Source organism: Psychrobacter immobilis, from assembly GCF_904846175.1.
Lineage (GTDB): Bacteria > Pseudomonadota > Gammaproteobacteria > Pseudomonadales > Moraxellaceae > Psychrobacter > Psychrobacter immobilis_E.
Genome location: NZ_CAJGZM010000007.1, coordinates 57,672 through 114,229, shown reverse-complemented (window position 1 = coordinate 114,229; position 56,558 = coordinate 57,672). Strand labels below are relative to the sequence as shown.

Annotated in this window: 67 protein-coding genes, 1 tRNA gene and 1 pseudogene (2 of these 69 cut by a window edge); 13 read left to right on the top strand and 56 right to left on the bottom strand. The window is 43.0% G+C overall.

Translation table 11 applies throughout. From position 1 onward, the window contains the following. The 3 genes from ilvC to JMW39_RS10265 form a co-directional block, all read right to left on the bottom strand. Positions 1-2 carry a 2-nt sliver of a ketol-acid reductoisomerase gene (gene ilvC / locus JMW39_RS10275; RefSeq protein WP_201546376.1) on the bottom strand. It extends 1,015 nt beyond the left edge of the window, so a 2-nt sliver of its 1,017-nt coding sequence is all that appears in the window; the start codon is cut by the window's left edge — 2 of its three bases fall inside, at positions 1-2; the stop codon falls past the left edge of the window. A gap of 163 nt (positions 3-165) precedes the next feature. Continuing rightward, positions 166-663 (bottom strand): acetolactate synthase small subunit, encoded by a 498-nt coding sequence (gene ilvN, locus JMW39_RS10270; protein ID WP_201546375.1) that lies wholly within the window; start codon positions 661-663, stop codon positions 166-168. Continuing rightward, positions 663-2,495: an acetolactate synthase 3 large subunit gene (locus tag JMW39_RS10265; RefSeq protein WP_201546397.1), complete on the bottom strand. Its 1,833-nt coding sequence runs from the start codon at positions 2,493-2,495 to the stop codon at positions 663-665. Before JMW39_RS10265 ends, ilvN begins: the two co-directional genes overlap by 1 nt. Before the next feature lie 845 nt (positions 2,496-3,340). On the opposite strand from JMW39_RS10265, the gene JMW39_RS10260 reads away from it, so the two are divergent. Beyond that, positions 3,341-3,835 (top strand): DUF4124 domain-containing protein, encoded by a 495-nt coding sequence (locus JMW39_RS10260; protein WP_201546374.1) that lies wholly within the window; start codon positions 3,341-3,343, stop codon positions 3,833-3,835. 67 nt (positions 3,836-3,902) lie between these two features. Here JMW39_RS10260 and JMW39_RS10255 read toward each other — a convergent pair whose 3' ends face one another. Next, positions 3,903-5,678, bottom strand: coding sequence for an NAD(P)H-hydrate dehydratase (locus JMW39_RS10255; protein ID WP_201546373.1), 1,776 nt, complete (start codon positions 5,676-5,678; stop codon positions 3,903-3,905). 194 nt (positions 5,679-5,872) lie between these two features. Here JMW39_RS10255 and queG point away from each other — a divergent pair, with 194 nt between their 5' ends. Next, on the top strand, positions 5,873-7,114 hold the full coding sequence (gene queG, locus JMW39_RS10250) for a tRNA epoxyqueuosine(34) reductase QueG (RefSeq protein ID WP_201546372.1): 1,242 nt from the start codon (positions 5,873-5,875) through the stop codon (positions 7,112-7,114). Positions 7,115-7,234: 120 nt separating this feature from the next. Here the strand turns inward: queG and lysM are convergent, their stop codons facing one another. The 6 genes from lysM to JMW39_RS10220 form a co-directional block, all read right to left on the bottom strand. Next, a complete protein-coding gene (gene lysM / locus JMW39_RS10245; protein WP_183621148.1) occupies positions 7,235-7,744 on the bottom strand; it encodes a peptidoglycan-binding protein LysM in 510 nt (169 codons plus the stop codon). A gap of 314 nt (positions 7,745-8,058) precedes the next feature. Then, positions 8,059-8,295, bottom strand: a complete 237-nt coding sequence (acpP, locus tag JMW39_RS10240) for an acyl carrier protein (protein WP_201546371.1) — start codon at positions 8,293-8,295, stop codon at positions 8,059-8,061. 285 nt (positions 8,296-8,580) lie between these two features. Further along, on the bottom strand, positions 8,581-9,315 hold the full coding sequence (gene fabG / locus JMW39_RS10235; RefSeq protein ID WP_265088454.1) for a 3-oxoacyl-ACP reductase FabG: 735 nt from the start codon (positions 9,313-9,315) through the stop codon (positions 8,581-8,583). Then, on the bottom strand, positions 9,306-10,274 hold the full coding sequence (gene fabD / locus JMW39_RS10230) for an ACP S-malonyltransferase (RefSeq protein ID WP_201546369.1): 969 nt from the start codon (positions 10,272-10,274) through the stop codon (positions 9,306-9,308). Before fabD ends, fabG begins: the two co-directional genes overlap by 10 nt. A 374-nt stretch (positions 10,275-10,648) precedes the next feature. Then, positions 10,649-10,831 carry a 50S ribosomal protein L32 gene (gene rpmF / locus JMW39_RS10225; RefSeq protein ID WP_011279813.1) on the bottom strand — a complete coding sequence of 61 codons (183 nt, stop codon included), beginning with the start codon at positions 10,829-10,831 and terminating at the stop codon, positions 10,649-10,651. 363 nt (positions 10,832-11,194) lie between these two features. Continuing rightward, positions 11,195-11,788, bottom strand: a complete 594-nt coding sequence (locus tag JMW39_RS10220; RefSeq protein ID WP_201546368.1) for a YceD family protein — start codon at positions 11,786-11,788, stop codon at positions 11,195-11,197. 215 nt (positions 11,789-12,003) lie between these two features. Between JMW39_RS10220 and JMW39_RS10215 the strand changes: the two genes are divergently transcribed. Together JMW39_RS10215 and JMW39_RS10210 are read left to right on the top strand one after the other, a co-directional pair. Next, positions 12,004-12,708 (top strand): elongation factor P hydroxylase, encoded by a 705-nt coding sequence (locus tag JMW39_RS10215; RefSeq protein ID WP_201546367.1) that lies wholly within the window; start codon positions 12,004-12,006, stop codon positions 12,706-12,708. Between the two features lie 286 nt (positions 12,709-12,994). Beyond that, positions 12,995-13,612: an L-threonylcarbamoyladenylate synthase gene (locus JMW39_RS10210; RefSeq protein ID WP_201546366.1), complete on the top strand. Its 618-nt coding sequence runs from the start codon at positions 12,995-12,997 to the stop codon at positions 13,610-13,612. An 82-nt stretch (positions 13,613-13,694) separates the two neighbouring features. Here JMW39_RS10210 and rplQ read toward each other — a convergent pair whose 3' ends face one another. The 33 genes and pseudogenes from rplQ to JMW39_RS10045 all read right to left on the bottom strand — a co-directional run bounded on the left by rplQ (position 13,695) and on the right by JMW39_RS10045 (position 33,667). After that, positions 13,695-14,054, bottom strand: a complete 360-nt coding sequence (rplQ, locus tag JMW39_RS10205; RefSeq protein WP_025652195.1) for a 50S ribosomal protein L17 — start codon at positions 14,052-14,054, stop codon at positions 13,695-13,697. 19 nt (positions 14,055-14,073) lie between these two features. Next, positions 14,074-15,081, bottom strand: coding sequence for a DNA-directed RNA polymerase subunit alpha (locus JMW39_RS10200; protein WP_068408445.1), 1,008 nt, complete (start codon positions 15,079-15,081; stop codon positions 14,074-14,076). Between the two features lie 81 nt (positions 15,082-15,162). Beyond that, on the bottom strand, positions 15,163-15,804 hold the full coding sequence (gene rpsD / locus JMW39_RS10195; RefSeq protein ID WP_011279807.1) for a 30S ribosomal protein S4: 642 nt from the start codon (positions 15,802-15,804) through the stop codon (positions 15,163-15,165). Between the two features lie 48 nt (positions 15,805-15,852). Beyond that, a complete protein-coding gene (gene rpsK, locus JMW39_RS10190; protein WP_010196728.1) occupies positions 15,853-16,242 on the bottom strand; it encodes a 30S ribosomal protein S11 in 390 nt (129 codons plus the stop codon). A gap of 20 nt (positions 16,243-16,262) precedes the next feature. Then, complete coding sequence (rpsM, locus tag JMW39_RS10185) at positions 16,263-16,619, bottom strand: 30S ribosomal protein S13 (RefSeq protein WP_149490921.1); 357 nt, start codon at positions 16,617-16,619, stop codon at positions 16,263-16,265. Between the two features lie 256 nt (positions 16,620-16,875). Then, complete coding sequence (rpmJ, locus tag JMW39_RS10180; protein WP_010196721.1) at positions 16,876-16,992, bottom strand: 50S ribosomal protein L36; 117 nt, start codon at positions 16,990-16,992, stop codon at positions 16,876-16,878. A gap of 32 nt (positions 16,993-17,024) precedes the next feature. Then, positions 17,025-18,356, bottom strand: coding sequence for a preprotein translocase subunit SecY (secY, locus tag JMW39_RS10175; protein WP_201546396.1), 1,332 nt, complete (start codon positions 18,354-18,356; stop codon positions 17,025-17,027). Between the two features lie 19 nt (positions 18,357-18,375). After that, on the bottom strand, positions 18,376-18,816 hold the full coding sequence (gene rplO / locus JMW39_RS10170; protein WP_201546365.1) for a 50S ribosomal protein L15: 441 nt from the start codon (positions 18,814-18,816) through the stop codon (positions 18,376-18,378). Beyond that, positions 18,816-18,995, bottom strand: a complete 180-nt coding sequence (rpmD, locus tag JMW39_RS10165; RefSeq protein ID WP_201540379.1) for a 50S ribosomal protein L30 — start codon at positions 18,993-18,995, stop codon at positions 18,816-18,818. The genes rplO and rpmD overlap by 1 nt, the downstream gene beginning before the upstream one ends. Positions 18,996-19,015: 20 nt before the next feature. Further along, a complete protein-coding gene (rpsE, locus tag JMW39_RS10160; protein ID WP_201546364.1) occupies positions 19,016-19,531 on the bottom strand; it encodes a 30S ribosomal protein S5 in 516 nt (171 codons plus the stop codon). A gap of 2 nt (positions 19,532-19,533) precedes the next feature. Beyond that, positions 19,534-19,884: a 50S ribosomal protein L18 gene (gene rplR, locus JMW39_RS10155; protein ID WP_201546363.1), complete on the bottom strand. Its 351-nt coding sequence runs from the start codon at positions 19,882-19,884 to the stop codon at positions 19,534-19,536. Positions 19,885-19,895: 11 nt separating this feature from the next. Continuing rightward, positions 19,896-20,429 (bottom strand): 50S ribosomal protein L6, encoded by a 534-nt coding sequence (gene rplF, locus JMW39_RS10150; protein WP_201546362.1) that lies wholly within the window; start codon positions 20,427-20,429, stop codon positions 19,896-19,898. 175 nt (positions 20,430-20,604) lie between these two features. After that, positions 20,605-21,003: a 30S ribosomal protein S8 gene (rpsH, locus tag JMW39_RS10145; RefSeq protein WP_201546361.1), complete on the bottom strand. Its 399-nt coding sequence runs from the start codon at positions 21,001-21,003 to the stop codon at positions 20,605-20,607. 11 nt (positions 21,004-21,014) lie between these two features. Beyond that, positions 21,015-21,320 carry a 30S ribosomal protein S14 gene (gene rpsN / locus JMW39_RS10140; RefSeq protein ID WP_011279798.1) on the bottom strand — a complete coding sequence of 102 codons (306 nt, stop codon included), beginning with the start codon at positions 21,318-21,320 and terminating at the stop codon, positions 21,015-21,017. 12 nt (positions 21,321-21,332) lie between these two features. Continuing rightward, complete coding sequence (gene rplE / locus JMW39_RS10135) at positions 21,333-21,869, bottom strand: 50S ribosomal protein L5 (protein WP_201546360.1); 537 nt, start codon at positions 21,867-21,869, stop codon at positions 21,333-21,335. Positions 21,870-21,890: 21 nt separating this feature from the next. Then, positions 21,891-22,208 (bottom strand): 50S ribosomal protein L24, encoded by a 318-nt coding sequence (gene rplX, locus JMW39_RS10130; RefSeq protein WP_010196703.1) that lies wholly within the window; start codon positions 22,206-22,208, stop codon positions 21,891-21,893. An 8-nt stretch (positions 22,209-22,216) separates the two neighbouring features. Next, positions 22,217-22,585, bottom strand: a complete 369-nt coding sequence (gene rplN / locus JMW39_RS10125; RefSeq protein WP_010196702.1) for a 50S ribosomal protein L14 — start codon at positions 22,583-22,585, stop codon at positions 22,217-22,219. A 182-nt stretch (positions 22,586-22,767) separates the two neighbouring features. Beyond that, a complete protein-coding gene (gene rpsQ, locus JMW39_RS10120; protein WP_201546359.1) occupies positions 22,768-23,043 on the bottom strand; it encodes a 30S ribosomal protein S17 in 276 nt (91 codons plus the stop codon). Next, positions 23,040-23,237 carry a 50S ribosomal protein L29 gene (gene rpmC / locus JMW39_RS10115; RefSeq protein WP_011279794.1) on the bottom strand — a complete coding sequence of 66 codons (198 nt, stop codon included), beginning with the start codon at positions 23,235-23,237 and terminating at the stop codon, positions 23,040-23,042. The genes rpsQ and rpmC overlap by 4 nt, the downstream gene beginning before the upstream one ends. Then, a complete protein-coding gene (gene rplP, locus JMW39_RS10110) occupies positions 23,237-23,650 on the bottom strand; it encodes a 50S ribosomal protein L16 (protein ID WP_201546358.1) in 414 nt (137 codons plus the stop codon). Before rplP ends, rpmC begins: the two co-directional genes overlap by 1 nt. After that, positions 23,590-24,382, bottom strand: a pseudogene (rpsC, locus tag JMW39_RS10105) (30S ribosomal protein S3). Before rpsC ends, rplP begins: the two are co-directional and overlap by 61 nt. A gap of 3 nt (positions 24,383-24,385) precedes the next feature. Continuing rightward, positions 24,386-24,715, bottom strand: coding sequence for a 50S ribosomal protein L22 (gene rplV, locus JMW39_RS10100; RefSeq protein WP_068408473.1), 330 nt, complete (start codon positions 24,713-24,715; stop codon positions 24,386-24,388). A gap of 10 nt (positions 24,716-24,725) precedes the next feature. Further along, positions 24,726-25,001, bottom strand: a complete 276-nt coding sequence (gene rpsS, locus JMW39_RS10095; RefSeq protein WP_021813372.1) for a 30S ribosomal protein S19 — start codon at positions 24,999-25,001, stop codon at positions 24,726-24,728. Positions 25,002-25,013: 12 nt separating this feature from the next. Beyond that, complete coding sequence (gene rplB / locus JMW39_RS10090) at positions 25,014-25,841, bottom strand: 50S ribosomal protein L2 (protein WP_201546356.1); 828 nt, start codon at positions 25,839-25,841, stop codon at positions 25,014-25,016. An 11-nt stretch (positions 25,842-25,852) separates the two neighbouring features. Continuing rightward, positions 25,853-26,203 carry a 50S ribosomal protein L23 gene (rplW, locus tag JMW39_RS10085; RefSeq protein WP_183621135.1) on the bottom strand — a complete coding sequence of 117 codons (351 nt, stop codon included), beginning with the start codon at positions 26,201-26,203 and terminating at the stop codon, positions 25,853-25,855. Beyond that, positions 26,200-26,802: a 50S ribosomal protein L4 gene (rplD, locus tag JMW39_RS10080; protein WP_201546355.1), complete on the bottom strand. Its 603-nt coding sequence runs from the start codon at positions 26,800-26,802 to the stop codon at positions 26,200-26,202. Before rplD ends, rplW begins: the two co-directional genes overlap by 4 nt. A 14-nt stretch (positions 26,803-26,816) precedes the next feature. Further along, positions 26,817-27,455, bottom strand: coding sequence for a 50S ribosomal protein L3 (gene rplC / locus JMW39_RS10075; protein ID WP_201546354.1), 639 nt, complete (start codon positions 27,453-27,455; stop codon positions 26,817-26,819). Between the two features lie 48 nt (positions 27,456-27,503). Continuing rightward, entirely contained in the window at positions 27,504-27,815 is a 312-nt protein-coding gene (gene rpsJ / locus JMW39_RS10070) for a 30S ribosomal protein S10 (protein ID WP_010196670.1), read from the bottom strand. A gap of 465 nt (positions 27,816-28,280) precedes the next feature. Next, positions 28,281-29,870 carry an Rne/Rng family ribonuclease gene (locus JMW39_RS10065; RefSeq protein WP_201546353.1) on the bottom strand — a complete coding sequence of 530 codons (1,590 nt, stop codon included), beginning with the start codon at positions 29,868-29,870 and terminating at the stop codon, positions 28,281-28,283. A gap of 119 nt (positions 29,871-29,989) precedes the next feature. Then, a complete protein-coding gene (locus JMW39_RS10060) occupies positions 29,990-30,694 on the bottom strand; it encodes a Maf family protein (protein WP_201546352.1) in 705 nt (234 codons plus the stop codon). A 69-nt stretch (positions 30,695-30,763) separates the two neighbouring features. Then, positions 30,764-31,249 carry a rod shape-determining protein MreD gene (gene mreD / locus JMW39_RS10055; protein WP_201546351.1) on the bottom strand — a complete coding sequence of 162 codons (486 nt, stop codon included), beginning with the start codon at positions 31,247-31,249 and terminating at the stop codon, positions 30,764-30,766. Between the two features lie 133 nt (positions 31,250-31,382). Then, positions 31,383-32,243: a rod shape-determining protein MreC gene (gene mreC, locus JMW39_RS10050; RefSeq protein ID WP_201546350.1), complete on the bottom strand. Its 861-nt coding sequence runs from the start codon at positions 32,241-32,243 to the stop codon at positions 31,383-31,385. A gap of 395 nt (positions 32,244-32,638) precedes the next feature. Continuing rightward, the gene (locus JMW39_RS10045; protein ID WP_227679484.1) at positions 32,639-33,667 is read right to left on the bottom strand and encodes a rod shape-determining protein; all 1,029 of its coding nucleotides are present in this window, start codon (positions 33,665-33,667) and stop codon (positions 32,639-32,641) included. Positions 33,668-33,701: 34 nt separating this feature from the next. Between JMW39_RS10045 and JMW39_RS13340 the strand changes: the two genes are divergently transcribed. The 6 genes from JMW39_RS13340 (at position 33,702) to JMW39_RS10020 (ending at position 38,799) form a co-directional block, all read left to right on the top strand. Beyond that, positions 33,702-33,824, top strand: a complete 123-nt coding sequence (locus JMW39_RS13340; protein WP_265088398.1) for a hypothetical protein — start codon at positions 33,702-33,704, stop codon at positions 33,822-33,824. 585 nt (positions 33,825-34,409) lie between these two features. Continuing rightward, a complete protein-coding gene (gene gatC / locus JMW39_RS10040; RefSeq protein WP_201546349.1) occupies positions 34,410-34,724 on the top strand; it encodes an Asp-tRNA(Asn)/Glu-tRNA(Gln) amidotransferase subunit GatC in 315 nt (104 codons plus the stop codon). A 69-nt stretch (positions 34,725-34,793) separates the two neighbouring features. After that, entirely contained in the window at positions 34,794-36,296 is a 1,503-nt protein-coding gene (gene gatA, locus JMW39_RS10035; protein WP_201546348.1) for an Asp-tRNA(Asn)/Glu-tRNA(Gln) amidotransferase subunit GatA, read from the top strand. Then, positions 36,296-37,822 (top strand): Asp-tRNA(Asn)/Glu-tRNA(Gln) amidotransferase subunit GatB, encoded by a 1,527-nt coding sequence (gene gatB, locus JMW39_RS10030; RefSeq protein WP_201546347.1) that lies wholly within the window; start codon positions 36,296-36,298, stop codon positions 37,820-37,822. Before gatA ends, gatB begins: the two co-directional genes overlap by 1 nt. Before the next feature lie 114 nt (positions 37,823-37,936). Next, positions 37,937-38,013, top strand: a tRNA-Pro gene (locus JMW39_RS10025). 123 nt (positions 38,014-38,136) lie between these two features. Further along, positions 38,137-38,799, top strand: a complete 663-nt coding sequence (locus JMW39_RS10020) for a hypothetical protein (RefSeq protein WP_201546346.1) — start codon at positions 38,137-38,139, stop codon at positions 38,797-38,799. A 391-nt stretch (positions 38,800-39,190) separates the two neighbouring features. Here JMW39_RS10020 and JMW39_RS10015 read toward each other — a convergent pair whose 3' ends face one another. Continuing rightward, a complete protein-coding gene (locus JMW39_RS10015; protein ID WP_201546345.1) occupies positions 39,191-39,493 on the bottom strand; it encodes a monooxygenase in 303 nt (100 codons plus the stop codon). Between the two features lie 142 nt (positions 39,494-39,635). Here JMW39_RS10015 and JMW39_RS10010 point away from each other — a divergent pair, with 142 nt between their 5' ends. After that, complete coding sequence (locus JMW39_RS10010; protein ID WP_201546344.1) at positions 39,636-40,571, top strand: DUF1853 family protein; 936 nt, start codon at positions 39,636-39,638, stop codon at positions 40,569-40,571. Positions 40,572-40,604: 33 nt separating this feature from the next. On the opposite strand, the gene JMW39_RS10005 is transcribed toward JMW39_RS10010, so the two are convergent. The 7 genes from JMW39_RS10005 to JMW39_RS09975 form a co-directional block, all read right to left on the bottom strand. Continuing rightward, positions 40,605-41,135, bottom strand: a complete 531-nt coding sequence (locus JMW39_RS10005; protein ID WP_201546343.1) for a DUF2726 domain-containing protein — start codon at positions 41,133-41,135, stop codon at positions 40,605-40,607. A 326-nt stretch (positions 41,136-41,461) separates the two neighbouring features. Continuing rightward, positions 41,462-42,667: an SPOR and LysM peptidoglycan-binding domain-containing protein gene (locus tag JMW39_RS10000; protein WP_201546342.1), complete on the bottom strand. Its 1,206-nt coding sequence runs from the start codon at positions 42,665-42,667 to the stop codon at positions 41,462-41,464. A 296-nt stretch (positions 42,668-42,963) separates the two neighbouring features. Further along, entirely contained in the window at positions 42,964-44,361 is a 1,398-nt protein-coding gene (locus JMW39_RS09995) for a bifunctional folylpolyglutamate synthase/dihydrofolate synthase (protein ID WP_201546341.1), read from the bottom strand. Positions 44,362-44,603: 242 nt separating this feature from the next. After that, positions 44,604-45,500, bottom strand: coding sequence for an acetyl-CoA carboxylase, carboxyltransferase subunit beta (gene accD, locus JMW39_RS09990; RefSeq protein ID WP_413786231.1), 897 nt, complete (start codon positions 45,498-45,500; stop codon positions 44,604-44,606). A 358-nt stretch (positions 45,501-45,858) separates the two neighbouring features. Then, a complete protein-coding gene (trpA, locus tag JMW39_RS09985; protein ID WP_149490955.1) occupies positions 45,859-46,683 on the bottom strand; it encodes a tryptophan synthase subunit alpha in 825 nt (274 codons plus the stop codon). A gap of 141 nt (positions 46,684-46,824) precedes the next feature. Beyond that, complete coding sequence (gene trpB, locus JMW39_RS09980; RefSeq protein ID WP_227679482.1) at positions 46,825-48,099, bottom strand: tryptophan synthase subunit beta; 1,275 nt, start codon at positions 48,097-48,099, stop codon at positions 46,825-46,827. A 100-nt stretch (positions 48,100-48,199) separates the two neighbouring features. Further along, positions 48,200-48,883, bottom strand: a complete 684-nt coding sequence (locus JMW39_RS09975) for a phosphoribosylanthranilate isomerase (protein ID WP_201546339.1) — start codon at positions 48,881-48,883, stop codon at positions 48,200-48,202. A 226-nt stretch (positions 48,884-49,109) separates the two neighbouring features. Here JMW39_RS09975 and JMW39_RS09970 point away from each other — a divergent pair, with 226 nt between their 5' ends. Beyond that, the gene (locus JMW39_RS09970) at positions 49,110-50,747 is read left to right on the top strand and encodes a cryptochrome/photolyase family protein (RefSeq protein WP_201546338.1); all 1,638 of its coding nucleotides are present in this window, start codon (positions 49,110-49,112) and stop codon (positions 50,745-50,747) included. 63 nt (positions 50,748-50,810) lie between these two features. On the opposite strand, the gene JMW39_RS09965 is transcribed toward JMW39_RS09970, so the two are convergent. Both JMW39_RS09965 and JMW39_RS09960 read right to left on the bottom strand, forming a co-directional pair. Next, a complete protein-coding gene (locus JMW39_RS09965; RefSeq protein WP_201546337.1) occupies positions 50,811-51,068 on the bottom strand; it encodes a hypothetical protein in 258 nt (85 codons plus the stop codon). A gap of 240 nt (positions 51,069-51,308) precedes the next feature. After that, on the bottom strand, positions 51,309-52,049 hold the full coding sequence (locus tag JMW39_RS09960) for a DUF4230 domain-containing protein (protein WP_201546336.1): 741 nt from the start codon (positions 52,047-52,049) through the stop codon (positions 51,309-51,311). A gap of 662 nt (positions 52,050-52,711) precedes the next feature. Between JMW39_RS09960 and JMW39_RS09955 the strand changes: the two genes are divergently transcribed. After that, on the top strand, positions 52,712-54,430 hold the full coding sequence (locus JMW39_RS09955) for a proline--tRNA ligase (protein ID WP_201546335.1): 1,719 nt from the start codon (positions 52,712-52,714) through the stop codon (positions 54,428-54,430). Positions 54,431-54,507: 77 nt separating this feature from the next. Here the strand turns inward: JMW39_RS09955 and JMW39_RS09950 are convergent, their stop codons facing one another. The 3 genes from JMW39_RS09950 to JMW39_RS09940 all read right to left on the bottom strand — a co-directional run. Beyond that, positions 54,508-54,909 carry a lysozyme inhibitor LprI family protein gene (locus JMW39_RS09950; protein ID WP_201546334.1) on the bottom strand — a complete coding sequence of 134 codons (402 nt, stop codon included), beginning with the start codon at positions 54,907-54,909 and terminating at the stop codon, positions 54,508-54,510. A 106-nt stretch (positions 54,910-55,015) separates the two neighbouring features. Next, positions 55,016-55,873: an NADPH-dependent 7-cyano-7-deazaguanine reductase QueF gene (gene queF / locus JMW39_RS09945; protein WP_201546333.1), complete on the bottom strand. Its 858-nt coding sequence runs from the start codon at positions 55,871-55,873 to the stop codon at positions 55,016-55,018. 75 nt (positions 55,874-55,948) lie between these two features. Then, positions 55,949-56,558, bottom strand: partial view of an ABC transporter permease gene (locus JMW39_RS09940; RefSeq protein WP_201546394.1) — the 3' portion only. Its footprint extends 164 nt past the window's final position; only the last 610 of its 774 coding nucleotides appear in the window; its start codon lies off the right edge, out of view; it ends in the stop codon at positions 55,949-55,951.

The window sequence follows — 56,558 nt, the reverse complement described above, 5'->3', positions numbered from 1 at the left end:
ATAAGTAGAGTCCTTTTCCTCAATCATGGCGGGCCATGGATAAATAAACGCTTAGATTACAGTCACTATCATAAAGTGATTTGCCATATAAGCGCTATGTTAAGTGTTGAATAATTAAATTTAAAATACCACGCTTTAAACCATATATTTTGCGATAAACGCTACCTATAAGCTCAGCGTTTTTTCGCCGCGTGCAATACCAATCACACCCGAACGCACGACTTCCATAATACGTTCACGGCCAATCACATCGATAAAGCCGTCAAGCTTGGCTTCGTCACCGACGATTTGAATGGTATAAAGGTTTGAATTCACATCAACGATTTGTGCACGGAAAATATCGGCACTGCGTTTAATCTCTTCACGTACACCGCCTGTCGCTCGCACTTTGATTAGCATCAGTTCGCGTTCGACGTGTACGGTATCTGATAGATTAAGCACTTTAACCACTTCAATCAATTTATGCAATTGCTTGGTGATTTGCTCTATCTTTTCAGGTGAGGTAATCGTTGTTAACGTTAAGCGAGAAATACTCGGATCGTCTGTTGGTGCAACGTTTAGCGTTTCAATGTTGTAGCCACGTTGAGAGAACAAACCGACCACTCGCGACAACGAACCCGCTTCGTTTTCCATCAATACCGAAATCAGATGTTGTTGTTGCATTAGGTACGCTCCCCTTTGGTTAACCACATATCACGCATCGCTTGCCCAGCAATCTGCATCGGATACACATGCTCGTTACGATCGACATAAACGTCGATAAATACCAATTTATCTTTCATCGCCATAGCTTCCGCCAACTGTGCTTCCATAGTTGTAGGATCAGTAATCTTAATACCGACGTGACCATAGCTTTCAGCCAACTTGACAAAGTCTGGTAGTGAATTCATATAAGAATGGGCATGGCGGCCTTCATATAGCATGTCTTGCCACTGCTTCACCATGCCTAACTGAGCGTTATTTAGGTTTAGGATTTTGACCGGTAAATCATATTGCAAGCAGGTTGAGAGCTCTTGGATATTCATCTGAATAGAGCCTTCGCCGGTAATACAAACCACATCGCGCTCAGGATTAGCAAGTTTTGCTGCCATCGCGTATGGCAGGCCGACGCCCATGGTACCAAGACCACCTGAGTTTAGCCATTGACGTGGCTCATTATAAGTATAGTAAAGCGCGGCAAACATCTGATGCTGACCGACGTCACTGGTGATAATCGCGTTACTATTAGTCACTTTATCTAAGGCTTGCACGACCGCTTGTGGCTTAATACCATTATCGGTACTGGTGTCATAACGTAGGCCATGACGCTTACGCCACTCATTAATCTGTGACCACCAATCTAACAATGCATGTTGCTCTAGCTCTTTATCTTCACCGACAATTTCTATGATATCGGTAAGCACAGATTTAACATCGCCTACGATCGGAATATGCGCATTAATCGTTTTTGAGATGGACGTAGGATCAATATCGATATGAATAATCGTCGCATTCGGGCAGAATTTTTTGACATTATTGGTCACGCGGTCATCAAACCGTGCCCCAATTGCCAAGATTACGTCGGCGTGATGCATGGTCATATTGGCTTCATAGGTGCCATGCATACCAAGCATACCCAAGAACTGGCTATCAGAACCAGGAAAGGCACCCAAGCCCATTAAGGTATTGGTTACGGGTAAGTTTAAGCGATGTGCAAGAGCAGTGAGCTCTTTATGTGCATTGCCTAAAACAACACCACCACCAGAGTAAATAATCGGGCGCTTAGCAGCAAGTAGTGTTTCAACCGCTTTTTTGATTTGACCACTATGACCTTTTAATGACGGCTGATATGAGCGTATAAACACCTCTTTTGGGTATTCATAAGCAAATTTTTCGCTAGGCGCCGTCATATCTTTTGGCACATCGATTACAACAGGACCTGGACGTCCAGCCTGCGCAATATAAAATGCTTTTTTGACAATCATTGGAATTTCGCTAGCATGGCGTACTTGAAAACTATGCTTGACGATAGGACGCGACACACCAATCATATCGGTTTCTTGGAAGGCATCTTCGCCGATTAGGCTGCTAGGTACCTGTCCTGCGATGACGACCATCGGCACAGAATCCATAAATGCTGTGGCAATAGCTGTCACCGTGTTGGTGGCACCGGGGCCTGACGTCGCTAAGACCACACCAGTCTGACCCGTGACTCGCGAATAAGCATCGGCCATATGACCGGCTGCTTGCTCATGACGTACTAAAATATGCTCAATATTTTCTTGTTGAAACAAGGCGTCATAAATATGCAGAACGGCGCCGCCTGGGTAGCCAAAAATATATTTGACCCCTTCATCTGTGAGTGATTGCACCAGCATCTCAGCGCCAGATAGCATTACAGGCTCGGCGCTACCTTCAGCAAGGCGTTGTTGCTTCTCTTCAAAATTTTTGGCGGCATTACCCGTTTGGGTATGTCCAGTCATATTTGGACTTTGCGTGGTTTGCGTCACTGTCATCACCTTTTTTTGTGGTAGGAATTGGCGTTCATTCATAAGAGAAAACAACGGTATTTACACAGAGTTGTCTGGCTCTTAAAATAAATACGAATCCTTGTCCATATCAAGAATGTGTGCCCACTATATCTAAGTAACGCTGCTTTATAAGACAGCAAGCCACTCAAACACAGCAATATATGTCAGGTCAGCGTTGTGACAGGATTTTATCGATAGACAGTGACAAGATGCGAGTGCATCTATAAAAGAGGCTTATTATTTGTAATAGATACGTGCTTACGCCAGTAATAAATAAATCGATACCGCATGAAAAAACAAATCTCAAAACAGTTACCACATTATAGGATTTTTAAATCTTATAACCTGTTTCATAAGTAAATGTTATAACCACACATTACGCCCTATTTTTGTTACAGCCAAATCTTAGCAAACACAGTAATAATAAGTTTATCTTAGTCATTGTAGACGGATAAGTCCGGAGACAATAAATATAGAATCTGATAACCATTGCGATAATGACCACCTATTTTATATTTTTGTCACAAAGAAAATAAAGCTAAGCGAGCTACTGATAAGTAATCCGTAGTCCTTATTTTCAAGTGCCACGGCAATATCATAAAAGCCGCTCACTGACCAATCAACTGCTATTATATTCGATGGTTTGGCCACCATTGTCAAGAAAAACTTCTAAACCCTATCCCTAACTATTAGTTATTAAATAATGTACATTTATAAGTAATATTTGCTAAAATCAAACGCTAATGTATTTATATTGTTATCAAGACGTTTAAATATTATCCTTAACTGACAAATACATACGTTTTTTCCCTATTAAGAGGATTGTTACTATGGCATATGCGTCTACCATAAATACCGCTGCCAAACTGCTTATGAGTATCAGCACAGCGTGTATGATCATGCTACCAATCAATGCCAGTCACGCTATTCAGGTATACAAATCTATCGGTGCGCATGGTGAGGTGAAATACAGTCAACATGCCCCGCAAAATGGTAGAAATATTGAAGTGATTGAATTTCGTAGTGACGGCAGACAAAGTAACGCTGGACAATTGGCTGGTAAGACCGAAGCCAACCAAGCGGCACCGCAAAGCGCAGAAGAACAACGGGTTGCACAGTTAGAGGCGCGTATCAAAGAGCAAGAGGCGCAGGCAAATGCCCAGCGTTGCCAGTCATTACGTAATAATTTGACCAATCTAAATGTTGGTGGGCGTATTTATGAGATGGATGCCAATGGTAAACGTCAATACTTAGATGGCCGTGAGATTGAGCTCAAGCGCGAGCGCGTACAGCAAGCCATCAATCAATATTGTAATGGTACCTAAACCCAGCTTTAATTATTTCTTTCAATAATATTAGTGCCGCTCTATTTAAATTCTTAGCAGTTATTAATTACTCAGTGATTAACTGCATAATATGACGAATAGCAGCGGACATATCTTGCGCTTGTAAGCCTCGTTGCCCGACCAATAATGACCTATCATTATTGGTCATACTGCCAAGTTTTTCTGTCTTATTGACCAAACAGTCTCCCGCCAATCCATGAAGGAGAACCGCTTGGTGCAAACTACCCGCTTCTTCGCTTAAATCTTCTTGAGCTAGCAGACCTGCTATCACACCTGATAATACATCGCCCATGCCAGCGCTTGCCATGCCAGCGTTACCCACACCGCAAACATAAACGCGATGTTCTTCTTTATCTTGCTCCAAAACTAAAGACCCTGCCCCTTTTAACACCCAGTTACCACCATATTTTTTGGCACATTGTTTTATCGCTGCCAACCTATCAGCCTCTACTTCACTAACTTTTTCATTTAATAACTCAGCGGCTTCACCACTATGTGGAGTGAAACAAACCTGATGTTTAGCGCTATGCTCTTTTAGCTGTGTGATTAATTGATGCTCATCTATATGCAATGCTGCCAAATGATAAAGACCGTCAGCATCAATGATTATCGGCTTACTTTCTGCTATAGCTGCTTCAACATAAGTGATAAATATCACTTTTGCTTTTTCATCACGACCTAGTCCCATGCCGATAGCCACCACACTGGCTTCCTTGATAAGGGTTTTTACTCCATATGTATCATGTAAATTTATCGTCATCGCATCTGGGAGTGAGGTTAAAAGTGCACCATGAAATGCCTCATGACAGGCGACGGTTATTTTACCTGCCCCTGTTGCCATCGCACTCGAGGCAGAAAGGATAGCAGCGCCGCCCATCCCTTGAGAACCATCAATACGGTTACCACCAATGACCAATACGTGTCCATAACTGCCCTTATAGCTATTCTGTCGACGGGGACTTAAATGATACGCAGTCGTCGTTAATGTGGCAGCTGGCTCAAATACTTTATTACCGACTTGATAAGGTATCAGCGGTATATCAATAATCTCGCCGCTATAATCCATACCATCCTTAGTATGCAAGCCCAATTTACGTGCAATTAAACATAACGTCGCATCAGCCTGCACCGCTATTTGGTCGAATACTTGACCCGTAGAGGCCACCAATCCGCTAGGAATATCAACTGCAATTGTTAAAGCATTATCATCCTGAGCAGCAGCATTAAAGGCGCAGATTGCCTGCTTATAGATGCCTGTAGGCGCACGATCTAGACCGATACCGAATAATGCATCGATATAAACACCCGCTTGCCGCTGCTTACCTACTTTCTCATTATCATTATAATTACTGTCTTCAAAGCGCTGATAAGGACAATTAGCAGATAATGCCATCTGTAGAGCCCTTGCTGCATCAGATAGCACACTTGCCTTGTTATAATTTTGCGTTGTATCCGCTACCTCAAAATCGCGACTATCAAAACCAACGGTTACTACCTCTACTGGCCAGCCCATTTGCTGCAAATAGTAAGCAATCATCCAACCGTCGCCGCCATTATTCCCTCGCCCGACCCAAATACTCGCTCGACGCTTATAAGTAGGACGACGGTAAAATTTAACGTTAGCTAATGCATGAGTATTGAGCATTTTTTGCTCATAAAGCGCCGCAATATACTGTGCCATTTGCCATGCTGCTTGTTTCATTAATCCAAAACTGTCATGACCTTCGGCAAACCATGCCTGCTCAATGGCATAAAATTGTTTACTATTATAAAGCGCGATAGGCATGGTGGTATTTGCTAATAAATTGGCTGGTACTGGCATGGCTGATTCTCGCTTATTTTTATTTGGTGGTTTTATTATTCTAATAATAGGATGACGTGTAATCCATATGAGCTTAATCAAAGGTTTTGTTCAATTAGGTATCAGTGTAAATACAGATTTACTTACTTTTCTACTTGCGCTCTTAGCTCACTGGCTTATCATACTGCTATTCACATTATCATTTATAGCTCATTATGAATAGCAAATCCCAATCTACTCAGTCTCAGTTCACACAGCCAGACACACAGACGTTAGCAGCGCAGACGCCTGCGTCCAATCATGCACGACAAACCAAAATTGATATTAATAATACACTGAGATTTACAACCACGGCCGATGTTAAGCAATGGATTAAAGCCCAAGCCCAAGCTCTAGGCTTCGCTGACTGTGGGTTTTTATCGGTGCATCACCCTTTATTTATTCAGCAAACGGAGCGACTGAAGCAATGGTTAGCTAAGGGTTATGAGGGGCAATTGCAGTTTATGCATAATAACCATCATTTGCGTGCTCATCCCGAACAGCTAGTAGAAGGCGCGAGAACTATCATCAGCGTGCGCATGGATTACTTAACCCAAACTCCTACGCCACGAGCGGTCACTGATAACGCTTACCCCAATCAAGGTATCATTGCCCGTTATGCTCGAGGACGCGATTATCATAAAACGATGCGTAGTCGTCTCAAGCAATTGGCATTAAAAATTGAAGCCATGCTTCCTGAATGGCAGCATCTTAATATCGGCTCAGAGCAAGATTTTATTTTTAGACCCTTTAGTGATTCTGCACCTATCTTTGAGCGCCCTATTGCCGACGCAGCAGGTCTTGGCTGGACGGGCAAACATACCTTACTTTTAAACAAGCAAGCTGGCTCATTTTTTGTACTGGGCGAGCTGTTTATGAGCCTCGAGCTGCCTGATGATGAGCCGGTTAAAGAGCATTGTGGTAGCTGCAGCGCCTGTATCGACATCTGCCCTACCCAAGCGATTATCGCGCCCTATGAGCTTAATGCTTCCGCCTGCATCTCCTATCTCACCATTGAGCACGATGGTATTATTGATAGTAAATACCGCCGCGCTATTGGTAATCGTATCTTTGGCTGTGATGACTGTCAGCTTATTTGCCCATGGAACCGCTATGCCAACCTGACATCGGTAGAAGACTTTGCGCCAAGGCACAATCTTGATAGCAGCAGTTTACTTGAGTTATGGCAATGGCAGGAACCGGAGTTTATGAAGAAGACCGAAGGCAGCCCACTTAGACGCACGGGTTATGTGAATTTTTTACGTAATATTGCAATTGCTCTCGGCAATGCAGATGGAAGTAAAGAGATAATAACTTATCTTCGTACAAGATTAGCCATACATAATGCTATGCTGGATGAACATATCATTTGGGCTATGAAAGAGCAGCAGGAAAAGTTAGAAAGCTTTGAGCCATAACTTCTATATCAAATATACCAAACAAAAAAAATGCCTCTTATTTTAGTAAGAGGCATTTTTATTAGCATGTAACTTTAAATATTTATGTTCAAAAGTCTATCTTTTATATTCAAAATCATCTTATGGCTTAGGGATACGTAGTACTTGACCAGGATAAATTTTGTCTGGTTCAGAAAGCATTGGCTTATTGGCTTCGAAGATTTTCATATAATCATTCGCTGAACCATAAACTTCTTTTGCAATTTTAGACAAGCTATCACCAGATTTTACGGTATACATAGTAGATTCAGGTGCATCTTCTTCAATATCGATGTTGTCGATGACTTTAGCAACGTTTTGCACGTTACCAATAGCAATAATGGCTTTTTCACGGTCTGCTTGCGTTTTCGCTTTACCACTGATTTCAGCAGTATCGGTTGAACCATTGTATTTGATTTTTAAGTCGCTGATATTCAGATTTTGTTGCTGAATACGACGCAGTAAAATATTGGCTACTGACTGAGCTGAAGGCTCACTGCTTTGGACTGGAGTGTTCGCATCTGCTTTGGTTTCTGCTTTAGCGTCATGCTTGGCATCGTCACGGTTAAAGATTTTATCACCGATATCTTTTGCAAAACTGAACATACCCATATAACTGCTCCTTAAGATATTATTAATTATTATTACAATGATAACTCATATCGGTCATCATTCTTTTTGCTTACCATTATGAGTATAAGCAAATGTATGAGCGATGAATAGTAATAGTATGTTGAGTAATGTTGATTTGGCGTAGCTTATGTTAACGTAATCGTTGATGGTAACGAGTAATCTATAAAAGCTATTACGCTAAATTAAGAAAGACAATAATTAATAGCTAGCCGATATCTATAAAAAATCAGCAAAAAAAACCGCCTATCTATACAGATAAGCGGTCATATCAAACACGTTAAGCTAATCGCTAATTATAGCTGCGCTTGCACGTAATCAATGGCTTTTTGAACAGTCGTTAGTTCTGCTGAAGCTTCATCAGGAATAGTGATGCCAAAATCGCTTTCAAATGACATAACCAATTCAACTAGGTCTAACGAATCAGCGCCTAGATCTTCCATAAATGATGCATCGTTGTTGATGTCTTCAACATTCATACCCAATTGTTCCGCTACTGCAGCTTTAACTCTTAGCTCGGTATCATTACTCATGTAGATTTCTCCTTTTTGATCTATTATTTTGACAAATTACTATAGTGCCGTGATTGGAGGCTATAGCATTGTATATAAAATGGGCTAGTCAGATTAGCATGGCTGTCTGATGTGTACTATAACCAATTATACGTTTTGACTAATGTCTGGTAAAGCCTTGCTATCATACAGGGCTTTGACGAAAAAGTATTCGTCATTATAGCACCCTTTATTATAGTTTACACTCGTTCACAGAGTTTTTTATTATAACTATGTAACGTTCCATTAGAATAATAAATTCTAACGCTACATATACATGCCACCATTAACTGGAATAACCGCACCGGTGATATAGCTGGCTTCATCACTTGCTAAAAACGAGACGGCCGCAGCGATATCTTCTGGCTGACCAAGACGGCTAATCGGCACCGCATCGAGCATGGAGTTCAATAAGCGCTCATCGAGCTCATCAGTCATATCCGTTTCGATCAAACCTGGCGCGACACAGTTAATCGTCACTTGCCGTGAGCCTATTTCACGCGCTAGGGTACGGCTAAAACCTTCGACACCGGCTTTGGTCGCCGCATAGTTAGATTGGCCTGCATTACCCATTTGGGCGACGACAGAGGTGATATTGATGATACGACCACGGCGCGCTTTCATCATACCGCGTATCGCGCGTTTACTCATACGATAAACTGAGGTCAAATTGGTATCAATCACATTATCCCAATCTTCATCTTTCATACGCATCAATAAGCCATCTTGGGTAATGCCGGCATTATTGACCAATACTTGTACCGCGCCATAGACGCTTTCAATCTCTTCAAACAGTTTATCAATCTGCGCCGTATCACGCACATCTAATACTCGACCAATACCGCCGCTATCGTGTAGATATTCGTCAATAAGCGCCGCGCCTTTTTCCGTGGTCGCGGTGCCAATGACAAAATGGCCTTCTTTGGCAAAACGTTTGGCAACGGCTTTGCCAATACCGCGGCTAGCACCCGTCACTAATGTAATCGTACGACTCATGATAATACCTCCATTAACTTATCTAGACGGGCGAGCTTGTCGGTAGGATAACTGGCAATAGGATGCGCTTGACGCTTCGCTAAATTACTCAGGACATTACCACTGCCACACTCGATTAAAATATTAATTTGTTTATCGGCCAGCTCTTGCATGGTTTTTGACCATAATACAGGTTCACTTAACTGCTCGGTCAATGCTTGCTTGATGCCTGTAGCGCTGGTTTCAACCCGTGCATGACGGTTTTGAATGACTGGAATAGTCGCTTGATCAAATCGAATCGCCGCCAGCTCTTCGGCCAAGGCACTGGTTGCAGGTTCCATAAGAGCACAATGTGACGGCACACTGACCTTTAATGGAATGGCTTTTTTGCCAGTATTTTGAACTTTATCAATGACGGCGTTGACGCCTGCCGCATTACCTGAAACCACCACTTGTCCTGGGCTATTAAAGTTTGCTGCCCCGACAATGGCATCATCGACGTGCTCGGTGGCCTGCTCACACAAGTTCTCTACCCGATGGTCTTCTAGACCTAGCACAGCAGCCATCGCGGTGTCGATACCAACCACCGCCGCTTGCATCAATTGGCCACGCTTATGTACCAGCTTGACCGCATCCGCAAGCGTTATCACACCAGCGGCACAGAGGGCGCTGTATTCTCCTAGAGAATGGCCCGCTAGGTAACAAGGCTTGTCTTCTATTTTTTGTTGTAAAATGCGCCAAATAGCAATACTAGCGGTCAATAAGGCCGGCTGAGTGTACTGGGTTTGATTAAGCTTGTCTTCGTCCTGACAAATTTCCCATAAATCTTCACCAAGCGCCGTACTCGCCTCAGTAAAGGTATCACGAATCTCAGGATAGGTTTCAGCAAGCTCACTCAGCATACCGACGACTTGCGAGCCTTGTCCTGGGAAGATGACCGCAATGCGAGTAGATTGTTTCTTTATCATATCGGGTACAGAGGCCATAACCAATATTCCTTATTTAATTGGCAATACCCCTAAATTAATGGGGTGCATTATAGAGTTAGAAAGTAATTAGAAGATTTATGATATAAAGTGATGGCTATCATTATTCCTTTAAGACAGCTAACGGTGGTTAAACTATACACTGACGCAGGCCATTAGCATAGCTGCCAACAAGCCACTGGCGTGAAACGGTTTATTTATAATAATTACTGCTTAAAAAAAGAATAGCAAAAAGCCAAGTTATCCAGCCACATAATATATGATAGCGAAATAACTTGGCTTTCGTTTGCTCAAACTGGTTGCCCAATAACAACTGTGTAAAATCATAGATAGTTATCGGAACTATCATCATTTTGCATCAACCATCAATTAGCTTAAGCGTCTTGACTTACTTTAAACAACTGACGACCACGATAAAAACCATCTTTAGTCATGTGATGACGACGATGTTTTTCACCAGTAGTAGCATCGATGCTTATTTCAGCAATTTCCATACGGTGATGTGAACGGCGCATGTCACGACGTGAACGACTTTTACGACTTTTTTGAACGGCCATGATATAGCTCCTATACTTAAAAGGGGATAAGCTTGAAATTCAGCTTTAATCGACACTGACAGAGGCTATATAATCACAACAACCTAAGTCTTACGCATCATTAGTTAAATAGATTGCCACGTATTAAAGTGCTGATAACGTCTAAAATCTATAGTTAGTTTGCAAGGTCAGCGCCTATCTGCCAGTAGCAGATTGCTAGAATGCAATAAACGGGACATTATACGCATGTTTCGCGGATTAATAAAGCCCTGCTTTTCAATCTTCTGCATAAAGCTGATAAAAAGATGGTCTAAAACTTCCATACTATTTATCACTAATACAGTTTATAAGGTTATAAGGTTATAAGGTTATAAGGTTATAAGGTTATAACTTACCTTTTAAAGACGCTAAAGCGGCAAAAGGATTCTCCGTTTCTTCTTCTTCAGGTATTTCACCAAACTGCTCAACACTCATATCACAATCATCATGCTTTGGTGCCATCGGTGTTTTGAGTAAAATCTCATCTTCGACCAGTTTTTTAAGCGGTAATAAGCGCTCAGGAGCCGGCTCAGTGATAATTTCATCGAGCAATAAATAGTCCTGCTCTTCACCAACCAAGCGCACTTGGCTTTCGTTATCGAGCAATGCAATATCATAATCATCGGTCAAATCAATCACAATTGGTTGCAAACAACGCTGGCAGGTTAACCATATCTCACCGGTCAAGCTAAAAGAGAGATGCAAGACATTATTACGGCGATAGAGATTGGCATTAATCTGAAGATCTGACTGCAAATGCTCAGTCGTCAGTAAGGCATTAAGACGCTCAAAAGAGCCCGGTGCGACTTGCCCTACCCATTCAAAACCACTGTCTTCCCATTTACTTAAGGAGATATGTTCTGGCAGATTGGCAGACGTAGGGGCTGATGTTTTATCAGCCTGAAGCGCTGACGGCTTGTTTGTTGGGGTACTTGACATGCGCGGCCTCATTGATCAAAAACGGTGTATAATATTGCCTGCTATACTAACGGAAAGCGCTGATTAGCGCTAGGGCTAGTATGTTAAGATTTTTGGTACTAGTTTTCGCAATAGATTTGCATCTAATTTAGATTGCTCACGTCTGTAAATAACGCGCTCTGACTTTTTTACTTGGTTGCTTTTACTTGGTTGCTTTTACTTGGTTGCTATTCAATATGATATCGCCTGCTGTTAACCCCGATTTTTCCTACTTACTTTCTACGCCTGATGCTAAACGCTTACTAAAACGTCTCAATGAATTGGACAATAAAAAAAACAATGCTAATTTCGATAATAAAATAAAGCTCCAGTTAAAAACACTGTCAGAACAATGGCAGAAAATTATCCATGCTGAAGATATAAACCCTTTTAATGAAAATGAAAAAGCAGCGACCGATTGGCTCATAGCATTATTCAATACCTTGTTTGCGGATCAAGAAGTTATTTTAGTACGTGGCGCCGGCGAACCAGAGTACTTCCCTGCTAAAGACAATCAGCCAGCACGTATTGAATTCGCCAATGGTTTTTTTCAAAGTGCATTGCATGAATTGAGCCATTTTTTTATTGCAGGTAAACAGCGTAGACAGCTCTCTGACTTTGGTTACTGGTATGCACCTGATGGACGCACAGCAGCTCAGCAGCAAGCATTTGAGCGTGTAGAGATTAAACCACAGGCACTAGAGTGTTTGTTTAGCTTGGCTTGCGGTCGTGATTTTCAAGTATCACAGGACAACCTCTTTGCAGACTTTGATACCAGTACTAGCACCTTTGCGCATGATGTGTATCAACAAGCCAAAGCGTACATTACCAAGCCTCATACACTACCGCGTGATGCCAAAACGTTATTGCAGGCATTGTTGACTATCTGTACTGCTGTTTAGCGGCATAATATTGCTCACATCATACTTGCTACTTATCACGAGTAATCCATTTTATAACGTTAACGTTTCCCTACTCATAGTAACGCCTTGCCAATAAACTTATATCTGCTTTGCGTTATACTTGGTAGGTAATTGGGCTTTTTTTGCCATAACTAATAAATCGCTAGGATAACCAGTAAGAATAGAGTCTGATATTAAAACTATTCGATTCAATCATGATTCATTAAATCTTTTATATTAAAAACACCATATCAAATAATTTATAATTATAAAATAAGGAATGATTATGCAAGTATTTTACATTCATCCAGAGAATCCACAGCCACGACTTATTGAGCAAGCAGCTGACCTATTACGTAAAGATCAACTGATTATCTACCCTACTGACACAAGTTACGCCTTTGGTTGTCGATTAGGTGCAAAAGATGCATTGGAAAAACTCAAACAAATTCGCGCGCTTGATGACAAGCACCAGTTTACCTTGCTATGCCGTGACTTAAGCGAAATTGCCAATTATGCCGCCGTAGATAACATCCAGTTTAAACAGCTCAAAGCGCATACACCTGCGCCTATTACTTTTATCCTCAATGCCACCAAAGATGTGCCAAAGAAACTGGCTCATGCCAAGAAAAAAACCATTGGCATACGGGTGCCGAGTAATCCTATCGCTCAGGCGTTGTTAGAAGCTATGGACGAACCTATCCTAACCAGTTCATTAATATTACCAAATCGCGATGATATCTTGGATGATCCATTTGAGATTGAAGAGTTATTAGGCAATCAAATCGATGGGCTCATTAATGCGGGTATTAAAACCACGAAACTGACGACCATTGTAGATATGACCAGTGGTCAGCCTGAGATTATCAGACAAGGTGCGGCTGACGTTAGTTCGCTATTATAAACAAAAAAACATAGATAAAAAATGCATAAAAAAAAGCTCCAATTTATTGGAGCTTTCTTTATCTTACAATTAGCATGTAAAATTAGTCACGATCAACCAGTTCTACATAAGCCATTGGCGCATTGTCACCATCACGGTGACCACATTTTACGATACGCAAATAGCCACCTGGACGAGCTTGGTAACGAGGACCAAGAGTACCAAATAGTTTGCCTACCATAGCTTTGCTACGCATACGGCTGAACGCCAAACGACGGTTAGCAACGCTGTCTTCTTTAGCCATAGTGATTAATGGCTCAGCAACACGGCGTAACTCTTTTGCTTTTGGTAAAGTTGTTTTGATCAGTTCATGCTCAAATAATGAGTTGGTCATGTTCTGAAACATTGCCTTACGATGACTGCCGGTACGACCCAGCTTGACTCCACTCTTACGATGGCGCATAGTCAAAAATCCTTAAAGTTTAACGGCTACGATAAGAAAAGCGATCATCAACACGAAGGTCAGCTGGCGGCCAGTTATCTAGGCGCATACCGAGCTCTAAATCTTTAGACGCTAATACGTCTTTGATTTCCGTCAATGATTTCTTACCAAGATTTGGGGTTTTTAGTAGTTCAGTCTCTGAACGCTGTACCAAATCACCGATATAGTAAATGTTTTCAGCTTTTAAGCAGTTGGCTGAGCGAACCGTTAGTTCAAGATCGTCCACAGGGCGTAATAGCACCGGATCAACCTCTTCTTTTTCTTTCACAGGCTCAGGCGCTTCTTCAGCTTCTAGGTCAACAAAGATAGAAATCTGTTGTTGTAATATAGTGGCTGCTTTACGAATTGCTTCTTCTGGATCTATAGTGCCATTAGTTTCAAGCTCAATGATAAGACGATCAAGATCGGTACGTTGTTCTACACGTGCGTTCTCAACCTGATAAGCAACACGCAGTACTGGACTAAAACTTGCATCAAGCTTTAAGCGTCCAATCGCTTTAGTGTCACCGTCTTCACGGCGTTGGTTTGCTGGCTCATATCCACGACCCATTACTACACGCAAACGCATCTTAAGATGACCACGATCGCTTAATGTACCTAATACCAATTCTGGATTGATAATATCAACATTATGCGGCAAGGTGATGTCTGCAGCAGTAATAGTGCCTGGACCTTGTTTATCCAAGGTCAAAAATACTTCATTTTGGTCATGAAGGGTGATTGCCAAGCCTTTTAAGTTCAAAAGCAAATCAAGCACGTCTTCTTGTAGCCCTTCAAGCGTTGAGTATTCATGGTCAACACCATCAATCTCAGCTTCAATGACTGCAGCACCAGGTAATGAAGATAACAAGATGCGACGTAAGGCATTACCTAAGGTATGCCCAAAGCCGCGTTCTAACGGTTCGAGCGTGACTTTCGCAATCGTTTCATTAACCGTATCCACGTTAATGGCGTTCGGCGTTAGAAACTCAGTTGCACTTAGCATCATGATGTCACCTCGATTTATTAAACTGGTTTAATTAACGTCAATTGCTCAATGCTATTTTCATAACATCGAGCATCACGTTACTTACTTAGAGTATAGCTCAACGATCAAGCTTTCGTTGATTTCAGCAGGTAGATCAATACGATCAGGCGCTTTTTTAAACGTGCCCTGTAGTTTGCTGTGGTCAACGTCTAGCCATTCTGGAATACCACGTTGTGTCGCTAATTCGATAGCGTTTTTAATACGTAGTTGTTCGCGAGACTTCTCTTGGATAGCGATGACATCACCATCTTGCAACTGAATTGATGGAATGTTCACACGAACAAACTCATCACGGCCAGCTTTTTTTACCATCACAGTGCGATGGCTAACTAGCTGACGTGCTTCAGCGCGAGTTGAGCCGAAGCCCATGCGGTATACTACGTTATCAAGACGACTCTCAAGCATTGCTAACAAGTTTTCACCAGTAGCGCCACGCTTACGAGCAGCTTCTTTGTAGTAGTTTGCAAACTGACGCTCTAATACACCATAGATACGCTTAACTTTTTGTTTTTCACGTAACTGTAGAGAGTATTCTGAACTTTTATTACGGCTAACACCATGTTGACCAGGTGGACGAGCCGATTTTTTCGTTTTTACGTCGTATGGTTTAACACCAGACTTAAGGCCTAAGTCTGTACCTTCACGACGTGATAATTTGAGTTTTGGTCCAATATAACGGGCCATTGTTATGTCTCCTATAAGCTCTTATGATAAAAAGCTTCGTCTTTAATATTAGACGCGGCGCTTTTTCGGCGCACGGCAACCATTGTGTGGGATTGGGGTTACATCAGAGATGCTGTTGACTTTATAACCCAATGCACCTAGTGCTCTTACCGCAGACTCACGACCCGGTCCTGGTCCTTTGACCAAAACGTCGATATTCTTAACACCGTATTCTTGAGCCGCTTTACCAGCGACTTCAGCTGCAACCTGAGCTGCAAATGGTGTAGATTTACGTGAACCACGGAAGCCTTGTCCACCTGAAGTGGCCCAAGCCAATGCATTACCCTGACGATCGGTAATCGTAACAATGGTGTTATTAAAAGACGCATGGATATGGGCAATGCCCTCCGATACTGAACGACGAGCCACCTTTTTGCGACTGCGAGTGTCTTTTGCCATCTTTTAGCTTCCTAAGTTAATTATCTTTTGAGAGGGCGTGTCGGACCCTTACGAGTACGAGCGTTGTTCTTGGTATTCTGACCGCGAACTGGTAAGTTACGACGATGGCGGATGCCACGGTAACAACCAAGATCAACCAAGCGCTTGATGTTCATTGACACTTCACGACGAAGATCACCTTCAGTCATGTATTCTGCAACTTGTGCACGGATAGCATCTAACTGTGTATCATCTAACTGACTGACTTTAGTAGTAGGGGCAATGCCAACTGCTTCTAAGATTTTCTGAGCAGTGGTACGACCTACACCAAAGATGTAAGTTAGTGAAATAACAGCATGCTTATTATCCGGAATGTTTACGCCGGCAATACGAGCCATTGATTTCTCTCCATTAAAGAAAAACAAGCTTTATCTATCGATAAGGCATTACTTTTCAGATTTGTTGCTGTCAATACTAAAGCTTTTATAATTATAATCACTGCTTCGAGTTGGTAAACCAACCTATTCATTGAACATGTTATAAAAGGTTTTGCATAAACTACGGCAAGTGGCGGATGATATCCCATCCGCCGTCATTTTTCAAGTATTAATTTAGTAAATAGTACAAGCTTAGCGCATTGTTCTATTAAAAATATTAACCTTGACGTTGCTTGTGGCGAGGTTCTGCGGTACAAATAATATGTACACGGCCTTTACGGCGCACAACTTTACAGCTACCACAAATCTTCTTAACTGATGCTTGAACTTTCATAGCATACTCCTTTGAAATATCGTACCGCTCATTTAAGGTTGAGTGGGCGATTGAATTAACGTCTGATCATGATATTGATGGGTCATCAAATGCGCTTGGATTTGCGAGATGAAGTCCATTACCACAACCACCATAATCAGTAGCGACGTACCACCAAGTTGAAACGGTACACCAAACGATGACTGGACGACCATTGGCATTAAACAAATAACCGTCATATACATCGCGCCAATAAAGGTCAGTCGGTTTAATACATGATCGAGGTAACGCTGAGTTTGTTGTCCGGGGCGAATACCTGGGATATACGCACCACTACGTTTAAGGTTTTCTGCAACTTCACGCGGACTAAATACCAGTGCCGTATAGAAATAACAGAAGAAAATAATCATTGCGCCAAACAGAACCAAATATAGAGGCTGCCCTGGGGACAACACCAATGCCATATTTTGCAATATCTTTTGCGTAAAGGTAGGATCAGCCGATTGACCAACCCACTGCCCTAAACTTGCTGGAAACAACAATAACGAGCTGGCAAAAATGGCTGGGATAACCCCTGCCATGTTCAGCTTCAACGGCAAATGTGACTGCTGCTGAGCATATATCTTGCGACCTTGCTGTTGTTTCTGTGCATAGTTCACTGGCACACGGCGCTGAGCACGTTCAATATAAACGATACCTGCAGTCACTGCAATGCCTAGCAATACAAAGATAAAGAGTACAATCAAGTTCATCTGCCCTTGATTGACCTGTTCGATAGACTGCGAAATCATACCTGGCGTACCAGCCACAATACTCGCAAAAATGAGCATTGAGATACCATTACCTACGCCGCGCTCTGTAATCTGCTCACCAAGCCACATTAAGAACATAGCGCCAGCTACCAATGAAGTAACCGCTGGAATATAAAAGGTCAGACCAGAAGATAAGGTAAGGTTTTGACTGATTAAACCAGCACACATCCCTAATGACTGTACTAGGGCTAACGCAAGCGTACCTTGACGGGTATACTTGTTTAGCTTACGTCGTCCCGCCTCACCCTCTTTTTTGAGGGCTTCTAGCGATGGCAATACCGCAGACATCATCTGTACAATAATCGATGCTGAGATATATGGCATGATACCAAGTGCCATAATGGACATACGTTCTAGTGCACCACCTGAAAACATGTTAAACATGCTCAAAATGGTATTTTCGTTGCGCGAAAACAGATCAGCCAAGTTAACCGGGTTGATACCCGGTACTGGAATATGCGACCCAAAACGATAAACAATCAATGCGCCGATTAAGAATAATAAACGCGACCAAAGCTCATCATACTTACGTATAAAGGCAAATGGATTGAGCGGTATACCAGACGATGACATTGATTGCTTTGACACGTTACTACTCCTCGATGCTACCACCAGCAGCTTCGATTGCTAGCTTGGCGCCTTTAGTCACTTTGATACCTTTGAAAGTATAAGCTTTAGTGACTTCGCCTGACAACATAATACGAGCGCGCTTCATGTCGTGACGGATAAGGTTAGCAGCTTTTAATGTTTCAATGCTAACCACATCGCCTTCGATTTGGTTCAGTTCAGACAGACGAACTTCAGCAGTAGTCATCGCCATTTTACTGGTAAAACCAAATTTTGGTAGACGGCGATATAAAGGCATTTGACCACCTTCAAATCCTGAGCGAATGCTAGAACCTGAACGAGATTTCTGACCTTTTACACCACGACCACCGGTTTTGCCAAGGCCTGAACCGATACCGCGACCACGACGTTGGGCAGTTTTCTTTGCGCCAACACCTGGTGATAATTCATTTAATCTAAGTCCCATTACGCTTCCTCCACTTTTACCATGTAGTTAACGCGATTGACCATACCACGGTTTGAAGGAGTATCTTCTACTTCAACAGTATGATTAATACGGCGTAAACCCAATCCTTTCAAGCTCGCTTTGTGGCTCTTGAGGCGATGGGCACCCGATTTAAATTGAGTGACTTTCATTTTTTTCATCGTAACTCACCTAGTCTAAGTTAACCCAAGATTTCGTCTACAGATTTACCACGTTTCGCTGCCATCTTTTCTGGAGTTGACATATCACGTAAACCGTTGAACGTTGCACGTACAACGTTCGCAGTGTTGGTAGAACCATGAGATTTTGTTAAAACATCTTTAACACCCGCAACTTCTAATACTGCACGCATTGCGCCACCAGCGATTACGCCAGTACCTTCAGATGCAGGCTGCATATAGACTTTACTAGCACCATGACGTGCTTTGATCGGATGGAATAAAGTTGCACCATTAAGTTCAACAGTAATCATATTGCGTTTAGCAGCTTCTAGCGCTTTTTGGATAGCAGCTGGCACTTCACGTGCTTTACCACGACCAAAACCAACACGGCCATTGCCATCGCCCACTACTGTTAAAGCAGTGAAAGAAAAAATACGACCACCTTTAACAACTTTTGCAACGCGATCAACGGTAACTAAGCGTTCTACTAGACCGTCAGTCTGTTCATTTTTATCATTTTTATCATTTCTAGCCATGATTAAAACTCCAATCCGTTTTCGCGAGCCGCTTCAGCTAAAGCTTTTACTCGACCATGATATTTAAAACCACTACGGTCAAAGGCAACTTTAGTAATACCAGCTGCTTTTGCGCGTTCTGCGATTAATTGGCCTACAGACGTCGCTGCATCAGCGTTACCAGTCGCGCCTGAACGCAAGCTGCTGTCTAAGGTAGATGCCTGAGCAATCACTTCACCACCGTTCGGAGAGATAATCTGGGCATAAATATGTCTTGGCGTACGGTTAACCGTTAGACGATGAACGCCTAAGAAACGGATATGTGCGCGGGTTTTCTTTGCTCGACGTAGACGAGCTGCTTTTTTATCAAACATTTCAACTCACCTTATTTTTTCTTGGCTTCTTTGCGAATCACATGCTCGTCACTATAACGAATACCTTTACCTTTATAAGGCTCTGGTGGACGGAAAGCGCGGATATTAGCCGCTGCTTGACCAAGCTGCTGTTTATTGTTTGATTTCAAAACAATTTCAGTTTGCGTTGGGGTTTCAGCCGACACACCTTCAGGTAGCGTATATTCTACTGGATGTGAGTAACCAACGTTTAGCGTTACTTTATTACCAGTAGCTTGAGCACGATAACCAACACCAATTAGTTGAAGACGTCTTTCAAAGCCTTCATTCACGCCTGTAACATAGTTGTTAAGCAGAGCGCGCATGGTGCCAGTGTGCATCATGGCTTCTTTTGAATCGACTGTAGGTGAGAAAATGATTGCATCATCTTCCTGTTTCAGCTCGACCAATTCATGCAGGCGTAAAGACAAATTGCCGTTCTTGCCTTTAACTTCGACCTGCCGATCGTTCAAAGTAACACTTACGCCGCTAGGCAGTGCTACTGGGGCTTTAGCCACACGAGACATAGGAATATTCCTTAAAAAATTAACTTACTTCTATTAGCGAAAAAACTAACAGGCTAAAAAGCGTGTTAGTTTAGCATAATTGATGGCGTTAGACACCTATCAATTTGAAATAATTTATCATTACTCAATTGATAGCAGTCTAACAAGCATCAAATAGACTTTATCGTCGTGTAGCTTACGCTACAAATGCAACGATTTCACCACCAATACCAGCAGCGCGTGCAGCACGATCGCTCATGATACCTTGGCTGGTTGATACGATAGCAACACCCATACCTTGTTTAACAGTAGGGATAGCGTCTTTACCGCGATGCTGGCGTAAACCAGGACGGCTGAAACGTTGAATCGTTTCAATAACAGCTTTACCTTCGAAGTATTTTAATTCGATAGATAAAGTTGCTTTGTTGTTGTCTTCTTCAGTAACAACAGCATTAGCTACATAACCTTCGTTAACCAATAAGTCAGCGATAGATTTACGTAGTTTAGAGCTCGGCATTGCTACCGATACTTTGTTAGCCATTTGTGCGTTACGGATACGGGTTAGCATATCCCCAACGGTATCTTGCATACTCATATAGTTACTCCTTACCAGCTTGCTTTACGAACACCAGGCACATCGCCTTGCATGACACGCTCACGCAACATATTGCGTGATAAGCCAAACTTGCGGAAGTAACCGTGAGGACGACCTGTGATAGCACAACGATTGCGCAGACGTACTGGTGATGCGTTACGTGGTAAAGCTTGTAGCTCTAACATCGCTTCCATACGAGTTTCGTCACTTGCAGTCATATCACTGATAGTTTCTTTTAGCTTGATACGCTTGTCAGCATATTTAGCTACCATTTTCTCGCGCTTTAATTCGCGGTTAATCATGCTCTTCTTTGCCATAACGTCTTTACCTTATTTAAATGGGAAGCCGAATGCTTTAAGCAACGCACGACCTTCATCATCAGTAGCAGCTGACGTAGTGATGGTCACATCCATACCTCGGATACGATCAATCTTGTCGAAGTCTACTTCTGGGAATACGATTTGTTCTTTGATACCCAATGAGTAGTTACCACGACCGTCAAAGGCTTTAGATGAAAAACCACGGAAGTCACGAACACGAGGAATTGCAACGGCAATGAGACGATCTAAAAATTCGTACATTTGCTCACCGCGTAGCGTTACTTTGCAACCAATTGGCCATTCTTCACGAATCTTAAAGCCAGCAATTGATTTACGCGCTTTGGTGACTACAGGTTTTTGACCAGCGATAGCGGTCATGTCAGCTACTGCACCTTCAAGCAATTTCTTGTCTTGAGACGCGCCGCCTACACCCATATTAAGTGTGATTTTAGTGATTTTAGGCACTTGCATCACGTTATCTAAACCAAGCTCTTCTTTAATCTTTTGCTTGAGTTCTTCGTTATATAAAGCTTTTAATCTTGCCATTACCATTACACCCTTAGTGTCTTACGCAGTCGCCACTACTTCACCGTTCGAACGATAGACGCGTTGTTTATTGCCGTCTTCGCCGAACTGATAAGTAATACGGTCTGCTTTTTGGGTTTGCGCATTTAAAATTGCGACATTTGAGATGTGTAGAAAAGCTTCTTGCTTAAGAATGCCGCCTTCAACGCCAGTTGCCTGATTTGGCTTCTGATGTTTAGTGACAATGTTAATGCCTTCAACTTTAATACGATCATTTTTTACAGCTTGTACAGTACCTTGTTTGCCTTTATCTTTACCGGCAATCACGATAACTGTATCGCCTTTACGTAATTTTGACATGGATTACCTCACAATACTTCTGGTGCTAGTGATACAATTTTCATAAACTGATCACCACGTAGTTCACGAGTTACCGGTCCAAAAATACGAGTTGCAATCGGTGCTTTGTTTTGGTTCAACAATACCGCAGCATTGTCATCAAAACGTAATACCGAACCATCAGGGCGACGAACGCCTTTTTTGGTACGTACAACTACCGCATTCATCACGTCGCCTTTTTTAACACGACCGCGAGGAATGGCTTCTTTAACCGTTACTTTAATGATATCGCCGACCGATGCATAACGACGATGAGAGCCACCCAGTACTTTAATGCACTGAACTCGTCTTGCACCGCTATTGTCTGCAACTTCCAGCATTGACTCAACCTGAATCATAGCGTTAACTCCGCACGTATGAGCAATAAAAACCAGTTGCTGCCGCTAGCACAGTATGAGTAGACGGCATTTAATGTAAATAACCGCAGCTTACTCTTAATGTGAGTGATATACGCTCGGCGCAATCAGCATCCTTAAAAAGGCGGACATTTTAACAGCTTCTGGCTTTTAATGCAATTTACTTAGATTTTTTCTACTTTTTCAACCACTTCAACCAAAGTCCAAGACTTGGTTTTTGAGATTGGACGCGTTTCTTTGATACGGACAAGGTCGCCTTGTTGGCAAACGTTGTCTTCATCATGTGCTTTAATTTTGGTAGAACGACGAAGCTGTTTGCCATATAAAGGATGACGAACCAGACGCTCAATCAAAACCGTGATGGACTTGTCCATCTTGTCACTGACAACTCGTCCTGTCAGAACACTAGCATTGGTCGTTGCTTGATTGTTATCGCTCATGAGTCGCCTCGTTGTTTCTCGTTAATCAAAGTCTGAAGCTGAGCAATCGCACGACGATTGACACGTACTTCATGGGTATTCCCCAACTGACCGGTTGCTTTAGCCATACGAATACGGAAAGCATCAAGTTGCTTTTCATCAAGTAACTGAGTCAGTTCTTCTAATGATTTATCACGTAATTCACTGATCTTCATTACATTATCGTCCGCTTAACAATGGTAGTTTTAAAGGGCAGTTTTGCTGCTGCAAGCGTTAAGGCTTCGCGAGCAAGCTCTTCTGATACCCCTTCAAGTTCATATAGTATTTTACCAGGTTTGACTTCGCATACCCAATATTCTACAGGACCTTTACCTTTACCCATACGTACTTCTAATGGCTTGTTGGTAATTGGTTTGTCTGGGAATACACGAATCCAGATTTTACCGCCACGCTTAATTTTACGAGTGATGGTACGACGTGCTGCTTCAATTTGACGGGCAGTCATACGACCACGAGTCAAAGATTTTAGACCAATTTGTCCGAATGCAACGGTGCTTCCACGATGAGCTAGCCCAGTGTTACGACCTTTATGCATTTTACGAAACTTGGTACGTTTTGGCTGTAACATAGTTTAACCTCTGTCTGTGTTTCGACGGTTTCCGTTTCCACGACCACGGCGTTTTGGCGCACGAGTCTGCTCTTCTTTAACGGGGTTATAAACGCTGTTCATACCGTCAAGGATTTCGCCACGGAAGATCCAAACTTTTACACCGATAGTGCCATAAGTGGTTTCCGCACGTACTGACGAATAGTCAATATCGGCGCGTAGTGTATGCAGTGGCACACGACCTTCACGGTACCATTCAGTACGAGCAATCTCAGCACCGCCAAGACGGCCAGACAACTCAACTTTAATACCTTTAGCACCAGAGCGCATGCTGTTCTGTACCGCGCGCTTCATTGCACGGCGGAACATAACACGACGCTCAAGCTGACTTGCGATACCTTGTGCTACTAAATGAGCATCAAGATCAGGCGAGGTGATTTCTTCAATGTTGACCTGAGCAGGTACGCCCATAATTTTGGTCAATTCTTTTTGAAGTCTTTCAATATCTTCGCCTTTCTTACCGATAACAATACCAGGACGCGCAGTGGCGATGGTAATCTTAGCAGCACCAGTAGGACGCTCAATCATGATATTGCTAATCATAGCATTATCTAGTTTTTTGCGTAGATACTCGCGTACTTGGATGTCGTTGATCAGGTATTCTGAGTATTGTTTAGGGTTAGCATACCAGTTTGCGTTATGCTTTTTGACAACACCAAGACGAATTCCGATTGGATGTACTTTTTGTCCCATAACTTATTCTCCTACCTTTATAGTGATGTGACAAGTACGCTTACTGATACGATCAGCGCGACCTTTAGCACGTGGTAGGATACGTTTTAGCGTAATGCCTTCATCAACGTAGATAGTTGATACTTTAAGCGTATCAATATCTAAACCGTTGTTATGTTCGGCATTGGCGATGGCTGAGTCAAGACATTTCTTAACGAACACAGCGCCTTTTTTATTACTATACGTTAGGATATCCAAAGCACGCTCGATAGATTTGCCGCGAACTTCATCAGCAACGAGTCTAACTTTTTGTGCCGAAATGGCGGCACCGCGTAATTTTGCAGTTACTTCCATGGTAAGCACCTTATTTCTTAGCTTTTCTGTCAATGCCATGACCACGATACGTACGAGTCGGGGCAAATTCACCTAGTTTATGACCAACCATCTGTTCGCTCACAATAACCGGTACATGAGTACGGCCGTTGTGAACAGATAAAGTTAGGCCAACCATTTGTGGCAAAATCATCGAGCGGCGCGACCAAGTCTTAATTGGTTTGCGTGAGTTGGTGTCTAATGCATTCTCAACTTTAGCAAACAAGTGCGCGTCTATGAATGGACCTTTTTTCAATGAACGAGGCATGAAATTCTTCCTTTATTTCTTCTTGGCGCGGCGGCGGATGATCATACTGTCAGTACGCTTATTATGACGCGTTTTAAGTCCTTTAGACTTCTGACCCCAAGGGCTGGTTGGATGGCGACCTTTGTTACGACCTTCACCACCACCATGTGGGTGATCAACCGGGTTCATAGCAACACCGCGAACAGAAGGACGAACACCACGCCAACGTGAAGCACCGGCTTTACCAAGTGATTTCAAGTTGTTTTCAGTGTTAGAAACTTCGCCAATAACAGCACGGCAATTCACGTGTACACGGCGAGTTTCGCCAGAACGTAGACGTAGAATAGCATAAATACCGTCACGACCTAGTAATTGAACGCTGGCACCCGCAGAACGAGCAATCTGTGCACCTTTACCGATTTTAAGTTCGATATTGTGAATCACAGTACCCAATGGGATGTTTTTCAGCGGTAAACAGTTACCTGGACGGATTGGAGAGTTTTCGCCTGACATAACGGTATCGCCCACTGCTTGCTTTTTAGCAGCAATGATATAGCGACGTTCGCCGTCAGCGTACTTAAGTAAAGCAATGTGCGCAGTACGGTTAGGATCGTATTCAATACGCTCTACCGTTGCTGGGATATTGTCTTTAGTACGTTTAAAATCGATAATACGATAATGCTGCTTATGACCACCACCGATGTGACGAGTCGTGATGCGACCATTATTGTTACGACCACCAGTTTTACTTTTTGATTCGAGAAGCGCTGCAAAAGGACGACCTTTGTAAAGGTGTGGATGCACCACTTTTTCAACAAAACGACGGCCTGGTGATGTTGGCTTTGCTTTTACGATAGGCATGAGTGTAATCCTTATTCGTTGTTCGCTGTTTCACTAGTAGAAGCAGTCGTTTTTGCGACGTCTTCACCAGCATCAGCCATTTGTACATCTTGACCAGCTTTTAAGGTAACGTAGGCTTTTTTATAGTCATTACGACGGCCGATGTTCTTACCAAAACGCTTTGTCTTACCTTTAACATTCAATGTGTTTACTTTTAAAACTTCAACACCTTCGAACATCATCTCAACTGCTTTTTTGACTTCAAGCTTAGTAGCGTTAGAGTCAATTTTAAATACCTGCACACCAAGTGAATCGCCAAGCATTTGAGATTTCTCTGAGAATACAGGTCCTCTTAGGATCTGATAAAGTCTTGCGTTATTCATGCTAGTGCTTCCTCAAATTGTTTCGCAGCTTCAACTGACATGATTACTTTATCAAAAGCAATCAAGCTCACTGGGTCCACTTCGTTTGTACCAAGTACATTGACGTGTGGAATGTTGCGAGCCGCTAAGTATAAGTTTTCGTCAACTTCTTTGGTGACGATTAGTGCACGAGGTGCGCCTAAGTCATTTAACTTTGCAATCAGCTCTTTAGTCTTAGGGCCAGAAACACTTAGCTCTTCAACCAAAATTAGACGATCTTGACGAATCAATTCGGCTAGGATGCACTGCATCGCACCGCGATACATTTTACGGTTAACTTTCTGTGACCAATCTTGTGGCTTAGCCGCGAATGCACGACCGCCCCCACGCCAGATTGGGCTACGAATAGAACCTGCACGAGCGCGACCAGTACCTTTTTGGCGCCATGGCTTAATGCCACCACCAGAAACTTCGGCACGGGTCTTTTGAGCGCGTGTACCTTGGCGAGCACCAGCAAGATATGCGGTGACGACTTGATGCACTAATGCTTCGTTGAATTCACGACCGAAAGCCGTATCAGAAAGCTCAACTGCCGCCCCTGTAACTGTTTTTAAATCCACGTTAATCCCCTTGCTTAGGCTTTGACTGACGGACGTACGATGACATCGCCACCGGTGGCACCTGGGATAGCACCCTTGATGACAAGTAACCCATTTTCAACATCAACCGATATCACTTCTAGGCCTTGAACGGTAACGCGTTTGTTACCCATCTGACCTGGCATTTTTTTGCCTTTGAAGACTTTACCTGGTGACTGGTTTTGACCAGTTGAACCAAGCGCACGGTGAGAGACTGAGTTACCATGAGTGGCATCTTGCATGCTGAAGTTGTGACGCTTCACGCCGCCTTGAAAGCCTTTACCTTTACTGTTACCTGTGACATCAACCATCTGACCTTGTTCGAACAAGTCAGCTAGGATCTCACCACCAATCTCACGACCTTCAAGATCGCTGTCATTGGCACGAAATTCCCAAACACCACGACCAGCGGCAACGCCAGCTTTAGCGAAGTGACCTTTTTGAGCTGCTGTTACGCGGCTGTCACGACGGGTACCTGTGGTAACTTGGATGGCTTGATAGCCATCTACATCAGTATTTTTTACTTGAGTAATGCGGTTAGCACTGATCTCAACCACTGTTACAGGGATAGATGCACCTGCTTCAGTGAAGACACGGGTCATGCCGCATTTTTTACCGACTAAACCGATCGCCATTTTAGACCTCTTTATATCTTATATTAATGGGTTGGGTGTTTATGTGCATTAACCCAAAGCAATTTGAACGTCAACACCCGCCGCTAAATCAAGCTTCATTAGCGCATCCACAGTTTTGTCGGTAGGTTGAACGATGTCAACCATACGCTTATGAGTACGGATTTCGTACTGATCACGAGCGTCTTTGTTTACGTGTGGTGAAGTTAGAACGTTGAAGCGCTCAATGCGAGTCGGCAACGGTACAGGACCACAAACTTGCGCACCGGTGCGCTTTGCAGTATCAACAATCTCTTGTGCAGATTGATCAATCAGACGATGATCAAAAGACTTAAGACGGATACGGATTCTCTGGTTAGCCATGCCAGCAAGCTCCTAATATGTGCCTTTGTCATTCTTGCTTTGCAAGGATATGAGCAAAAGCCGTTTGGTTAAATATTCACTTAAAGCGGCCTTCTGTTCTAAACCAGAATGAGTTCGTTAACGGAACTTATAGCGTACTAAAAGTAAAATAGTTTAAAGCCCCGCCGACCCTTCCATTATAGGATGTCAGCAAAGGCATAATGAAATAGTGCTAGAAACGATGCTCTAGCTGTCATAGCGCCAGCTGTTTGATTGGCTGCGCATATATAATTCAGTGGTGTGTATTATACATAATTTTTAACCCATTGCAAGGAGGTTATTTGCAATGATGGCAGATAGTAGTTGATATAAAACATTATTTGTACACTACGTCCCTACTTTTTATAGAATTATTGGTCATTAAAGATTAACTTATACAGTCGCTAGTTTCTACACTACTTGCTTTGGGTATTTAATAATAAACACTTAATCTAGAACAATATCATACTGCTCTTGGGTATAAAGATTCTCGACATCAAAGGTAATCACCCTACCCAATAGATACTCTAAATCTGCCACTGTGTCCGATTCTGAAGTCAGTAATAAATCAATGACTGCGGCATGAGCAACGACGGTAAATTTCTTTGGTGAGTTATACGTGCGAGCACAGCGCATGATTTCACGGAATATCTCAAAGCAGACCGTTTCAGCGGTTTTGACGAAACCGCGTCCTTGGCAGGTCGAGCATGGCTCACATAGCTGCTGACCTAACGACTCTCGAGTGCGCTTGCGGGTCATCTCAACCAAACCAAGCTCACTTACTTGGGTAATTTTGGTTTTCGCGTAGTCTTGTACTAACTGTGACTGCAAACTCTCAAGGATATCGTCTTTATGCTGCTGCTCAAGCATATCGATAAAATCTAGAATGATAATGCCGCCTAGATTACGTAGACGCAGCTGCCGCGCTATGGCATGAGTGGCTTCTAAATTGGTTTTATAAACGGTATCTTCTAATGAGCGTGCCCCAACAAAAGAGCCGGTATTGACATCAATCGTCGTCATCGCTTCGGTTTGATCGATAATCAGATAGCCGCCTGACTTTAAGTCAACCCGCCGTTTTAGGGCATCACGCAGATCGTCCTCGACGCGGTGCACGTCAAACAATGATTGCTCAGCGGTATAATGCACAATACGGTCATAAACAAAAGGGACAAACTCTTTAGCAAAGTATCTCACCTGCTCATAGATTTGCGCATTATCAATCACCACTTTTTCGGTATCAGCATGGACCAAATCGCGAATGGAGCGCAGTGGCAGCGATAACTCTTGATAGATAAGCTCGGAGCTTTGATTGGGCTTCATTTCTTGGCGGCGGGCACAAATGGTGCGCCATAACTGCAATAAGTAGTAAATATCTTCTTCAAGTTTATCGACAGGGACACGCTCAGCTGCTGTACGCGCAATGAGTCCACCTTTTAGGTTGACTGTCTGCATCAGGCTAGTAAGTTCAGTCTTGAGACGCGTACGCTCCTCATCGCCATCAATACGTTGCGATATACCAATATGCTCACTTGATGGCAGGTACACCAAGTAACGTGACGGCAGTGATATATTAGTGGTTAAGCGTGCACCCTTGCTACCGAGCTGGTCTTTGGTCACTTGTACTAAAATACGTTGGCTTTCGTGCAGACGATGCTGGATAAGGGTTTTTGCAACGGGTACGACTTCAGTTTGTGGAATGACAACCGGCGGCGTAACAGCTAGGTCATCAGTAGTGGCTTCTATGACAGTAGGTTCATTATCGGTAGTGTGATGGGCTTTACTTTTATTTTCAGCGACTGGACGCGGCTCACGCTGCATATCGTTGACATGTAAAAACGCCGTGCGCGATTGTCCAATATCAACAAAAGCCGCTTGCATACCAGGAAGCACCCTTACTACCGTGCCCAGATAGATATTGCCGACCAAACCCAGTTTATGATGACGCTCAATATAAACCTCGCCTAAGATACCATTATCTAACACGGCGACGCGCGATTCCATGGGACTAATATTAATCAGCAGCTCTTCGGACATAATATTTTCTCTTATCACTCAGCTTTCTTGTGAAGCGTTCATAGTTTGGTAGCCTCACAGTGTAGCAAATGCGCCTTGCGTTTGCCCATCACCCTACCGTGTCATTATGTGCATAAGCATTAGGAATCTACTTTTAGCGAATTGAAAATCTTGGCTTTATCCTCTTTTATCTCATTGATAAGCGCCAATGTCTGTGCAAGCGGCAAACCAACCACATTAGTATAACTGCCATTGATACGGCTCACCCATGCTGCACCAAAACCTTGAATGCCGTAACCACCCGCTTTATCAGCAGGTTCGCCGCTTTCCCAGTAATCACTCATCATCTCTGTGCTGAGCGCTATAAAAGTCACTTCGGTGCGCTCAGTGATTTGTTGCTGATTAACGACTTGCAATACTGGTTCGTGATTTAGGTCGTTAGCCGCTTTAAAGGATAATGACACCTGAGTTCCTTGCACCGCTGTCCAGACTTCATGGACATTATCGGACATCTGCTGCCACATGCGATAAGCATCTTTACGATTATCTGGTTTAACCAATACTGTCTTGCCATCTGCTAAGACACCGATGGTATCAGCGGTTAAAATAATGATTGATTCAAGTAAATCAGTTTGATTTTTTTTTAAGTTTTTATTTAATTCTTTGTTTAATTGTTGGAGTGCCGCCTCTGCCTTGGTAGCGACCATGCGTTCAATGTAATCTTTAGGGGATTCATTAGCATGCGGCGTTTCATCAATATCGACGCTCATCACCGTAAAGTCGAGTTGCGCCCTAGTTAGCAGCTCATGACGGCGCGGTGAGCCAGACGCTAAAATGAGTTTCATCACTATTCTCTTGTTTTATAAATTTTTGATTTTTGATTTTTGATTTTTGCAGACAGATAAGAGTATAAGCTAGCGCGCAAATTTGCGTAGTATAAATAGCACCAGCGGCCAGCTTATGATACTCATTAATAAGGATAAGACAGATTGGGCGACAAAGGTATTTTGGATAAACATCTGTAATATCCATAAAGTCACTTGGAATATGACCAATCCTAAGCTTGCAATGAGCCAAGCGCTGATGGTATTTAATTGTCTGATATAAATGCTGGTGACTTTTATTACCATTGCGACCATCACGGCGGCGAAAGCTTGCTGACCTAAATGTGTGTCCATTAACAAATCGGCGATAATACCAATAGTAAAGGCACCAAAAATTCCGATATAACGGGGCTGAAACAGGAGCCAAAAAATCAGCACCATCATCATAACCATCGGGCGCAATGTTGCCATGCTCGGGCTTAAGGGATAAACACTGAGCGATGAGGCGACAATAAAGCTCAGGACAATCACGGCAAGCAACAGCCCCGTTGCATGTTCAGAATCAGGATATGCCATGAATACTTACCTTTAGCGAATATTTAGCGGCTGCTATGTAACGATTTATCTAGCATTGGTGGGAATAAAAGCGGTGGTTAAGAGGTTGCTGTGACTATTATATTTATATTGAGTTAAAACAGCAGGCAACCTATCAATCTTCCTTAATGTCTGTGTTATTTTTATTAACTATTTTGTCTTGTAGTACCAGCACGTAAGCATTGTCGATAAAGTTTGCCGCTGGCGTGACTTCAATGCTTCTAAAGTTATCCTCTTGTGTGTCTTCAACATGGGCAATGCGACCAACTCGATAGCCTGCTGGTATACGTCCGCCCAATCCTGATGACACCAACTCATCGCCGACGCGCACATCTGAGGTTTTAAAAACATAATTAAGGCGTAAAGACGTCGGTATACCCTCACCCGTGACAATAGCCCGCTGTCCAGTGCGTTTGACCGTCACGGCGACAGATTGCTGCTCATCGGTAATCAGTAATAAGCGGCTGGTATTGGGATAGACATTAATAATCTGCCCTAAGATACCGTCCTCATCAATAACCGTTTGACCCACTTGCACGCCATCTTGCTCGCCTTTATTAAGGACGACAATTTGCCTGAGTAGATTGGTATCGGTACCAATTACTTGAGCCAAATTCAAATCAAATTGTTCGGGACGCGTCGTCGAGAGGATACCTTGCAAGCGGGCATTTTGTGCCAAGATATAATCTTGCTGCTGGAGCTTGGCTTGAGCATGGATGAGTTGCGATTTGAGCTGCATATTTTCGCGGCGCAGCGCTTCTTTAGATTGCAGACTACCGCTTGACCAGTGTTTTGCATAGCTTGGCAATAACGATAGCTCATAAATAGGCTGCATGGCGGCATGGGTGGTGGTGCGTATCGGATTAAACCATTCAGGATTTTTGCTATCAAACCACATCAGTACCAATGCCACTATCAATACAATAGCAGTCTTACGCAGTGCGAGTGGCTGGCGAGCAAAAATACTTGGAATCATAGTTGGTCTAATCTAGAGGTTTTAATGTGAGCAATAACTGCTACTTGACATAACAGTAACAAATATCAAGCTATAAAATATGACCTTATCGAATTCTTACTTAGCATCTTACAAATAGCAGTGATAAATGTTAGAAACCGATTACCAGTTAATATAAGTCAGTTAATCTAAATAGTAGTGCTAGTTAATTTTGGCATAGGTTTTGGTATGGGTTAATGTTATTAAAGGCAACCTGATTGGCTACCTTTAATAGAATAAAACGAATAAGAAAAAACGGTTTTTATGATAAATGGCTCACGCAATGTCATTTTAGCGTTTATCAAGCACAGCAAATGTAGCTATGCTCAATTACCACCTATATAAACAGTACCCACTATTATATGAACAATAGCAATTTAGACAAAAATCATATTTAGACTTTTGTTATTGATAAAATCAAGAGCAATACCACCGCCGCGACTGACGCAAGTTAATGGGTCTTCAGCAACGGTCACAGGTAAACCCGTCTCTTTTGAAATCAGCTTATCCAAACCTCTTAATAACGCGCCGCCGCCCGTCAATACAATACCGCGTTCTGCGATATCTGATGACAGCTCAGGTGGTGTTTGCTCAAGTGCAGTTTTTACCGCGCTGACGATACCGCTTAATGGATCGCTGAGGGCTTTTTGCACTTCTTCAGAATTGACCGTAAAGGTCTTTGGTACACCTTCTGCCATGCTACGACCGCGAACTTCAACTTCTAGCTGGCTATCTTCATTTAATGCCGAGCCAACTTCTTGTTTGATACGCTCAGCGGTGGTTTCACCAATCACGCAACCATGAGTACGGCGCACATGCGTGATAATCGCTTCATCAAACATATCGCCACCGATACGAATCGACTCGGCATAAACGCAACCTGACAGTGCGATAACGGCAATCTCAGTGGTACCACCACCGATATCAACCACCATCGAGCCACTGGCTTCATGGACTGGCAAGCCAGCGCCGATTGCCGCCGCCATTGGCTCTTCTAGCAACAATACTTTGCTTGCGCCGGCCGATGAGACCGCTTCGCGAATCGCTTTACGCTCAACGAGGGTCGACTTACATGGCACGCAAACCACGACGTTAGGCTGGGCCATAAAACGCTTGGCTCTAACCTTAGTGATAAAATGCTTGAGCATTTTTTGCGTCACTTCAAAGTCTGCAATCACACCGTCTTTTAACGGGCGAATCGCCGTAATATTGGCAGGGGTACGACCCAGCATTTGCTTGGCATCAATACCAACAGCAGCAACGGTAGGGTTTTGGGTGCGATTACTGCGTAGCGCGACCACCGTAGGCTCGTCGAGCACCACGCCTTTACCAGGAATAAAAATAAGAGTGTTCGCAGTACCGAGGTCGATTGCGATATTATTTGATAAGAATCCAAACAGGTTCATGACTAATATATCCAGCGTATTACAAATGAGGCGAATGAGGCGAACGAAATTGACTGAGGGCTTACTCGTCAGTATTAAGCAGGTCGTCGTTGGACATGACCCGTCGCGAGAGTTTATCATCGCAACCAGTCAAACCGAAGCAATAATGATGAAATGAAAAAACTGAGCTAAATTATACCGATTTAGCTCAAAAAAAACACAGATATTTGCATCAGCACGCTAGAATTTTGGGCTTAAGCCATAAAAATTGTTACAAAGTTTGAAATGGCGAATAATACCACTCCCTTATCTGAAACATCATTTAATTCAATAACTAACAAGGTGCTACAGCCATGTGACATTGCTGCTAATGGCTTTACTTAATGGTTTGCTCAGCAGTTTGTTTAATAGCTTACTTAACGTTGAGCTTAGTAGTGCGTGCATACTGTAACGTATTTCATAACCAAATAGTGAGCAATTGATAATCAATCCATAACTATCTGGTCAATTTTGCAAATCTCTTTATTTTAGTAAAGTTAGTAAAGTTAGTAAAGTTAGTAAAGTTAGTAAAGATAGTGCAGCAATCAAAGCCCATGTTCTGTAATCTTGGCTAAGATGCTTTATAATAAAGGCACTCTCTATAAAACATACAGATAATGCGCTTTTTTAATATATTTTGGTGCTTTAGCCATTATTTGTCTGAACACTGACCTATTTGATTTATTCTCTACTCTAATAAAAACTGTCCTTCACTGGAGAAATTATGTCACAGCCAATCACAGCAGCTGAAAGCAATGTCAGCCGTCAAGAAATTCTAGAAGTTGCCCGCCTTGCACGCTTAGGTGTCGATGAATATACCGCCAGCAGTTACGCCGATGATATCAGCAAAGTGTTAAAGCTGATGCAAACCCTTGGCAATGTAGACACCACTGACATCAAACCTTTATCAAATATTCATGAAGTTTGCCAAGATTTGCGCGCCGATGTCGCCAAACACGATATCAATCGCGAGCGCAATCAATCGATGGCGCCTGCTGTCGAAGCGGGTCTATACCTTGTGCCACAAGTGATTGAATAATTATTATAACAATTCTTACCTTTATTTTATCCTATTTACTGCTATTCACATTTTGACGGACGACACCTTATGTCTGAACTTCACCTCTTAAGTACCCAGCAGCTTATTACGGGCTTGCAAGACAAACAATTTAGCAGCCTTGAGCTGACTGAACACTATATCAAACGCATCGATGCGCTTGATAGTAAGGTTAACAGCTTTATCACTCATACCTCTGAAACTGCGCGCGCGCAAGCACAAGCGGCAGACGAGATGCGTGCCCAAGGCGACAAGCGTCCACTGCTTGGCGTACCGATGGCGCATAAAGATATTTTTTGTACCCAAGGCGTATTGACAACTTGCGGCTCAAAAATGCTGCATAACTTCATCTCACCTTATGATGCGACTATCGTTTCAAACATCGATAAAGCGGGCATGATCAGTCTTGGTAAGCTCAATATGGATGAGTTTGCGATGGGCTCGGATAATGAGAGCTCGCATTATGGCGCGGTACACAATCCTTGGAATCTAGCGCATGTACCCGGTGGCTCATCAGGTGGTAGTGCCGCTGCGGTCGCTGCAGGCTTTGTCCCCGTTGCTACTGCTAGTGATACGGGTGGCTCTATTCGCCAGCCTGCATCATTTTGTGGTTTAACGGGTATCAAACCAACTTATGGCCGTATCTCGCGTTTTGGTATGATTGCTTATGCCTCCAGTCTTGATCAAGCAGGTAGCATGGGTCGCAGCGCGATGGACTGTGCGTATCTGCTACAACCAATGATTGGTCATGATCCACGCGATGCCACTTCTATCAAATACGATATGCCAGATTATGTCCAAGACTTGAATGCTGCAGTAACGGCTGCTGGTGATGATGCGAAGCCATTAGAAGGCTTACGTATTGGCGTAGCAAAAGAATACTTTACGAGCGGACTAGATACGGAAGTCGAGCAAGCGGTACGTGCAGCGCTAAAACAATACGAAGAGCTTGGCGCAAACATTGTAGAGGTCAATATTACTGACCCTGAGATCACCCTTGCGACTTATTATATGCTTGCCCCAGCTGAAGCGTCATCTAACCTGTCACGTTTTGACGGCGTACGATTCGGTTATCGCTGTGAAAACCCAACTGACCTTCTCGACTTGTACACGCGCTCACGCTCAGAAGGCTTTGGCCCTGAAGTACAACGTCGTATTTTGACTGGTACTTATGCGCTATCGGCGGGTTACTTCGATGCTTATTATACCAAGGCACAAAAAGTACGTCGTATCATTGTCAAAGACTTCGAAGACGCCTTTGCTAACTGTGATGTCATTGCCAGTCCAACTGCTCCTACAGCTGCTTATAAGCTTGGTGAAGATCTAGATTCTGCCACAATGTATTTGGGTGACGTTTACACCATTGGGGTGAACTTAGCGGGTTTACCTGCGCTTAGTCAGCCGGTTGGTTTAACCTCAAACGGTCTACCAATTGGATTGCAATTGATTGGTCAATATTGGCAAGAGAGCAAGCTGCTCTCTACCGCGCACCTATTCCAGCAGCATACAGACCACCATTTACAACACTCTACCATCGCGAAGGAGACGGTATAATGAACACAGCAACTACTACTGATCATGCCGCTCACCAAGAGATCGTCCGCAAAGAGCTGTTCGTCGATGGCTATGAAGTGGTCATCGGGATTGAGATTCACTGCCAGCTAAATACAGAAAGTAAAATATTCTCAAGCGCGCCAACCGACTTTGGTCACGAGCCAAATACCCAAGCCAGTATCGTTGACTTAGGTCTACCAGGCGTATTGCCAGTGTTAAACAGTGGCGTCGTCGATCGTGCCTTAAAATTCGGTATCGGCGTCAATGCTGAGCTAGGGCTATTTAACACCTTTGACCGCAAAAACTACTTCTATCCTGATTTGCCAAAAGGCTATCAAATCACCCAAATGGCCAACCCTATCGTTGGCAAGGGTTATATCGATGTCGTGGTCAATGAAGGCGAGAAAAACGAATACCCTAAACGCATGGGCATCACCCGCGCGCATTTAGAAGAAGATGCCGGTAAATCAGTGCATGATGCTGTCGATGGTATGACGGGCGTTGACCTTAACCGCGCTGGTACACCATTAATCGAAATCGTCTCTGAGCCTGATATGCGCTCAGCTTATGAAGCTCTTGCTTATATTAAAGCCATTCATCAACTGGTCACTTGGCTTGGTATCTCAGATGCCATCATGGCAGAAGGCTCATTCCGCTGCGACTGTAACGTCTCTGTGCGCAAGCCTGGAAGCGAGCTTGGTACGCGTACTGAGCTCAAAAACCTCAACTCGTTCCGCTTTATCGAGCGTGCCATCAATCGTGAAATTGAACGTCAAGTCGATATCATCGAAGATAGCGGTAAAGTTATCCAAGCAACGATGCTTTATGATCCAGAGCGCGATGAAACTCGCACCATGCGTACCAAAGAAGACGCCAACGACTATCGCTACTTCCCTGACCCTGACTTGCTACCTGTCCGTATCGAGCAGCATACCGTTGATAGCATTCGGGCGGCGATGCCTGAATTGCCTGTTGCCCGCCGTGCGCGTTTTGAAGAAGCGCTTGGTCTTTCTGAGTATGATGCTCGCATCCTAACGGGTAGCCGTCAAATTGCGGATTACTTTGAAGCCGTGGTCGCAGAAGTTGGGCAAGCAGATGCCAAAATGGCGGCTAACTGGGTCATGGGCGACCTGCTAGGCGCGCTAAACAAAGATGATAAAGAAATTACTGACTCCCCTATCAGTGCCAAGCAACTGGCTGGCATGCTAGCCCGCATTAAAGACGATACCTTGTCTGGCAAATTGGCTAAGAAGGTCTTTAGTGCTCTCTATGAGCGCGAAGGTGGCGATGCTGATGATGCGGCTGACAAAATCATCGAAGAAAAAGGTCTTAAGCAAGAAACTGATACGGGCGCGATTAAAGCCATCGTTGAAGACGTCATTGCGAAAAACCAAGCGATGGTTGAAGAGTATCGCGGCGGTAAAGAAAAAGCGTTTAACGGTCTGGTTGGTCAAGTGATGAAAGCCAGTCGCGGTAGTGCCAACCCACAGCAAGTAAACCAAATCCTAAAAGAGTTACTAGGTTAAGGTTAACTGCTCATTGGTTATGCTGACTATTATAGGTAAAATGCGATTGTAGATTTTGGCTAAAATAAATAGCCCTTGCAATATGCATAATTTTGCGTAAAATAGTCAGTCATTCGGGGCGTAGCGCAGTCTGGTAGCGCACTACACTGGGGGTGTAGTGGTCGCAGGTTCAAATCCTGCCGTTCCGACCAAACATAGTAGTAATAGAGAAAAGCCAATCATTGTTTTCAATGGTTGGCTTTTTTTTGAGTTCTATAAACTAGGAGTATTGGTGTAATATAGAAAACCACTCTATTGAATAGATTAAATATAGTATGAACAATCAAAACTGTCATGAGTTCTGGATGTTGGCCGAATCGTTGAAAGTTAATGACATTGTGGCATTATGGTGCGACCAAGAACCTACTGAATTCAATAATTTTATTCAACAGTCAGGCTTTAGTCCTTCTTGTGCAGATGCTAAACGCGCTTCCTTAGAAGACGCTTTATTGAAAGGTGACCTTGATTATATAGACGAAGGAATACCATATAATAGAAACAAGTTATGGACTGGAGGTGAGGTCAGTGAGTTAATACAGAAAAATAGGTTGAGAATCGAAAAGGCGGAGCTTAGAAGATGGTTTGATTTAAAGTATACAAGCGGTCAGCTTAAAGAAATTCCAACATTTTTGGATGAAGAAAAGCAACGTTCACAACTATTGCAGCAGCAGCGGGAATCTGAAACTTCAGCAGACGAAGAATTAAACCTCAAAGATAGCGCCTATCACTTGATATCAGTCTTAAAAGATTTACTGCTTAATCCTGATACTAATGCTTATCACTTTAAAACAGACAATAGTAAAAGTACAAACCAACCAACACAAGCAGGGCTTGCAGAATATATTGATGCAATGAATATTAAAGGTTTAAAATCGAGAAATATAAACGGTATATTTTCAGATGCTAATCGCTTGTTAAATGATGCTCGAAAGAACTAATGCTCTCATATTATCCAGATTGCAAATGCAAGCTACAAATTGCAAATGCAATGACCTAAACGACTCTACCTCATAAATTAGCAACCATAAGCCGCATCAATCAAGTTACGGCTAATATGGAGCTACCACATGAAATACTTAAAAAAAGCTAGAGTCTCAACTAGTACAAAATCATCATTCCAAAAGCTATTTAACAAACCACCCAAATGGTCGCTTTGTTTATTAAAATTTCTAATCATTATCCTAGTACCTTTATTGTCAAATGCACCAGATATTCAGCTTAATTTTTATACCATTAATATCCTATTTTAAATTTAAACATATAAGAAAAAGCCAATCATTGTTTTCAATGGTTGGCTTTTTTATATTTAATTATTCTTCATTCAGTATTTTACAAAGACGCTTTGGTAATCGCACTTAGTGCTTCATTAATGATAAATACTTTAGATTTAATGTCTTTGAAACCAAATGAAGTCAGTCTTTTGGTATGCTTCTCTAAATATCTATTAGCATCCTCTAAATTGTCAAACACATAAATACCGCCCGCTTCTTGCGTCTCTTCGTTTTCTGTCCATAGTTTATAGACCAGACCATTTTCGGTTGCGATATCTTCGGCCAGCTCTTTCATGGCGTCAAAAAATGCACTGCCAAAAGGTCCACTATAAGGAAAGTCGATTTGCAAAAGGTATTTCATAAGTTAGTCCTCATTATTATTGAATGATTGGCAAAGTATATGCTGCCAGACGATTACAATCTTAACATATTGCGATTACCTATAGACTTTTAGCAAGCGAGCCGTTAGGGTAAATTCTCCATTACTCAATTTGCTTCAAACTATGATCGAGCCTACCACCCAGCCTTCTCCTACTCTCATGAATAACGCACCTTGGGAAGCATACCAGCGACCTTATGTACGTGATTTGGCGTATGTACTTGCCTGCCCTAACGTCTTAACCGAATGGCTGGACTTTGTACCGCATCAGAATACACATACCGTATCAGTACATAGCGCAAGCTTTTGGCGACAGCAGTTTGAAGCCTATCAGCAGCGTTTAAAAGAGCTGGATAGCACCATTGCTTATCAGGCGCTGACCCGCTATTTATTAAAACGTCCGAGCCCCAATCGCTTGGGTTTTCACTTTGAAGGCCTGTTATCGTTTTGGTTACAAGATGGCTTTGCGCGTAAGTTGCATCCGTATGAGACGCTTGCTAGTAACGTGCAGTTATACAATGGCAAACGGACGATTGGTGAGCTGGATTTGATTTTATATAATCACCAAGAAAATCTGGTCGAACATTGGGAGCTTGCGATTAAGTTTTTTATGGGCTCAGCACCTTTTGAGCCTGAAAACTGGGTCGGTATCAACTCTAACGACAATTTACAACGCAAAATGAGCCATATGCAGACCAAGCAGTTTCGCACGGTTTGGGTAGATACTGCAAGTCATGGACAAGTCAAAATTGATAAGCGCTATGGCGTGATAAAAGGGCGATTTTTTTTACCTATGGCAACTACCAGTTTTAGCTATCCGTCTTGGCTATCACCAAGCTTTCCAATGCACGAATGGTGCGATAAAACTGATAGCGAAACTCTTGCGGCGATTGACATCAGCACATTGCGCGCTGCTCATTATATCGAATGGTTTAGTAAGCGCGACTTCTACGATAATCGTCGGCTACCACTTATCAATTCTAAAAATGCTATCTTAAAAACAGGGCTATATTTTGAAGGTGATAGACCAATCGTTATTTATCCTAGAAAGCCCAACTAAGCAAAAGATAAAGGTTAAGTTTTTACTATAATCCTAATAACTCTCAATCACCTGCATCAGCTCATATCTGAGCATATCGGCACTTGGCATACGCTCGGCATGAAAGCGCACGATAGCAATACCGGCACTGGCAAGCGCTTTATCCTTTTTATCGTCCGCCTTTTGCCGCGCTTTACTATTATGCGTCCAATCATCAAGCTCGATGGCGAGCAAAGTAGTCTGAGCATCGATATCAACGATGACATAGTCGACGCTTTGACGACAAATACGATTGAACCAAAAGCTACGTTCGGAGGTTTCACTGCTATTGGCTTCGATGATGCGTGACAGCTGAACTTGGACAAAAATATGATATTCGGGCAAGGAATTTTTTAACTTGTTAAAAAATATCACTTCCGTGTTCGTCATGATAGGCATTGGCGCAAAGGGCCAAATAGCCAGCTCATCACCGCGCACAGGTGGCGGCTCAGGCTCAGCGGCCTGTTTGTTAGAAAACAGTTTTGGCAGGATAATTAGCCCTACAAACCCAACCGCCAGTATTAAAAATATAACGCCAAATGACATGGTTTTACCTTATAGATAATGAAAGCTGTCAGGTACGTGTCATGATGATGTCATTAAAATGACGACACATAGCCAACCGTAACAGGGCAGCCTTTGTAGGCTGACAGGTTATACAGTACAGAGAGAAACAGAAAGAAACAGGAAAGAGCGGCGCTCATCGTAACCAAGCTTGCCCAAATCGGCAAACGATAAAACAAAAAACACGACAATAGATGTCGTGTTTGAATAAAATTAGTAAGAACGATAAAAATATCAATGAGACTAATTAAAATTGTGCTGTTTATTTAGCGATAATGGTCATCATATTTCAGCAACTTAAATTCATTTTAGCGCCAATATAAAACCCAAGCACTGGTGGTATTAACTTTTGGGTCACTATTAATCTTATCTTTTAATGCCAATGCGGCCACTTTACCACGCTCAGGACCAACGACAACGCGTACGCCGCGACTGGTAGTACTGGTCTTAACTTGATAACCCGCAGCTTGGAATTTCTTTGCCAACTCATCAGCTTTGGCTTGGTCATTTGCCAGCGCCACTTGCACCCCAAAGCTACCTTTAGCATCGGTTTCTTTCACTTCTTTACGCGCTTCACTAAGTTTTTGCTGTGCTTCACGTTTGGCATCGGTCGACTTCTTGGCTAATGCTTCTTCTTTTTGACGCTTGTCTTCACGCGCTTTTTCAGCTGCTGCCGCCTCACGTGCTAAGCGATCAACCTGCTGACGAGATGGAATGGTAATATTTTGACCCAGTTGTAGCGAGGTCGATGGCGAAAGATTATTTGCTTGAGCCAACACTTCTACTGGTATATTGTGTTGCAGTGCCAGTTTAATCAGCCCGTCACCTTTTTTTACTTGGTAATCAGATGGCGATTTTGGGGCTTCATTTTTAGCTACTTGCGCTGCCTCACGCTTTTTCTCAGCGGCAGCTTGAGTATCCGCTTGTTTTTTGGCGTCTGCCTGTTTTTTAGCTTCAGCTTCCTTTTTACTGTCTGATAATTTCTTAGCAGCCGCTTGTTCTTTAAGCGCGGCTTGGCGCTGTGCTTCTTGTTGCAATTGGACAGCTTTTTTCTGCTGACGAGCGTTTGCATCATTTTCAGCTGAAGCAGTCATAGTAATGGTATTGGGCTTTACCGTTGGCGTTATAGCATTATTTTTTTCTGCTTCTAGCGTTTCATTATCTTTAGCCGCTGGTGCGCTACTGGCCATATATTGCTGACTTTCGGCACGGGCTTTTGCCAATGCTTGCGCTTCAGCCGCTTCTTGTTCACTTAAAAACTGCTGAGCACGCTTTTCTTGTTCAGCAACGCGAGCGGCGCGCTCTTTTTGTTTTTGTGCCAAGATGCGCTTTTCAGTCTCGATATCAGTCGTCAATGGCTGCGGAGACTCTTGCACGGGGCTTGGTTTATCTATCATCGCTGATGCTGGCTGGGGTTTATTGCTATCACCAATTTGTTGCACCATGGCGTATAGCATCACGCTACCGCCTATAATCATCCCAATGCCCAATAAGGCTTGTCTCGAAAAGTTCATCCGTTTACGTCTCTTAGTTGGTAATAAGGTTGATTGAGCGGCGCAACTGTCGTTTAAAAACTGTTATTTCAAAAATGTCGCTTCAAAACTATGCTTAAATAGCTTTAATAAACAGTCTTTATAGTTAAATAGTTGCCATTGCCGCCGGTTACGTCCATTCATTTTTAAATATCATGCGGAGCTTCTATCTCATAGCATTGTATAGCAGGATGCTAAATCAATTTGATTATAAAGCATATTTTTCATACTGTCTGCCATCATGCTACTGCTAAGACTAACATTAAATAAGCACGATTTTAATTTAAATGATCAACCGCAAGTGCCGCTAGCGCTTCGCCAATTGTATGGAACGAACCACATACGACGATTAAGTCTTGCGCATGACTACCATCTATAACGGCATAAGTCGCTTCTGATAGACGTTTAAACTCATGTATTTGCGAACTATCAACGTAGCTTGCCAATATACCTTGCAGCTGCTCAGTGCTCGCCGCCCGTGGATAATCAATCTCAGCGATAAACCAATCGCTAATGGGCAAGCCCGCTTCGGTCAAACGCTGCACGACCCTATTAATATCCTTATCGCCCAACATAGAAAATAGCATTTTAATGCTGGCGGGTTTGTGTTCAGCTTTATTGTTTTGACTGCCGCCTTGATTGAGAGCATCAACGCTATTTTGCGTTGCCAAATGCTGCTGCCAAAGCGGTAATAATTGCGCCAACAAAAATTCAACACCTTGCTCGTTATGCGCCACATCAAATAACCAATGGCGATTATGCGTCTCACGATAATCAAAACGACCAGCCAGCTTGACCGTCTGCAATGCCTGTACGATAGCACTTTTATCAATATTTAATGGACTTGCCAGCACTACTGATAAGGCATTGGCCGTGTTAATCAATGACAGCGCGGGACGTGGCAATTGCATGGTGATAGAGGCATTGCTATATTGCCAAACGTCTGTCTCCACTTCACGATAATCAAAGTCTTGCCCAGCTTGATAACAGCTTGCCTGATGCGTATCAATCGCTTGCTGCACGCTAGCTGGCATCGCAGTAGCGCCATAAACTAAGGTAATGCCATCGCGTAAAATACCCGCTTTTTCACGGCCAATATCTTCGACATTATCCCCTAGCCAATCGACATGATCGATAGCAATGTTAGTAATCACTGCCATATCAGGATCGATGATATTGACCACATCTAAGCGACCGCCAAGCCCAACTTCTAACACCCAGACATCGCAGTCTGCTTCGGCAAAGATTAATAATCCTGCAAGTGTCGTCATCTCAAAAAAAGATAAGGTTAAACCACACTGTAATCGCGCTGCTTCTACTTTGTTAAACGCATTGATTAAAGTCTCATCGCTGACCATCTCGCCATTGATGTGCACCCGCTCGTTAAATACACTCAGATGCGGTGATTGATACAAAGCGGTCTTATAACCTGCCGCTTGACACATCTGCGCAATGACCGCAGTCGTTGAGCCTTTACCATTGGTACCCGCCACAGTAAATACATAAGCATCGTCTTTGGCTGACTGTACCACACCTAACGCCTCGGCAACCGGTAATACTCGCGACAACCCCATATCTATCGCCGAAACATGAATCTGCTGCATATAATCAAGCCATTCTGTCAAACTCGACTGCTCAGTAGGTGTATTAGGGGTAGAAAGTGAAAAGTCAGACATGGACGGAACCTATATAGAATTTTTCGAAAAAATAGAGAATTAAACAGTAGTTAATTAGGAAACAGAGACAGTATATAACTACCTAACCAAAAAGCAAAAAGCAAAAAGCAAAAATAGCATTTACCGCTATTGACGATAAATGCTATTCGTTAAGTATTGTCTATTTTTCAGAGTCTAGCACGCTAATAAAAGCTTATAAACTCAGTTTACCTATCTATTCACTGATTAAGAATAAGTGGCGGTTAAGCATCAACATTAGGCACGCGACATAATTTAGCCAACAAGCGATAAATGGTATCAATCAATTGATGACGATGTACCACTTCATCGACCACGCCATGCTCTAATAAGAACTCGGCACGCTGGAACGGCTCTTCTAACGTCTCACGCACGGTCTGCTCAATCACGCGCTTACCAGCAAAACCAATCATGGCTTTTGGTTCTGCTAAATGGATATCACCAAGCATAGCAAGTGATGCTGTCACCCCGCCATAGACAGGATTGGTCAATATCACAATATATGGCACGCCAGCAATTCTCAAACGTTCAATCGCTGCTGCAGTTCTTGCCATTTGCATCAATGATAGCAGCCCTTCTTGCATACGCGCACCGCCAGAAGCAGCAAAACATACCAAAGGGACTTTATCTTTAAGAGCTTTTTCAGCGGCCTCTACAAAACGGTCGCCGACCACCGAGCCCATAGAGCCACCCATAAAGCGGAAATCAAAGGCACACGTAACGATATCAAGATTGCGCAATTTACCGTACATCACAATCAGCGCTTCAGACTCGCCTGTCTTATCTTGTGCTTCGGTCATGCGCTGCGGATACGGCTTACTATCCACAAAGCTCAATGGATCTTTAGCAGTAAATTGTTGTCCAAGCTCACCTTCTACTTGATCGAGCAGCCAGTTTAAGCGCTCACGAGCACTCATCGGTAAATGATGGTCACAATGCGGGCAGACGTAACAATTAAAAATCAGCGCAGTATTGGTAATCATGGAGTGACAGCTACTACACTTGGTTGACGGTTCGGTCTCTACCGCTGTCAAAGGCGCAGTCAGTTGGTGCTTAATGCCCGGTATCGGACGGTTAAACCATGATTGCCCAGCAGTATTAGCATTGTTAGAAGTAGTCATATCAGGTTTTATTATCGTGTCAGTCATAGTATTCGCCATTATCAAAGGCTTATCGACAAGTTGGCTCGTTTACTTGTCCCTAAGAGTCGTTTTATAAGAATCAGTCTAAAAGTTACATACCTTCATAACATGAGCAGCTATAAAGCACGCTTACGCGCAACTGTAACAATTTATATGTGATGTTAGTTTACACACGTAAACTAACTTTAGCAAAGTCATTTGACGGTGTCTTTATAAACATTGTTATAAAAGTTGTGATAAACCTTACTATAAAACCGCTATCGCCCCTCTTACGAATAATAAGACAATGACGTTGCTAAGCCATTCACACTTTGATGCCAATACCTTCGATATAATATTAGACCGTCAAACTATCGAGTGCGCCGCGTAGCTCGTCCATTTTCGCCATGATTTTTTGCTGAGCACCAGCCACCGCAGAGGCGTCGCTTGCATCTATATCAGCGAAGTTCTGCACCAGCGCACTACCAACAATAATACCATCGGCATGCTTACCAATCGCTTTGGCGGACGCTGCATCACGAATACCAAAACCCACACATACTGGCAAATCTGTCTCCGCTTTAATTGCCTGCACTTGGGTGGCAACATCATCAGTATCTAGCGTTGCTGAGCCAGTGACACCTTTTAAAGACACATAATAAATATAGCCACCACAATGAGTCAGCACTTGCTCACGGCGCTCAGGCAAAGTAGTTGGCGATAATAAGAAAATCTCATTCATCGCATGCTCAGTTAAATGCTGAGTGAAGCTACCCGCTTCTGCTGGCGGCAAATCAACCATCAAAATGCCATCAACGCCTGATTGCTCACATAAGGCGACAAAGCTATCATAACCAATGATTTCAACGGGATTAAGATAACCCATGAGGATAATCGGTGTCTGCGTGTCTTGCTGACGGAACTCTGCGACCATTTTTAATGCATCACGCGTACTAGTACCTGCTGCTAATGCTCGCTCTCCAGCCAATGCGACCGTTGGACCATCTGCCATTGGGTCAGAAAACGGCAAGCCAACTTCAATCATATCCGCGCCATGTTTGACTAAGTCGTGTAACAAACCAACAAAGCTATTAGGTGTTGGATCGCCTGCCATCACATAAGGAATCAGGGCTTTTTTATTTTGGGCTTTTAAAGTCTCAAAAGTGCTTTCAATTCGGGTCATAGTGGTCTCTTAATTATTATTAGCTGAACTTTCGACTCTTTATTTGATAAATAATATTCATTAGAAAATTCTTACAAAATAAAGAGTACTAAGTCATTTTTCTGATAAGGAGTCATTCAATTACTACTAAAACAATAGCAGCTACAACTCAATCCCTTCCGCCTTCATCACTGAATGCAAATCCTTATCACCGCGACCTGACATATTAACGATAATAGTTTGCTCAGGAGTCATCGTTTTAGCCAGTTTAAGCGCATAGGCGACCGCATGAGCAGATTCAAGCGCAGGGATAATCCCTTCTTTACGTGTCACTTCATGAAAGCCTTCTAGCGACTCTTTATCGGTACAACCCACATATTCAACGCGCTTCATATCTTTTAAGAAGCTATGCTCAGGACCAACGCCCGGATAATCAAGACCTGCCGAGATAGAATGCGTCTCTTGAATTTGACCTTCATCATCCGCCATCAGATAGGTACGGTTACCATGTAAGACACCGATACGACCAGCGGCCAATGGTGCTGAATGGCGACCAGTTTCTATGCCATCACCTGTCGCTTCAACCCCATACATTTTTACTTCAGTATCGTTTAAGAAATCAAAGAACAGACCAATAGCGTTTGAGCCACCGCCAACACAAGCAACCAACGCATCAGGCAATTTACCCGTCATTTGCAAATGCTGGATACGCGCTTCTTTACCAATAATCGCTTGGAAATCACGTACCAATAGCGGATAAGGATGCGGGCCTGCAACAGTCCCAATAATGTAATAAGTGCTATCCACATTGGTGACCCAGTCGCGCATGGCTTCATTCATCGCGTCTTTTAAGGTACGTGAACCAGACGTTACCGGTACGACTGTCGCACCCAGCAAACGCATACGATAAACATTCATCTTTTGGCGCTCGACGTCATCCGCACCCATATAAACGATACACTCTAGTCCTAGGCGCGCGGCGATTGTCGCCGTAGCAACACCATGTTGACCTGCACCCGTTTCAGCGATAATACGTTTTTTACCACTCATCTTGGCAAGTAGCGCTTGCCCGATGGTGTTATTCACCTTATGAGCGCCCGTATGGTTGAGGTCTTCACGTTTAAAATAAATCTGCGCGCCACCAATCTCATCACTTAAACGCTTGGCATGATAAAGCGGCGTTGGACGACCAACATAGTTGACCAAATCGTTATGATACTCTTCCCAAAACGCCGGATCGGCTTTTACTTTGGTATATAGCGCCTCTAACTCTTCTAATGCTGCCATCAGCGTTTCAGAAACAAAACGACCGCCATGAACGCCGAAATGTCCACGCGCATCAGGATATTGGTTAAAGTCTTGTACGTTTTCTGGATTGGTAAAGGTATTGATGGCTTTAGCAGTGGCAGATACATCTTTGCTCGCGACATGACTCATGATAATTCCTACTATAATAAGTGGTATTTTTTAGAATAAATAAGGGGGAAATATTTTACGTAATTAGCTATTTAACGGCTAGAAGTTCACGGCTACAAAGCTAATTACTGATATTCGAAGGTTCGCTAAGCGTCTCGTTTTGCCATCGGTCGCGTTTGACCGCTTTCATAAAGGCACGCATTTTGGCAGTGTCTTTTTTGCCTTTGTCCGACTCAATCCCACCGCTGACATCAACAGCATAAATAGGCAGCTCTAGAGTAGCAGCGACATTATCGGCGTCAAGCCCACCCGCTAAGATAATAGGCAGCGAGCTGTCTTGCGGTAGCAAACTCCAGTCAAAACGTGCACCTGTACCGCCATACTTATGCGGATGATAAGCATCTAACAAGATACTGTTCGCGCCAGCGGCAGCAAACTCATTAATCTCGGCGCTTACGCTAGTAGCGGTGTGCTGTTCCGTATTGATACGCAGCGCTTTTATCCAGCGCTTATTGACCGCACTTGCCAGCTGCTGACACTGCTCGGGCGTTTCATCACCGTGGAATTGAATGATATCAAAAGAGACACGGTTTGCCAGTTCAATCAGTTCTGCTCGCGGCATATTTACCACCAATGCCACGACACTTATAAAAGCTGGCAAAGAAGCACTTAGCAGTTGCGCCTGCTCGATAGTAACAGCGCGCGGACTCGGTGGATAAAACACCAAGCCAACGGCATCGACACCCAACTGAGCAGCAATTTTAATATCACTAGGCTGGGTAAAACCACAAAACTTAACCTGCATAATGTGACCTTATATATAACACTGAGTAGATATAACACTAAATATGACGTTGATAAATTGGCTTGACTAACATAGCGGACAATAAATACTCATTACCAACGCTAAAAAGCAAATATGATGATTTGTTAATTGAATGGCAAATCCATTGCATCCAAAAACTTATCCTAGCATACTTTTATTCACAGTTTTGTTTATGATTGCGATTGATTAATATAGGAATAGTAGAATGTCTAAAACGGTCGCGGAAACGCCTCATCACACTGCTAGCAATAATACGACGAGCGTAAACCCAGCTCATTATTTAATGTGGTTCCGTCGTGACCTGCGAGTTCATGATAATACGGCATTGGCAGCGCTTTGCGAGCGTGCAAATGAGGATAACGCGCGAGTCAGTGCTATTTTCTTTATGACGCCTGAGCAATGGCACGCGCATGATATGTCACTTCCTCAGCTCGACCACATCGCCCGCACCTTGCCAATCTTAGCAACATCTTTGCAAAAACACTTGAATATCAACTTAACCGTACAAGTCTGTGCAAGCTTTTCTGACTGTATTGGGTCGCTAACCACGTTGTGTGAGGTAAATAATATCAGCTGCGTAATGGCCAATCACGAATATGAAGGTAATGAGATTGACCGCGATAGAGAACTAACCAAGCAACTAGAAAACAATGATATTGAATTCATCCGCTGGCACGACCAATGTATCTTGCCACCAAAGACCATCACCACCAATGACGATAGCATGTATCAAGTTTTTACCCCATTTTATAACAAATGGCGACATACTTTAGATGTTAGCAGCTTACAAGTACACCAAGCCATGGCGGTAAATAACCAGTCAAAAACCACCTTAAAAACTGCAAAAGACAGTGCTCATACTGTCAAAGACATAGAACAACTAAGTAATAAAGCCGTCAAAGATTATCAAAAACTGTTAGAGAATAGCGCGGATTATCAGCACCTTAATACTGACACTCAGCTTGACCAAGCTAGGATGGCGTATCCTGCGGGTGAAGTGGCTGCATGCCAACGTTTAGAGGATTTCATCGCTGATGATATTAATAACTATGACATAAGCCGTGACGTGCCAAGTTTACAGGCGACCAGCCAGCTATCAGCCTACCTCACTATTGGGGCAATCAGTCCAAGACTTTGCTATCTACAAGCCACAAAAGCCCTAGAGAAATTACAGGGTAATGATAGCGACAATTTTGATAGCTTTGATAAGTCCGATAACAACGATATTAACCGTTGGATAAGTGAGCTGGCTTGGCGTGACTTTTATCGTCATGTTTTAGACTATAAGCCCGAGCTTATTCGCCATAAAGCGTATAAAGAAGAGACAGATAACAAGATTAACTGGTCATATAATCAGGATGATTTTAAGGCATGGTACACAGGTAAGACAGGCGTGCCATTGGTCGATGCGGCGATGCGCTGTCTCAATGCGACAGGTTTTATGCACAATCGCTTGCGCATGGTGACGGCAATGTTTTTGACCAAGGACTTACTGATTGATTGGCGCTTGGGCGAGCGTTACTTTATGCAGCAGCTAATAGACGGCGACTTTGCATCAAATAACGGCGGTTGGCAATGGAGCGCGTCGACAGGCACAGATTCAGCGCCCTACTTCCGTATTATGAACCCTTTTAGCCAAGCTAAGACCCATGATAGCGATGGCGAATTTATCAAGGCATGGCTGCCTGAGCTGAAGGACGTACCTGCCAGCATCTTGCACAGCGAGGATAAGATGCGACAGGCATTAACAAAAGGTGGTAAGTTTGCTGACATTGATTACCCAGTACCGATGGTCGAACATAAAGCAGCACGCCAGTTAGTGATTGCTGAATTTAAAAGATAGCGTTGAATTTAAAAACTGTAGTAAATTTAAAAAACAGTGCCGCTGATAGTTTCGATAAAAATACTAGCTGTCTATTTTCAACAAACTGATTTCCAACCCATTTTGGATCAAATTACCAGTCTGTATTAAGCTACTTTGTGGCGCCCTAGCCGTATCTGAATTTACTATTCGCGTTTTAATCGTATAGATGGCATAGATTAATAAGCTAAAGCTGATGATCAACAATACCCAAGTCGCAAAAGATAGCGACTCTTTTTCTTTGCGGTGTTTGGTTAATTTGTGCTTCTCATGAGCAGAGGGCTGATTATTAGGAGTTGTCATATACGCCACCTCTTATATTATATGAGCTTATTTTATCGACAGTATTCATAAGACTATCGATAATAATAAATAAGTCCTGCTATATAATATAATAACCCTATTACCAATAATTTCAAGCAACATCTCTTAATCAGCGTAGCGGTTCATTAAAGTATTTTGAGTTAACTACTTATAATAAAATATTCTAGCCCTAAAACCTTGCGCTTCTTATTTGAATCTAAGATTAATAAAACCTAAGCATTAAGCCGTTGGCAATTGGCACGCCCCTGCGCCCTGCGTGGTTACCGTTACTACGGCGCCAGTCAATGAAAATAACTGCTGCAATTGAGTTTGCGCATTTTCTAACGCCATATTCATCACATCACCGCGGCAAGCACGCTCAAGCACTTCTTTTTTTGCCATACTTTGCGCTTGTTGCAAAATCTTTGGATCAACCTGCATCATACCAAAAGCGCCGGTTTGCCAATCATAAATTTCGATATCGTCTAGATAAACCGAAAATATCTCTGATGGCGGCAAGGTAATAGTGATTTTCGGCATCATTGAGACGGGCGTATTAGCATCAGCTTCCTGCACCTTATCAACATCAATCTCAGGTTGCACCACCTGTACCATCTCAGGCGTCAACTCACTCAAATCAATCCCCGCTTCTACGCGCCCGCGCGCAATGAACAAGCCCTTTTGCTCATCTTGCCACAGCTTCATCCAACTGCCTGGTTTTTGGCTAGTGATAACCGTATCGACACTAAACGCCACCGTCTCTAAGCGATTTAATTTCTGGATTTGCATCACTACCCCTTCGCGGGTAATGGTTTCTATCGGTTCTTCTTTGTTATTATTTTGCAAGCTATATATCGCAAAAACGAGCGCGGCAAGACCGATAAGCAATACCAGCCACGACAGCATCGAGATGGTTTTTTTCGCTTGCGGACGATTGGTGCTATTACTACCCACAGGAGAGTGGTTATCAGGGTTGACCATGTAAACTACCTCAAGGTTTTATTATTAATTTTAATCAGCATTTAATTGCTAAACATTAAACTTTTAATGCTATTTGTTTATAACGATTTCAAGCAGTTACTACCAATCCTCAACACAATCATATTTATCATCTACTCTCTACAAACTGCTTTTAAATAACAGTTGATATCTCTCTATCTACACAAGAAAAGTTACTAGCCATTCTTTCACATTAAATAAGCCTAACTTTGACTAGGGAGTTGCCAAAAAATAACTAATTTTCGACCTAATAAGCGGCTTATTTTTAACAAATCAGGCCGGTTTATATAATGTTTGGGATGAAACAACAAAAAGTCATTGCGTCTTAGGCGAACTTTACCTAACATAGTCAGATTGTATAAGCAAAATGTTGGCATGCACCCATTTTTCTGGCTTTTATGCTGAAAATATGATGCTGTCGATATTGATGTATTGATACAAAAATAAAAGTTCCACCCTTTTTGCAAGGCGTTTTATAAACGCACTTTCTACTAAACTACTGCTTGTTGCAGTACTTTTTAGCTAGGCAGGTCCTAGACTATTACCAAGTGATAAAAGGTAAGCTTGCGTCGGCCATCAAAGCACACGCTCAATATCCTCCTATTTCTTATTTATTTTATCGTTGATAAGGTTATGCTTTATTTATGAAAGCCAGTCAATTTTTATTTGCCACGCTAAAAGAAACTCCCAGCGACGCTGATATCGCCTCAAGCCAACTAATGGTAAGAGCAGGTCTTATTCGTAAAATCGCCTCTGGACTATATATCTGGTTGCCGATGGGTTTGCGCGTGTTGCAAAAAGTCGAACGCATCGTTCGCGAAGAGATGCAAAACGTCGGTGCTCAAGAAGTGCTGATGCCAATGACCCAGCCTGCCGAGCTTTGGCAGATGACCGGTCGTTTTAATGATTATGGTCCTGAGTTATTACGCTTCAAAGACCGTCATGACCGCGATTTTGTCTTGGGTCCGACGCACGAAGAAGTCATCACTAACCTTGCTCAAGGTGAGCTGCGCAGTTATAAGCAGTTGCCGATTACCTTTTTCCAAATCCAAAATAAGTTCCGTGATGAGATTCGTCCACGTTTTGGTGTGATGCGTGCGCGTGAATTCACTATGAAAGACGCCTACTCATTCCATGTTGATCAAGCCTCATTGGCTAAGACTTATCATGACATGTATGACGCTTATACGCGCATCTTTACCCGTCTGGGTTTAGATTTCCGTGCCGTGCAAGCGGATACGGGTTCTATCGGTGGTTTTGCTTCGCATGAGTTCCATGTGTTGGCAGACAGCGGCGAAGATGATATCGCATTTTCTGATTCTTCTGATTATGCGGCCAACGTTGAGCTTGCTGAATCAGTAAGCATCGCTGAGCGTCAGCCGCCGAAGATGGAGCGCGAAGACGTCTTAACGGAAGACATGACTACCTGTAAAATCGTTGCTGAGCATTTAGGCGTACCACTAGACACCACGGTGAAAACCTTAATCGTTCATGGTCATACTGAAGACGATGAGCCGCAGTTAATCGCTATCGTCTTACGTGGTGATCATCAGCTTAATACTATCAAAGCTGAAAAAATCGAAGAAGCCAATGTGCCGCTCACGATGGCCTCTGATGAAGAGCTTAAAGCCGCTGGTCTTCATAAAGGCTATATTGGCGTTAATTTGGATATGCCAGTATTCGTTGATCGTTCAGCCGCAACCTTGTCAGATTTTGTCACGGGCGCCAATGAAGTCAATAAACATACTGTTGGTATGAACTGGGCGCGTGATGCGAGCATTACTCGCGTCGTTGATGTGCGCAATGTACAGGAAGGTGACCCATCTCCTGATGGTAAAGGCAGCCTAAAAATCAAACGCGGTATCGAAGTGGGTCATATCTTCCAGTTGGGTGATAAGTACTCACAAGCGATGAATGCGACTGTATCTGGTGAAGATGGCAAGCCTGTCACCCTAATGATGGGTTGCTACGGTATTGGTGTTAGCCGCATTATTGCTGCTGCTATAGAGCAAAATAATGATGAAAACGGCATCATGTGGCCAAAAACGCCAACCGTTGATGATTCAATTGCGCCGTTTGAAGTGGCTATCATTCCGATGAAGTCAAAAGAAGAAACCGTCATGCAGACGGCGACCGCGCTGTATGAAGAGCTAAAAGCCCAAGGCATCAATGTACTACTTGATGACCGTAACGAGCGTCCAGGCGTTAAGTTTGCCGATCTTGAATTGATTGGTATTCCTCATCGTATCGTGGTTTCAGACCGTAACTTGGCTGAAGATAAATACGAATACGTCAATCGCCGCGAAACGGAAAAGCAAATGCTTAGCCGCAAAGAAGTCATGGCAAAAGTAAGCGGCAAATAGTTTTTCAAAAAAAACTATGCCATAAAAAGCGCCTATCTTAGTGAATAAGATAGGCGCTTTTTTATCGCTAAAATAAACTACTTAATATTATATTTCTTAGCAACGGCTTTACTGCGTTTCTGTGTCTCATTAGCGGTACAAACATTAGCGCTAATCTGAGCGTATACCACAGAATTATTCATTGGACCGTCATACTCAAAGTCGCACTTCTGATTGCGGGTCTTTAACCATACGCGCTGTTCTTTATCCAAGCGCTGTTGCTGTGTCGTATTCAAAGTACGATAAGCACTCTGATAAATTTTATTAAGACGGTTTTTTTCGACTATAATTGCATTGTTACCACAATCATAAGCCTTTTCCATATACGCATTTTCACAGTTATATTGATTTTCAACAAATGCAGCCTGTACTAACTGCAAGGTAGGAAGAGACAAAATAGCAGTCCCTAGAGCGGTTAAAAAGCCAGTTTTTAACTTCATAGCTGCATCTCAATATTAATGAAATAAGGTTTATTGAGTATAGAAAAGAACGCTCATCTATTAAAGCTAAAAATCTTAATTATTCAACATAATAGTGAACATTCATTTACTGCCGAATCAAGCGACTTGGTTTAGGTAGCAAGGTTATATCACTGACACGGCAAGGATTGATATCGATACCACCGCGGCGCGTATACCAAGCTCTAACCATCAGCTCACTTGGCTGATAATATTGACTTAAATCAGCAAATATCTGCTCAACGCATTGCTCATGAAAGCCATTATGCTGACGGAAACTTAAGATATAACGTAGCATGCTCGCTTCATCGACTTCCTTGTTACTGGTAATAGAAACCGCCAACGTGCCCCAATCTGGCTGATTGGTCACCGGACAATTACTGCGTAGCAGGTTAGAATAAAAGCTAAAAATTTTGCCAACTTCTTTTTCAGAACCTACAGAATCACTTACTAATAATGACGCATCAGGGTGTTCCGTTAGCGCTACTCTCTCGCTACTATTTGCAAGTGCCTCATCAATACAGACACCATTAGGCTGTGCAATGAGCAGCATTGGCGTGTCAGTCTCTAAGCTGAATAACTGAACCTCTACTGCTGCTTGTACGCACGCCGATAAGTCTTTAGTAATCAGCGTTTGCACATCAGACCAGTCGGCAAATTCAGTAAAGTTGATGCTATTTAAATAAAGCTTAAGCGATTTTGACTCGACGATAAATGGCGAGCTTGCCGGAATACCAAAGCGCGCAATAGCCACTTGCGAAATACCTTGCGTATTTAACCAAGACATCTCGAATGCCTGCCACCAATCAACACCAACTTCTAGCTTGTCGTCTTGCCAGCCAATGGCATCGCGCCCCATACTACGGGCAATTGGATATAACGTTTCTGGACTATACTCAGTTGGATAATCGGTGGTTTGTTCGCCCAAAATACCGTGAATACTCATTGGCACTTCCTAATATTAAACATTAAAACATTTTAAGTAACCGCTCAATTACTATAATAATTGAAGCTATCAGCACTACAAGCGAATACGTGAACCATCACTTAATAGGCGATAAGAGATAACATAAAACACCACGCAAAATACAAAAATCGCTACCATCGCATACCACACATTGACATCCGAATAGCCCAAAATACCGTAACGGAAGGCGTTGACCATATAGACGATAGGATTGAGCAAGGAGACGTTATACCAAAATGAAGATAAGTTCTCCATCGAATAAAATACCCCACCAAGAAAGGTTAGCGGTGTCAGTACGAAACTTGGAATAATAGTGATGTCATCGAATGAGCGTGCATAAGCGGCGTTAATAAAACCGCCAAGTGAGAACAGAATAGACGTTCCCAATACCGTAAATATCGTGACAAATAAATGCTCGATACCCAGCTTAGTAAAGAATAGGGCAACGATAGAAACAATAAGGGCAATAATCAGACCGCGGAAAATACCACCGCCGATGTAACCCATTAATATGGCGTGTTTAGAGACTGGAGACACTAATAGCTCTTCAATACTGGCGGTAAATTTAGCACTAAAAAAGCTCGATACCACGTTAGAGTAGCTATTGGTAATCACCGCCATCATGATGAGACCCGGCACGATAAACTGCATGTACGGCACACCG

Bases quoted from the DNA above. Each gene is read 5' to 3' on its own strand.
- JMW39_RS09965 (WP_201546337.1), bottom strand. From the start codon at position 51,068: ATGACAACTCCTAATAATCAGCCCTCTGCTCATGAGAAGCACAAATTA.
- rpmD (WP_201540379.1), bottom strand. From the start codon at position 18,995: ATGAAAAAAATGAAAGTCACTCAATTTAAATCGGGTGCCCATCGCCTC.
- JMW39_RS09950 (WP_201546334.1), bottom strand. From the start codon at position 54,909: ATGAAGTTAAAAACTGGCTTTTTAACCGCTCTAGGGACTGCTATTTTG.
- gatA (WP_201546348.1), top strand. From the start codon at position 34,794: ATGTCTGAACTTCACCTCTTAAGTACCCAGCAGCTTATTACGGGCTTG.
- JMW39_RS10065 (WP_201546353.1), bottom strand. From the start codon at position 29,870: ATGTCCGAAGAGCTGCTGATTAATATTAGTCCCATGGAATCGCGCGTC.
- lysM (WP_183621148.1), bottom strand. From the start codon at position 7,744: ATGGGTATGTTCAGTTTTGCAAAAGATATCGGTGATAAAATCTTTAAC.
- JMW39_RS10200 (WP_068408445.1), bottom strand. From the start codon at position 15,081: ATGATGCTAAGTGCAACTGAGTTTCTAACGCCGAACGCCATTAACGTG.
- JMW39_RS09995 (WP_201546341.1), bottom strand. From the start codon at position 44,361: ATGTCTGACTTTTCACTTTCTACCCCTAATACACCTACTGAGCAGTCG.
- gatB (WP_201546347.1), top strand. From the start codon at position 36,296: ATGAACACAGCAACTACTACTGATCATGCCGCTCACCAAGAGATCGTC.
- JMW39_RS10215 (WP_201546367.1), top strand. From the start codon at position 12,004: ATGATATCGCCTGCTGTTAACCCCGATTTTTCCTACTTACTTTCTACG.
- rpsH (WP_201546361.1), bottom strand. From the start codon at position 21,003: ATGAGTATGCAAGATACCGTTGGGGATATGCTAACCCGTATCCGTAAC.
- JMW39_RS09970 (WP_201546338.1), top strand. From the start codon at position 49,110: ATGTCTAAAACGGTCGCGGAAACGCCTCATCACACTGCTAGCAATAAT.
- JMW39_RS09955 (WP_201546335.1), top strand. From the start codon at position 52,712: ATGAAAGCCAGTCAATTTTTATTTGCCACGCTAAAAGAAACTCCCAGC.
- rpsM (WP_149490921.1), bottom strand. From the start codon at position 16,619: ATGGCTCGTATTGCCGGCGTAAACATTCCGGATAATAAGCATGCTGTT.
- secY (WP_201546396.1), bottom strand. From the start codon at position 18,356: ATGTCATCGTCTGGTATACCGCTCAATCCATTTGCCTTTATACGTAAG.
- rplV (WP_068408473.1), bottom strand. From the start codon at position 24,715: ATGGAAGTAACTGCAAAATTACGCGGTGCCGCCATTTCGGCACAAAAA.
- JMW39_RS10020 (WP_201546346.1), top strand. From the start codon at position 38,137: ATGAACAATCAAAACTGTCATGAGTTCTGGATGTTGGCCGAATCGTTG.
- rplB (WP_201546356.1), bottom strand. From the start codon at position 25,841: ATGCCTATCGTAAAAGCAAAGCCAACATCACCAGGCCGTCGTTTTGTT.
- gatC (WP_201546349.1), top strand. From the start codon at position 34,410: ATGTCACAGCCAATCACAGCAGCTGAAAGCAATGTCAGCCGTCAAGAA.
- queF (WP_201546333.1), bottom strand. From the start codon at position 55,873: ATGAGTATTCACGGTATTTTGGGCGAACAAACCACCGATTATCCAACT.
- rpsE (WP_201546364.1), bottom strand. From the start codon at position 19,531: ATGGCTAGAAATGATAAAAATGATAAAAATGAACAGACTGACGGTCTA.
- rplX (WP_010196703.1), bottom strand. From the start codon at position 22,208: ATGTCAAAATTACGTAAAGGCGATACAGTTATCGTGATTGCCGGTAAA.
- JMW39_RS10010 (WP_201546344.1), top strand. From the start codon at position 39,636: ATGATCGAGCCTACCACCCAGCCTTCTCCTACTCTCATGAATAACGCA.
- accD (WP_413786231.1), bottom strand. From the start codon at position 45,500: ATGACTACTTCTAACAATGCTAATACTGCTGGGCAATCATGGTTTAAC.
- rplQ (WP_025652195.1), bottom strand. From the start codon at position 14,054: ATGCGCCATCGTAAGAGTGGAGTCAAGCTGGGTCGTACCGGCAGTCAT.
- rplR (WP_201546363.1), bottom strand. From the start codon at position 19,884: ATGTTTGATAAAAAAGCAGCTCGTCTACGTCGAGCAAAGAAAACCCGC.
- JMW39_RS10060 (WP_201546352.1), bottom strand. From the start codon at position 30,694: ATGAAACTCATTTTAGCGTCTGGCTCACCGCGCCGTCATGAGCTGCTA.
- fabD (WP_201546369.1), bottom strand. From the start codon at position 10,274: ATGGCCTCTGTACCCGATATGATAAAGAAACAATCTACTCGCATTGCG.
- JMW39_RS10220 (WP_201546368.1), bottom strand. From the start codon at position 11,788: ATGTCAAGTACCCCAACAAACAAGCCGTCAGCGCTTCAGGCTGATAAA.
- trpB (WP_227679482.1), bottom strand. From the start codon at position 48,099: ATGAGTCATGTCGCGAGCAAAGATGTATCTGCCACTGCTAAAGCCATC.
- JMW39_RS13340 (WP_265088398.1), top strand. From the start codon at position 33,702: ATGAGGCGAACGAAATTGACTGAGGGCTTACTCGTCAGTATTAAGCAG.
- JMW39_RS10015 (WP_201546345.1), bottom strand. From the start codon at position 39,493: ATGAAATACCTTTTGCAAATCGACTTTCCTTATAGTGGACCTTTTGGC.
- rpsK (WP_010196728.1), bottom strand. From the start codon at position 16,242: ATGGCAAAAGACACTCGCAGTCGCAAAAAGGTGGCTCGTCGTTCAGTA.
- rplF (WP_201546362.1), bottom strand. From the start codon at position 20,429: ATGTCTCGTGTGGCTAAAGCCCCAGTAGCACTGCCTAGCGGCGTAAGT.
- JMW39_RS09975 (WP_201546339.1), bottom strand. From the start codon at position 48,883: ATGCAGGTTAAGTTTTGTGGTTTTACCCAGCCTAGTGATATTAAAATT.
- rplE (WP_201546360.1), bottom strand. From the start codon at position 21,869: ATGGCAAGATTAAAAGCTTTATATAACGAAGAACTCAAGCAAAAGATT.
- rpsD (WP_011279807.1), bottom strand. From the start codon at position 15,804: ATGGCCCGTTATATTGGACCAAAACTCAAATTATCACGTCGTGAAGGT.
- JMW39_RS09960 (WP_201546336.1), bottom strand. From the start codon at position 52,049: ATGGTCAACCCTGATAACCACTCTCCTGTGGGTAGTAATAGCACCAAT.
- acpP (WP_201546371.1), bottom strand. From the start codon at position 8,295: ATGAGTAATGATACCGAGCTAAGAGTTAAAGCTGCAGTAGCGGAACAA.
- rplW (WP_183621135.1), bottom strand. From the start codon at position 26,203: ATGAATAACGCAAGACTTTATCAGATCCTAAGAGGACCTGTATTCTCA.
- rpmF (WP_011279813.1), bottom strand. From the start codon at position 10,831: ATGGCCGTTCAAAAAAGTCGTAAAAGTCGTTCACGTCGTGACATGCGC.
- rpmC (WP_011279794.1), bottom strand. From the start codon at position 23,237: ATGAAGATCAGTGAATTACGTGATAAATCATTAGAAGAACTGACTCAG.
- mreD (WP_201546351.1), bottom strand. From the start codon at position 31,249: ATGGCATATCCTGATTCTGAACATGCAACGGGGCTGTTGCTTGCCGTG.
- rpsQ (WP_201546359.1), bottom strand. From the start codon at position 23,043: ATGAGCGATAACAATCAAGCAACGACCAATGCTAGTGTTCTGACAGGA.
- ilvN (WP_201546375.1), bottom strand. From the start codon at position 663: ATGCAACAACAACATCTGATTTCGGTATTGATGGAAAACGAAGCGGGT.
- rplN (WP_010196702.1), bottom strand. From the start codon at position 22,585: ATGATTCAGGTTGAGTCAATGCTGGAAGTTGCAGACAATAGCGGTGCA.
- JMW39_RS10005 (WP_201546343.1), bottom strand. From the start codon at position 41,135: ATGTCATTTGGCGTTATATTTTTAATACTGGCGGTTGGGTTTGTAGGG.
- JMW39_RS10045 (WP_227679484.1), bottom strand. From the start codon at position 33,667: ATGAACCTGTTTGGATTCTTATCAAATAATATCGCAATCGACCTCGGT.
- rpsN (WP_011279798.1), bottom strand. From the start codon at position 21,320: ATGGCAAAGAAGAGCATGATTAACCGCGAATTAAAGCGCGAGAAAATG.
- trpA (WP_149490955.1), bottom strand. From the start codon at position 46,683: ATGACCCGAATTGAAAGCACTTTTGAGACTTTAAAAGCCCAAAATAAA.
- JMW39_RS10255 (WP_201546373.1), bottom strand. From the start codon at position 5,678: ATGCCAGTACCAGCCAATTTATTAGCAAATACCACCATGCCTATCGCG.
- mreC (WP_201546350.1), bottom strand. From the start codon at position 32,243: ATGATTCCAAGTATTTTTGCTCGCCAGCCACTCGCACTGCGTAAGACT.
- rpmJ (WP_010196721.1), bottom strand. From the start codon at position 16,992: ATGAAAGTTCAAGCATCAGTTAAGAAGATTTGTGGTAGCTGTAAAGTT.
- JMW39_RS10000 (WP_201546342.1), bottom strand. From the start codon at position 42,667: ATGAACTTTTCGAGACAAGCCTTATTGGGCATTGGGATGATTATAGGC.
- JMW39_RS10210 (WP_201546366.1), top strand. From the start codon at position 12,995: ATGCAAGTATTTTACATTCATCCAGAGAATCCACAGCCACGACTTATT.
- rplC (WP_201546354.1), bottom strand. From the start codon at position 27,455: ATGGCGATCGGTTTAGTCGGTAAAAAATGCGGCATGACCCGTGTCTTC.
- rpsS (WP_021813372.1), bottom strand. From the start codon at position 25,001: ATGCCTCGTTCATTGAAAAAAGGTCCATTCATAGACGCGCACTTGTTT.
- queG (WP_201546372.1), top strand. From the start codon at position 5,873: ATGAATAGCAAATCCCAATCTACTCAGTCTCAGTTCACACAGCCAGAC.
- rpsJ (WP_010196670.1), bottom strand. From the start codon at position 27,815: ATGGCTAACCAGAGAATCCGTATCCGTCTTAAGTCTTTTGATCATCGT.
- JMW39_RS10265 (WP_201546397.1), bottom strand. From the start codon at position 2,495: ATGACAGTGACGCAAACCACGCAAAGTCCAAATATGACTGGACATACC.
- rplO (WP_201546365.1), bottom strand. From the start codon at position 18,816: ATGGGACTTAGATTAAATGAATTATCACCAGGTGTTGGCGCAAAGAAA.
- rplP (WP_201546358.1), bottom strand. From the start codon at position 23,650: ATGTTACAGCCAAAACGTACCAAGTTTCGTAAAATGCATAAAGGTCGT.
- JMW39_RS10260 (WP_201546374.1), top strand. From the start codon at position 3,341: ATGGCATATGCGTCTACCATAAATACCGCTGCCAAACTGCTTATGAGT.